Raw genomic sequence first — 57,671 nt, 5'->3', positions numbered from 1 at the left:
ACGTTTCACCCCGAACACCTCAGATGGGTCGTTAGCTCAGTTGGTAGAGCAGTTGACTTTTAATCAATTGGTCGCAGGTTCGAATCCTGCACGACCCACCATCTTTTATCGTGATCTCCTCAGCTTGCTTCAGCGTAGTTAATATGTTTACCGCTTGCGCTCCAATGTTACGAGCAAAGTAATCATGTGCGTGGTAACTAAAAACCAAACGAACAACCAAACAATACCTAACCAAATTTATAGCAGTATCGTGAACAAAACCGGTGCATCGGTTATACTATACACATCGTACTTATGTGAAGAACGTGAAGAACGTGAAGAATGCGATGAACGTGAAAGCACATCGGCTCAGTTAATGTTTAGCCTGATGTGGTACTGCACTTAAAATGGAAGAGATATGTCCCAAGCACAAGTATTAGCGCCGTTGGAATTTGATTGGCCGGCAAAGCCAAAACCACTCAGTGCTGCTGATAAACAGGCGCATCGCGAGCGCATTAAAGCCTTATTAAAAGCCAAAAATGCGGTATTGGTAGCTCACTATTATACCGATCCTGAAATTCAGGCCTTAGCCGAAGAAACCGGTGGTTGTGTGGCTGATTCCTTAGAAATGGCGCGTTTTGGCTCTGAGCACCCCGCTGATACCTTAATAGTAGCGGGCGTTCGCTTTATGGGCGAAACGGCCAAGATTTTAACGCCAGAAAAAACCGTGCTCATGCCAACTCTAGAGGCCACTTGTTCGCTAGATTTAGGGTGCCCCATCGAAGAGTTTTCAGCATTTTGCGATGAATACCCTGATCACACCGTAGTGGTTTACGCTAACACCTCGGCCGCGGTAAAAGCGCGTGCCGATTGGGTGGTTACATCCTCCATTGCGGTTGATTTGATCGAGCATCTCGATAGCGCGGGCGAGCAAATATTATGGGCGCCAGATCGCCATTTAGGCGGGTACTTAGCCAAGAAAACCGGCGCCGATATGGTGCTATGGCAAGGCGCTTGTATCGTTCACGATGAGTTTAAGGCCAATTCGCTGCGTCAGTTGAAGCAACAATACCCAGATGCTGCGATTTTGGTGCACCCCGAATCACCAGATGCCATTGTTGAGCTAGCCGATGCGGTGGGCTCTACTTCCCAGCTGATTAAGGCAAGCCAAGAGCTGCCGAACAAACGCTTTATTGTGGCTACTGATAAAGGTATTTTTTACAAAATGCAGCAGCTCTCTCCAGAAAAGGTGTTTATTGAAGCGCCCACGGGCGGCGAAGGCGCCACGTGCCGCAGCTGTGCTCATTGCCCCTGGATGGCTATGAACGGCCTAGCAGCGATTGAGCAAGCATTAGAAAAGGGTGGTGCAATGCATGAAATTCATGTTGATAAAGCATTAGGTGAACGCGCTATGCAGCCTTTGAATCGAATGCTAGATTTTGCTCGCTCATTGCGAACATAACAGCAAGTGTGAGCAAATCTATGCAAGCTAGTGCTCGAGCGACCACGTATGAACTAACATGAGCCCACACTTACGAGCAAACAAGCGCGAGTAAACAGGCATAAACAAAGAGCTGAGAATATCTCGGCTCTTTTTGTAAGAGGTAGAAAATGATAGACCACAAGCACCATGAACATCGGCGCGATGAACATGAACATGAGCACGATAGCCAGTGCGGCCATGAACACGGCGAAATCAGCGAACACGATGAGGAGCCGCAAGCGCTACTTATAGGCTATGGGGATATTGCCCAGCGCCTTGCACCCATGTTGCAAGAAATTGGCTTTGCGGTTACCGGCGTGCGCCGGCGGGCAACGGCAGCACCCGTTATAGAGGGAGTTACTGTGCAAAGTGGTGATGTGCAAGAAGCCGCTACGTGGAAAGAGCTGATGCGCTCATCATGGGATTTGATTGTGGTAACGCTCACTCCTTCCGAGTATAGCACTGTCGGTTATCATCAAGGCTATGTGTTGCCTATGCAGCATTTAGTAGCAGAGCTTCCAAGTTCCAGTGATACCCTGGTTCTTTACGTATCGAGCACCAGTGTTTATGGCCAGCGCGGCGGCGAATGGGTTGATGAAACCACACCTGCCGAGCCGAGCTCGAGCACCGGTGAGCAGCTATTGCTAGCAGAAGCCACATTAATGAATGGCCTTGCAGAAAAACAGGCCAAGTTAGCTATCGTGCGGGCCGCCGGCATTTATGGGCCAGGGCGTGAGCGCATGTATCGCGCTATTCAAGAAGGCAGTTACACCATTACGCCAGTATGGCATAACCGCATTCATGCCGATGATTTAGCGGGAGCGCTTGAGCATTTAGCGCTGGAACACTTTATGGGCGCTGAGCTTGATGAGGTGTATATTGCTTGCGAGAATCAGCCGTTGTTTGGCGAAGATTATGTACGCCACATCGCGAACCAGCTAGAGCTAGATGCCGAGCAGGTAATTGCTAACTTACCGAAAAGCAATGAAGTAGGAGCGCGCGGCAACAAGCGCCTGAGCAACAAACGCTTGCGCGCAACGGGTTGGCAACCACTCAGCGATTAAGCGTCCTTGTTCACTTTATAAATAAAATACACGGCATAAAAAATACAAATACCCAGCACAATGGCAAGGCCAGTAAATGAGAAGAAAATAACGGGATCTTGGAAAAATGCTTGTAGTAAGTTCATGGCAATGGCCCTCCGCTTTTTGCTATGAACCTAGTGTAGAATTTTCTGCCAACGCATTTGCTGATACAGATCAATAATTAGCTCGATGCTTTTCCTTTTTATAATGGTTAAACTAATTCAAAATAGCGCCAAGATAACAAAAGATTAGGGAAGCTCATGGCGAATGAATCGGTAAAAAAGTGGCGAGTAGCGCCAAGCCATATTGTGCTCGGCCCGGTAATCGCTGCAATTGTTCTCGCAGCGGTAACACTCTCAGGTATGCCTGCACCCGCAGCATGGACACTAGCCGTGGTGGTGTGGGTAGCGTGGTGGTGGATTACCGAAGCGCTACCCTTACCGGTAACTTCATTATTGCCATTTATTTTGTTGCCCTTGGGCGGCATTATTAGCTTTCAAGAATCAAGCCGAGCGTTGGGCGATCCAGTTATTATTCTCTTCATGGGTGCCTTCATGCTTGCCAAAGCGGTGGAAGCAAGCGGGGTGCATCGGCGCATGGCGCTCAATTTAGTGTCGCTTGTAGGCGCTTCCGATGGCCGCCGCTTAGTACTCTCGTTTATGTTGGCAGCTGCACTGCTTTCCATGTGGATATCCAACACCGCAGCGGTACTTGCCCTGTTACCCGTAGCCCTAGCCCTCGCTGAAGCAAGTGAAGATCACCGCTTTCAACGGGCATTGTTGCTGGGGTTAGCGTATTCAGCATCATTAGGCGGCGTCGCTACGTTAATTGGAACACCACCTAACCTCATTTTCGCCTCAATATACGAGCAAATATCTGGTGAATCATTCGGTTTCGCCCGCTGGATGAGCATTGGTATCCCTATGGTTGCGTTGGGCCTGCCGGTAATCGGCCTTTGGCTCACCCGCGGCCTTACGTTGAATGTGCCTCTAGAATTACCAAAGCTTGGGCGTATTAGTGTGTATGAAAAACGGGTTCTCATCGTGTTTGGTACCGTAATTTTTCTCTGGGTGTTTCGCACCGAACCTTTCGGCGGTTGGACAGCGCTAGTAGGCACACCGTTAGTGGGTGATTCCACCGTGGCTCTCGCCGGCGTAGTTGCCATGTTTATGGTGAGTAATGGCCGTGAAGGGCGTTTACTTACTTGGGAGCAGGCGGTGGATATTCCTTGGGGTATCTTACTACTATTCGCGGGTGGTATTTGCCTAGCGGCCGGCATTATGCAAAGTGGCTTGGGCGATATCATTGGTAGCGCACTGGGGAATTTCGGTGGCATGCCCATTTGGTTGTTCGTATTGCTGTTAACCTTAAGCGTTTCATTTTTAACCGAAGTAACATCGAACACAGCTACAGCTACGCTACTAATGCCCATTTTAGCAGCAACGGCTATTGCCATCGATTTACCCATCGAAGTGCTTATGATACCAGCCGCTATTGCCTGTAGTTGTGCATTCTGTTTGCCGGTGGCTACCCCGCCAAACTCTATTGTATTTGCTTCACAAAAAGTAACTATCAAAGAAATGAGTCGAGAAGGTTTTGTGCTGAATATTGCACTAGCGTTGATAACCACCTTGGTGGTGATGGTGTTTGTTTGGTAGCAACTTAAAGCAAAAGCTAATCAGCCGTAAGCCTTTGCCCTTCAAACGCTTTTAAGAGTGTAAAACCATGAGTTTTGCTAGCCTAATATGGCGAGGAAAAATAATAACCTGGGCGTTTAACGTAAATAAATATCGCTTGTTTTCGCGGCCTGTTTGCAATAGGATTACCGCAAAAGTTAAACGGCATAACATCGCATTAACAAAACCTTTCTAATAATAATCGGGCCACGGAATATGTCTAAGCTGAAACTGATCGCGGTTGGCGGCGCTTTAATCGTTAGTTTCCCAGCAATAGCGGAAGATGAATTAAAAACCTACCGTTCTTTTGTTGGGTACACCGGCTTGTTCCACACGCCTAATGCGGAAGTGTTACCCCGTGGCTACTTCGATTTCGGTTACAATAATCAGCTCGATTTTCGTGGTCAGCAGTACATTGATGGCCACAACTTCGTTTTAACAGCAGGGATTTACGAGGGTTTAGAAATCAGCGGCATGGTAGCTTCGAACACCATGAACGACAATTTGTTTTCTCGGAATATTCCGCGGCCACAAAAGCGTGATTTATCCTTTAATTTCAAGTACCAACTACCATTGATTCCGCAGAATTGGTTTTCAGTGGCGGTAGGTGCAAAAGATATCGGTGGCGCTGCAAATAACTACGAAACCTATTATGCTGCGGCCTCAAAAAGTTGGGGCGATTTCCGCTTTTCTGCCGGTATAGGCAGCAACGATCGGCCCCATGGTCAAATGAACGGTGCCTTTGCTGGTGTTGAATGGCTGCCGTGGGATTGGTTTGCGCTGCAAGTTGAGCACGATGCCGAAGCGGTGAATGCCGGTGCTCGATTAACCATTCCGGAGCGCTGGCTGTTTGATTTAGCCAGCGTTACCTTAACCAGCCGTTTCTCTAGCAGCACGGATATTGCTGAAGATGAAATCTTCTGGGGTATTAACATCAATGTCCCATTTTCACGCCAAGCGCGGGGCTTAAACCCGTATTCTGAAACCACAGCGGCTGCGGCAGAAACGCCACTGCCGGTAGAAGAGATGGTGGCAGAAAGAGTGGTGTCTGGCACTGCTTCCTCTGGCACCGCCTCCTCGGATCAGAATTCCGCTGCAAACAACGCCAGTGCTATTGCTGCACTGAGCGATACCTCAAGAGCATCGAGCGGTAACGCGCAAACGAGTGATAGTGAAGCCACTCCCAGCATTGCGAGAACACAGCAACGCGGCAGTACAACAAGCTATGCACCAGAAGTACCAGGCGCTAGTGATGAAAGCACCGCACGGGAAGAGCTGAATATTCATAAAAACATAGATTATCGCAATGCGCTTTTTGCGCAAACACAGAGTTTGCGTTCGGCTTTGCTAAACGATGGATTTGAAGGTGTGAGCGTAGGTTTCAATCAAACACCACATATTGTGGTTGAATTTGAGAACCATGTTTTTAATCGCAACGATATTGATGCACTAGGCATGGTGATGGGGCGCATCAGTGAGCATGTTTATGAAATGGGCGCAAAATTCAGTGTTCAACTGGTTACCAATGGGCTACCTATGCTCGCGATCACTGGCGATGTAGGAAATTATCGTAGTTTCATTAATGGCGAAGCTGAACCTAATTTAAGTGTTCAGCGTGGGCGCATGGCGCCAGTGAGTGGCATTGCATGGCCGGGCATGGCGGGTGCCAATTCACCCTATTTTAAACCGCGCCTTACTGTCGGGCCGAATCTTTCTAGCCGTGTAGCCACTGAATTAGGTGTCCTTGATTATTCCTTGGCATTAGATGCAAATGTGCAAGTGCCTATGTGGCGTGGTGGTGGTTTGAGTGTAAGCGGGCAGGCCCACTTAACGAATACGGATGATTACGATCGTGGGAGTTCCTTTGCACGCTTTGTGCAGCGTGATGGCCTTACCCACGCCACGTTATATCAAGCACTGGAGCTGCCTTATGGCATCTACTACATGGGACACGTTGGTTTCTTCCGCGAATTTAATGATTTCGTTGGTGTAAAACATGAATTTATGTGGCAAAGCCGCAACGGCCGCCACCATCTCGGTGCCGAATACGCATACTTCGAGTATACCGATTTTGATCTTTGGACCGAGTACTCAACGGCTTCATACCGCTACAATTGGGTTGAGAAAGATATCAGTTTCCACGCTACTGCCGGCCGCTTCTTCTATGGTGATGAAGGTGCAAAAGCGGAAACACGATTCTGGTTTGGTGATAGCTATGTTGTGCTATTCGTACAATCAACCGATGTTGATGTAGCCGGCATAGGCTTTAGCATTCCGCTATCACCACGAAAAGATTTCCGGTCAACTCGTTATGGCCAAGTTAAGGGCAACAGTGCTTGGCGCCATGCGATCGGAACGCGCATTGGTGAAGATACCAACGACATAACTATCGGCCGGGCATTGCAACACAGTACGCCACAAGATTTGGAAACCACATTCTTTAACCAAGGCCGGTTATCGCCACTTTACGTGCAAAATAATCTGTATCGTTTGCGTGAAGTTTATTTAACTTATCGTGGTGGTGTTAACTAATTGAAATAATTCAAAAGTAATATGCTAAATGACAATGCGTAAAATGTAGCGTAAAGGTTAGAAAATATATGGGTACAGAGTGGACTTCTACCATTTATGTAACTATATTAAAGAGAGTAAAAAAGAATAAAGCTTTGCTGGTATCTTCAAGTGCTCAAATTGTAGTAATCAATGGGTAACGGAATACTAGATGCGAATGTTTTTAGTTGGCGATGGTGAATTTGCGGTGGTGAATTAGCAGCGTTAGTTTTTCGGCGCGTAAGGGCCAGCGTTTACAAAGGCGAAGGGCTTAGGGCGAAGAGCCGAGAATCAAGGCTTAGAGCGAAGAGCAATGCGAAGGGCGTATAGCGAGGTGCTTACAGCGAAGAGCAAAATGCCAATAACATTGGTCAGTGCGAAAAACTCACGCAAGCCCTAACGCAAGCCAGAATGCAAAAAAGAACACAATTTGCCAAATAAAAAGAACACAATTTGCGAAATAAATAAATGAACAATGATGTTCAAAGAATCATAATCACTCAATCGGTAAATAGTAAGGTCAACTCATGATTACAACAAAATTAAAACATGCCGCGTTACTCGCAGCACTTTCACTCGCTTTAACCGGGTGCTTTAGTGGTAGCCCAAATCCAAGAACTGACGGCGGCGGTGATGGTGGCGGCCCAACCCAGCCAACTGATCCAGTTGTTGTAGCGCCAGAGCAACCAGAAGCGTTAGCCGTTGTTGTGAACGGTAACATCGTTGATGCAGGCACATTGAATGTGTTGGAATCAGCCACTATTGCGTTCCGTGAAGATGGTGCCGCTTCCGACAGCGTAGCGACTGTAAACGGTGAACCAGTAACTCAAATCACCGTTGAAGAAGGCAGCTTCAGCTTTACCTTACGTGATGGCGCAAGCCCTGACGTAGTGCGCCTGTTGGTAACAGCTGATGGTTACTTCCCGAAAGCATTTAATATTGACTTTACCAGTGGTGAAGCGGAAATCGAATCATTGCTAACACTTGTTGCCCAAGCAGGCGACGATGTGGCCGTTGATTCAGCGGAAGATGATGTAGCAGATGCCACAACGGCAGCGGCGATTACAGCAACAGCTGATTCCGCCAATGCAGGTGGTGAAGCTACGGTTCCTGCGGGCACGCAACTACGTGATTCAGCAGGTAACGCAGTGACAGGTACTTCGGTAACCTTGAATGTGGGCGCTATCAACCCACAATCCAATACTTCCGGCTCTGCCATTCCAGATGGTTTGAGTTCAGGTGTGGATGGTCAGGTTGCGGTGCCAGTTGGCGTAGTGGATGTCACCATGCGTGATAACCTAGGCACCAACATCAAGAGCTTCAGCAACCCAATTAACGTAAGCCTACGCTTACCGACAACTACCCTAGGGCCAAATGGTGTTGACCCAATCGAAACGGGCGATGAGTTTCAATTATCATCATTTGATGAAGAAACAGGTGAGTGGGCTATCGAAGATACTAATGCCGTAGTTGGTGCGCTTAATGGCGCAGGCACAGCTTACACTGCTTCGTTTGAAACCGATCACTTAACGCTTTTCGCAGCGGCAACCAATCCAGCGGTTTGTACTAGTACGTTCACCCTCAATCTTAGTGGCGATGTACCTGGGCTTTATGGTTTAAGTCTGCAGTCTACAAGTAGAGGGTTTACTTATTACTTCAATGGTACAACAGTTACGTTAGATCAATCGTTCATGTCGAGATGGGGCATTGCCGCTAATGCGGAGGCCGAGGTGAGTATAATAGGGCCAGCTGGTAACGCATGGGGTTCTTCTGATGGTTTGGTTTCAATTTGTGGTAATACTTTGAATTTGACACTAGAAAACCCTGTAGCCAGCACTGTTGAAGAAGCGGTTACGGTAACCGCCGTATGTTCTAACGATGATGAAGTGCGCACGAACATTGCGAACGCTGAAGTTAAGTATCGTGAAACGGGCTCAGGCTCTATCCGTGCAACAGCACGCGGTGTTTCTGGTGAAGCAGGCTCGTATCAACTCGTTGATTTGAACGCCGATGCTGATTCGTACACAGTGAGTGTTAATCCTCGCTTAGAAGGCGTAGCACCATTCACACAAACCATCACGCCAGATGGTGAAGATGAAACTATCGAGTTCAACATTACTTGTCCTACAGTGACAGGCACAGGTACTGGCGGCGGTTAATACCTCGCACAACTTGAGTTGATATTAGTGAAAGCCTCCAAATTGGAGGCTTTTTTATGGGTGATGGAATTTTATAAATATATAAAGGAAGTGGGTGCTTATAAGCAATAAACCATAACTCGGAAATTGTAAATATGTAAATTTTTGGGTTAAAAAGTAACATTGAATTCAATGTTGCGGTAGACTAATCCACAAATCATAAAATTTAACATCTAGATTATCCCATAGCGTTAGGGTTTAATAAACCGAGCGCGCTTATTTAGCTACTCATAAAGGTTAACCCATGATTACAACAAAATTAAAACATGCCGCGTTACTCGCAGCACTTTCACTCGCTTTAACCGGGTGCTTTAGTGGTAGCCCAAATCCAAGAACTGACGGCGGCGGTGATGGTGGCGGCCCAACTGAGCCAACTGATCCAGTTGTTGTAGCGCCAGAGCAACCAGAAGCTTTAGCCGTTGTTGTGAATGGTAACATCGTTGATGCAGGCACATTGAATGTGTTGGAATCAGCCACTGTTAGCTTCCGTGAAAATGGTGCCGCTTCCGACAGCGTAGCGACTGTAAACGGTGAACCAGTAACTCAAATCACCGTTGAAGAAGGCAGCTTCAGCTTTACCTTACGTGATGGCGCAAGCCCTGACGTAGTGCGCTTGTTGGTAACAGCTGATGGTTACTTCCCGAAAGCATTTAATATTGACTTTACCAGTGGTGAAGCCGAAATCGAATCATTGCTAACACTTGTTGCTCAAGCAGGCGATGATGTGGCCGTTGATTCAGCTGAAGACGACGTGACAGATGCCACAACAGGTGCTGCCATTACAGCAACAGCCGATTCTGCGAATGCAGGTGCTGAAGCTACCGTTCCTGCGGGCACGCAACTACGTGATTCAGCAGGTAACGCAGTGACAGGTACTTCGGTAACCTTGAATGTGGGCGCTATTAACCCACAATCCAATAGTTCCGGCTCTGCTATTCCAGATGGTTTGAGTTCAGGTGTGGATGGTCAGGTTGCGGTACCAGTGGGCGTCGTAGATGTCACCATGCGTGATAACGAAGGCACCAACATTAAGAGCTTTAGTAATCCGATCAACGTAAGCATGCGCTTACCGGCATCTACCCTAGGGCCAAATGGTGTTGACCCAATTGAAACCGGCGACGAGTTCCAGTTATCATCATTTGATGAAGAAACTGGCGAATGGGCTATTGAAGATACCAATGCAGTAGTTGGTGCGCTTAACGGTGCAGGTACAGCCTACACCGCTTCATTTGAAACCGACCACTTGACGTTATTTTCAGCAACAGCATCAAGTGCAGTATGTACTAGTGCATTCCTTGCAAACAACTCGGGTGATACTGGTGGAATAGGAGGTTATGTTCTTTTTAAATCTTCAACTGGAAATACTGCACAGCGCTTGCCACGCCCGTTTACAAGCTTTACTATACCGAGTATTCAACTGCAGAGAGCTGGTGTTTCAGCAACGGGACAAGCAGAGGTAAGCGTTATAGACCCGTTAGGTGGTATTTGGTATGAAAGTGACGGCTTGGTGCAGATTTGTGGTGGTACGTTGAATGCGCGGCTAGTTAACCCACTAGCGACTACTTTTGATGAAGCGGTTACGGTAACCGCCGTATGTTCAAACGATGATGACGTGCGTACTAACGTTGCAAACGCTGAAGTTAAGTATCGCGAAACGGGCTCAGGCTCTATCCGTGCAACAGCGCGTGGTGTCTCTGGTGAAGTAGGCTCGTACCAATTAGTTGGTTTGAATGCCGATACTGATTCGTACACAGTGAGTGTTAATCCTCGCTTAGAAGGCGTAGCACCATTTACACAAACCATCACGCCAGATGGTGAAGATGAAACGATCGAGTTCAACATTACTTGTCCTACAGTGACAGGCACAGGTACTGGCGGCGGTTAATACCTCGCATAACTTGAGTTAAACAATAAAAAAGCCTCCGAACGGAGGTTTTTTATTGGGCCATCCATGGCCCTTCGCCCTGCGGGCGCACTCGCGATGCTCGCGCGTCCAAAACGGCCATCCTGCCGTTTTGTCGAACGAAGGGTTCTCACCAAATCCTCTCTCTCCGCCAGATACAAAAAAATCGCCACAAGGGCGATTCTTTCGTATCTGGCGGAGAGAGAGGGATTCGAACCCTCGATACGGGGTTACCGTATACACACTTTCCAGGCGTGCGCCTTCAGCCGCTCGGCCACCTCTCCGTAAGGCGCGTATGTTATGGAATTCGGGCTTAGGAATCAAGAGAAACTATAAATTTTCACAACACGCTCTGTTGCAAGCACACAATTTAAGCGCTTGTTTACATTTACTTACACTTTATTGATATACAAAAAGTACAGTTACCAATACAAAGAAATACCCATATACCCTTCGGTGTAATCTTCCCGCGCAACACCCAAGCGAATATCCCAATCGTCACCGTGGCTTACTCGGGCATCACAGCGAAAACCCCACTGATTCGAAGCATTACCCTGTTGAAATTGCGTTTCGCATCTTACTTTACTTTGGTCACCAGCAAAGGCATATGTAAAGCCAAGCTTTGGCATGAGCGCAAACTCGTTGCCCCGTTCATCACGTTCATTAATTTGCGCGTCAACCATAGCGTAAAGGCGAGCGCTACCTACATGCCAAGCTTTCCCTAAACCACCCCGAACGAAGAACCGAAGATCTTGGCCTGCATCGGCAAGATAATTTCTCTCCCAACCACCTCTTAGCATCCAAGCTCGGCCACCATCCCCCGATAAGCCGGTTGGGTTTATATTCATGCTCTCAATATTTACCGCCCAAAGCTTCGCCACCTCAATGTCCCTATGCTCATGCCATCTTAGGCTCAACTCGCCCATTGATAGCGCTGAATTTGGAGCCTTGCCTGCATCAGGCGTGAGCATATCGTAGTAGGCTATGCGATAGGTGAAATCGAATCCCGCGCCGAATTCACTATTATGAATCATATGCGGCCGAAGCATCGAGCCGCCCATGCCTTCATGGGGCGGCGTAGCTGCAGAGGGTGAAAACGCAACAGCCCCAGCCGGTAGCCGCATGCGAGCAAGCAATACTTGATTCTTTAACTGCTTTAAGCTCTCATCAGCACGATTCTGGCTGATTAAAAATTCATAATAATCAATGAGCACGGTAACCACGCGCGCTTTGCTCGCATCGGTTAAATTCAGGTATGTAGATTGCTCAAGGCCAAGCGAATCTACCCATTCTTCAGCGGCGCTGCGCTCAAGTTCTGTGAGCTGCAAAAATTTATGCCGGAATCGGCTTTGCCGTGATTCAATGTGGCGAATCCCTTTTACTGCGGGCTCGCCGGTAATCGTACTATCCACCAACCGATCTACAACGGCGATCGGGAAAACGAATGGCTCATTACGCGACATAATCGGTTCATCAAGCACTAACTCTAAAGTTCGCCCCAAATGATAGGCACAATTACGGTGGGTAAAATAATAGGTATAGGCCGTGTTGAGTAACTCCCAATTATGCGCGGCTAACAAATAGGCCTGCTCAGCGGTAACGTTTAATTCATATTCCCATAAATCACGCAATTCGGCTTCTGAGTAGTTGAGGTTATAACGATAAAAGTGTGAGGCGCTGTAGGTGGCTTGGTAGCCACCAAATAAACCTTTCAGAATGTAAACCACTGGGTTTTCATCATCGGCTACCGAGGCACCAAAATTTAAGCTGTTATTTAGTAAATCAGCACCGAAATTATCAGCGTGAGTGTTGTTTTTCAATAATAGATGGCCGTAAAAAGAGGCTGGGTTTCCTAAAAATCCATCGGCAAAAATAAGGCTGGAGGATTCTAATCTTGTTACTTCGGCCCAATCCTTAAAATCACTACAAGATGCAGCCGCAACATTTTCTAATAAGCCTTGATTTTGTAGCCAAAAAAATCGAGCAGGGTAGCGGCATTGGGGGTGATCAGCGGTATCAGGATGATCACTTGCAAACAACGCAAGCGTTGCGATTAGCTCTGCATGAGCATTTGTACGGCCATTATCGGCAACAAAGAAACTTTGATTCTCGATTTCGCTGGTGTTTCCATTTTTTGGAATGTGTAGAAGGTTTTGCCAATCGGGGTGCTCAGCTAGCACTTGCAGGCGCGCTGCTGAAGGTGAGGCGCTTGCTTCTGCAGTAATGGGAATTAAAGCTGAAGATAAAATAAGAATCGGTAAAACTGAAAGCAAAAAGGCGGTAAACCTCATGGAAATTCCCGAACTGCAATTAAAAAAAGTATCTAGGCTGAATAAAAAAAGCGGCACTTTGTAATGTGCCGCATATGTTTAGCGTAGTTTTGTTATCCATGTTGCAAGCCTATTAGTTGCAAGCCTATTAGCTGCAACCCTATTAGTTGCAACTAATAAAGCTGCACCAATAAGGCTTCACCAATAAAGCCGAATTAACAAAACTGCATTAGCCAGTGGATATTGAAAACGCTTAGCTTAATGTGCAAGCCGCTTCTGTAACATAGAACAAAGCTTCAGCTTTTTGCTCTTGAGTTAAGGTTACAAATTCTTCGTTGCCCATAACATCAGCAAAGTTACTACGAATGGTTGTTACCGCTGGTTGCGCTGCAGTTTCACATTGCATTAAGCTTAACATCGCTTGTAGGTGGGCACCTTCACCTTGGGCAATTTCTTCTTCCAAATTCGCGTATGAATCAGTAACAAATTGCGCTGCAACAATACGGTTACCATTACAGCTATTTGGTGAAACAGAGGCTGACGTTACCGCTGTTGTTCCCAAATCCCAGATGATGTTTGAAATCGCAGCCACAGTTTCGTGATCTGGAAAAATTAAAGCACCAATACCACAATCTAACCATGGGTTTAAGCCACCGAAAGGGTCGCTTTGAGCTTCAGCTGGTGCTGAAATTGCCGATACGGTAAGAGCTAACAAACCTGCAGATAATATTTTTTTCATTTTTATTCCCTTTTATATTGTCCACTATCACTGCTTTTACGTGCAGTTTCATGCCTTGCAAAATAGGCAAAGCGCGGCTCAATTTACCATTCTTTTTGCTTTAGTAAATAGCCCGGCGAAAGTAAATTTTCACAAATCATTTACCAGAATGGGAATGAATTTGAAATTCACCCCCATAGCGGTGTTGATAGGGCTAATTTTCGCTACTCTTTTTCGCCACGTTTTTTGCAACTCTTTTTTCGCAACTATTTTTTGCAATTCAAAGCAGCTCCGCATGGGCGGCATGGGTTGCCGGCGCCCAAACGCTTTGCTGAACGTAGCCGATATGAGGCAATTGCATCATCCACATACAAAGGCGAGATTGGCCAATACCGCCGCCAACGGTTTGCGGCAGTTTTTCGGCAAGCAGCTGTTGGTGCCAAGGCTGTTCAGCAGCCTGAGAGCTACCGGAAGCCTGTAATTGCCTCAACAATGAGGCCCGATCAACACGGATGCCCATAGAGCTCAGTTCTAATGATTTACCAAGTACTGGGTTCCATACCAAAATATCGCCATTCAGCTGCCAATCATCATAATCCGGTGCGCGCACATCGTGAGCTTTACCATCACTTAAAGCGCCGCCAATGCCTTGTAAGAATACGGCGCCAAACTCTTCGGTAATGGCATGTTCGCGCTCCTTCGCGGTAAGCTCTGGATAACGCCCAAGCAAATCTTCTGTGGTTACGAAGTGAATTTCTGCTGGCAATTTTAATATTGGCTCACGGGTTTTGAAGGTTTCGGTGTAGCTCAATAATGTTTCCTTTAAGGCACCATAAATTTTTCGCACCGTTGCGTGTAACTTAGCCTCTGTGCGGGCGCTGCGCGCAATCACTTGTTCCCAATCCCATTGGTCCACTAAAACCGAGTGAATTTCCGATAGTGCCTCTTCATCAGGGCGTAAGGCTTTCATCTGCGCCACAATACCCTCGCCATCGGCAAATTCGTAGCGGCCGAGTACACCGCGTTTCCACTTGGCTAAAGAATGCACAACCTCATATTGATGTTGTAACGAGCTCACGGATACTTGCACGGCCTTTTCATAACCGGAGAGTGTATCTTGGGTGCCATGGGTGGGATCTGTTAACAAAGGCGCTTGCACTTCAGTTAGTTTAAGAGCAGCACAGAGTTGCTCGGTAAAGGTATGTTTAATATAACGAATTTCTTGCTGGCGGCTAATAAAACTGGCTTTCATGATCTTTCTCCAATACATGTTTGATGTATTAGTTTTATCGTTAAAGCACACCTTTATTCAACACTCATTTGTTAATTTGCTATTGTGCTGTAAATTATTTAAATAAATAGGCTATATTGTTAGAAAATATCTACCTCACGTTAGTAATTAGGATGATTAAGTAGATGATCGATAAATTAGATAAAAGCATTTTGAACGCGTTAGCCGAAAACGCCCGGCAATCTTATGCGGAAATTGCCAAAGATAATCATGTTTCGCCAGCAACCATTCACGTGCGCGTGGAGAAAATGCGTAAGGCAGGCATCATTACCGGGGCCAAACTAGCTATAGATGCGAAAAAGTTAGGTTACGATATCACCTGTTTCATTGGTATTACGCTCCGCCAAGCGGGCGATTATCCCTCTGCGTTAAAAAAGCTCGAGGCACTGCCCGAAGTGATTGAGGCCTATTACACAACCGGCCAATACAGCGTGTTCATCAAGGTAATGGTGCGTAATATCGAGGATTTACAGAAGATGTTGATTGAGCGCTTACAAGTTATTGATGAGATTCAATCTACGGAAACCTTGATATCCCTGCAAAGCCCAATTCAACGCAGCATTCTCGCGTAGCATTAGCCCCGCTTCCGGGGCGTTTGGCATGGTGGTTGCGATAAGCCCGCACTTGCATGTTTTATACACTGATTTGGGAATTGTGAAGTGTTTTTAAAAGCTGTAGGCTTAACTAGTGAAATAATAGAACAATAACAAAATAAAAGGATACCCCATGCGCTGGATAGCTCACTTCATTCTTTCTGCTTTTTTAATCACTACTGTAACATTAGCTGCAACCCTAACTGCAACACTACTCAGTGCTCCCGCCATCGCCCAAACAGATGATGAACGCACAATGCGCCATGCGATCATGGCTTACACTGAAAAGGATTTCAGCTCAGCGTTTGCGCAGATGCAAGCATATCTCCCGCTAGCGAGCGCCGATGCCGCCTATTATTTGGGGTTGATGAGCATTGAAGCACAAGGCGCGGATTATGATCCGGTAAGTTCCCTTGCGTATTTGCAGGCGGCAAGCGAATGGAATCATCCAGATGCTGAGCATATGGCGCAGCAGATTGAGCCTCATCTTAATGCTGAAGAGCTTGCGCAAGCAGAGGCACAATTTGCAGCGTTGCAAAATCAAGTGGAAGTGCTTTTAGATTACGAAAGATTCGCAGAAAAAGAGCTACCGCGGCCAGAACGCACTCGTGCTAGAGCACCGCGGTATCCCCGTGATTATGCTGCTCGTAGGATGGAAACTTGGTTAACGGTGATGCAAGTTGTTTCACCAGAAGGAAAAGTGATAACAGCCTTACCTGTTGAAAATGTACCAAGAGAGTTTATCCGCGAATATAACCGTGTTGAAGGTGCCTGGCGTTATGAAGAAGTAGAGAAGCCGTACCCGCTTTCAGTAAGGCTATTGTTCGAAATAGAAACCGCGAAGGATGACGAATACGAAACCATTAACGATATTTATGAGCAAACCCTCAGCCTCGCCATGGCCGGCGTGCCAGAACAGCAGATGTATTTAACATTATTAGCGAGCACACGTGGCGCTCGGCTTGAGCATGAAGGATTACTGCAGGCATCGGATAACTCACGGGATTGGCTTGAGCGTGCGGCTCGGGGTGGTTACCGAACTGCGCAGCGCTACTTAGCTATTCACTCAAGCTCTAGGGTTTGGGGTGAATACTTGGTTTCTCAAGGTGATTTAACGGCGATGGCATTTTATGGCACCAAACTTTACACCTTTGCCGCTGATCCCGAGCTTGCCGCTTACGGAGAAGAGCTTGTTCGCGAAGCGGCGGCAGCCGGTAACGAGAATGCAAAAGCGATCTTAGCTCATTTTTAAGGATGAGCTTTGAACGGTTCGCGGGGGCTGTGCGCCTAGCAAGCGGAACGAGCCATTTGCCGTGCTAGGAGCAGGGAGCTGGGAGCTAGGGGCTGGGCGCTACCCCAGCAGCCCCGCGTAAAAACAACCTAAGCGGTTAGCATATCTAAAATACTCTCTGCGGCGGTGCGGCCTTGGGCGATGGCCGTAACCACTAAATCAGCACCTAATACCATATCGCCGCCAGCAAATATTTTCGGGTTTTCGGTTTGCAACGGATGCAGCGCATGCTCATCTTGGGTGTTTACTAAACGCCAATCATTGAAGGTTACCCCATGCTCAGCCAACCACTCTGGCGGGTTTGCTTGATAACCAAAAGCGAGCACCACCGCATCGGCGGGCATTACAAACTCTGAATCAGCTACCGGCTCAGGCCTTCTGCGTCCGGCGGCATCGGCTGGGCCTAGCGCTGTGCGCACAAAGCGTACACCAGTTACTTGGCCCTGTTCGTTGGCAATAATTTCCAATGGCTGCAAGTTATATTGAAAATCAACGCCTTCTTCCCGGGCATTTTGCACTTCTTTGCGTGAACCCGGCATATTCTCAGCATCGCGGCGATAGGCGCAAACTACGGATGTTGCTTGTTGGCGAACCGCAGTGCGCACGCAATCCATGGCGGTATCACCACCACCAAGCACCACAACCCGCTGCTTCTCTAGTGAAATATGAGGGTAATCGGGCATGGGGTATTTCATTAATGCCGAAGTATTGCCAATTAAATAGCGTAAGGCAGGGTGCACCCCTTTTGCTTCAAGGCCGGGTAGGCCGCCATCCACCGCTTTGTAGGTACCGAGTGCTAAAAATACCGCATCGTAATCACTTACTAAATTAGCGAAAGGGATATCGCGGCCCACTTCGCAATTCAGTTCAAACTCGATACCCATGCCGGTAAAAATCTCTCGGCGTTGAGCCATTACCGATTTTTCCAGTTTAAACGCAGGAATACCAAAGGTGAGCAAGCCACCAATTTCTGGATAGCGATCAAACACGGTAACCTGTGCGCCATTGCGCGCGAGTACATCGGCGCAAGCCAAGCCAGCCGGGCCAGCGCCAACAACGGCTACTTTCTTATGTAGTGGTTCAACCTGGGATAAATCCGGACGCCAGCCCATGGCAAAGGCGGTGTCGTTGATGTGTTTTTCGATGGCGCCGATGGTGACCGCGCCGAAATCATCATTAAGTGTGCAAGCGCCTTCGCAGAGCCGATCTTGCGGGCACACGCGGCCGCACACTTCCGGTAAGCTGTTGGTTTGGTGCGAGAGTTCGGCCGCTTCAATAATTTTCCCGGCGGCCGCGAGTTCGAGCCATTGGGGGATGTAATTGTGCACCGGGCACTTCCACTCGCAATAGGGATTACCACAATCTAGGCAGCGATCGGCTTGGCCTTCGAGCTGCACGTCTGCCATGGGTTGGTGAATTTCCACAAACTCTATTTGGCGTTCGCGGAGCGCGCGCTTGGCGGGTTCTGCGCGGCCAACATCAACAAATTGATAGATATTTTTCGCCATTACATCACCTCCACGCGAATTGAGCCGGTAGAGCGGGCGCGGTGGCCAAGTAAATCACGGATATCGCGTGCTTTCGGCTTCACTAGGCGAAAACGTGGCAGCCAAGCTTCGAAATCAGCAAGAATCTGCCGCGAGCGCTCGCTACCGGTGTGTTCCACATGATCATGAATGTAGCCGCGCAGGTGTTCTTTTAGAATGGGTTCTTCGATAGCGAGTGCTTCTACTAATTCAGGGTTAATGCGCTGGGCGAAATCTTCGTTGGCATCGAGCACGTAGGCCATACCACCTGTCATGCCGGCGCCGAAGTTAATGCCGGTGCTGCCGAGTACTACCACCACACCGCCGGTCATGTATTCGCAGCCATGATCGCCAATGCCTTCCACTACGGCAATGGCCCCGCTGTTGCGCACGGCAAAGCGCTCGCCAGCTACACCTGCAGCGAATAGCCGGCCGCCAGTGGCGCCGTAGAGGCAAGTGTTGCCCATAATAGCGGATTCATGGGAGGCATATTCTACGTTAGCGGCGGGTTTCAGTGTAATGCGGCCGCCAGCCATACCTTTACCCACATAATCATTGGCATCGCCGGTTAAAAATAAATGTAGGCCGGGAGCGTTCCAAACGCCGAAACTTTGCCCGGCGGTGCCGTTGAAGTGTAGGCGAATAGGTGAACCGGCTAAGCCTTGGAGGCCATGAGTTTTGGCGATTAGGCCGGAGAGTGCTGCACCCACCGAGCGATCATCGTTGCGGATAGCAAATTGAAATTCAGCACGCTGACGCTCGGCGATGGCGGGGGCACACTCGGCCAATAGGTGTTGGTTCAGAATGCCTTTATCGTGCGGCGGGTTATTTTCCGTGCAAAATAACGGTTTATCCGATTCGATGCCGGCGGATGCGAGTAATGGCGATAGATCCACTTTGCTTTGTTTTTGGTTGAGGCCGGTGGCTACTTTTTCCAGAAGATCGGTACGGCCGATAAGCTGAGTGATATCTTCAACGCCGAGTTCTTGTAGGTAAGTATTTACTTCTTCTGCGAGCAAGTGGAAATAGTTCTCTACCTTTTCGGGCAGGCCGCTAAAATATTGTTGGCGTAGTTTGGTATCTTGGGTGGCCACGCCGGTGGCACAGTTATTGAGGTGGCAGATGCGTAAGTATTTGCAGCCCAAGGCGATCATGGGGGCGGTGCCAAAACCGAAGCTTTCAGCGCCAAGAATGGCCGCTTTAATCACATCTAAGCCAGTTTTCAAGCCACCATCGGCTTGTAGCCTTACTTTGTGGCGCAAGCCATTGCTTACCAGTGCTTCGTGAACTTCGGCGAGGCCGAGCTCCCAGGGCGAACCGGCGTATTTCACTGAAGTGAGGGGGCTGGCGCCGGTGCCGCCATCGTAGCCGGAAATGGTAATTAAATCAGCGTAGGCTTTGGCAACGCCGGTGGCGATGGTGCCGATGCCGGGTTCGGATACCAGTTTCACGGAAACAAGCGCTTTGGGGTTCACTTGTTTTAAATCGAAAATCAGCTGTGCGAGATCTTCAATAGAGTAAATATCATGGTGCGGCGGCGGTGATATCAAAGTTACGCCGGGCACGGAATAGCGCAGCCGGGCGATTTCCGCGGTTACCTTTTCGCCCGGAAGCTGACCGCCTTCGCCGGGCTTGGCACCTTGCGCCACTTTGATTTGCAGTACATCCGCATTCACCAGATAATGCGGGGTAACGCCGAAACGCCCAGAGGCTACTTGCTTGATGCGCGAGTTCTTCAGCGTACCGAAGCGCGCTGGATCTTCACCACCTTCACCGGAATTCGAGTGCCCACCCAAGCGATTCATCGCAATCGCCAAGGCTTCATGCGCCTCCGGGCTCAACGCCCCAATCGACATCGCCGCCGTATCAAACCGCTCAAAAAGATCGGAACACAGAAGATGGGGTCGTTGTCCGTGAGCTCTGGCACCTTTTTTTAGGTGGAGGAGGTCGCGGAGGGTGGCGATGGGGCGCTGGTTTACTGCGGCGGCGAAGCGCGCATAGGCGGCAGCATCCCGATTTTCCACTGCGGCCTGCAGGCTGGTTACCACATCCGGGTTATAAGCATGGTATTCGCCATTATGCACATACTTCAAAAGGCCACCATGCTCTACTTTCTTGCGCGGCAACCAAGCTCGATGATGCAAACGCAACAAATCTTGCGTGAAATCATCATAACAAGCCCCGCTAATTCGGCGGTGGCAAACCGGAAAACATTCACGCTGCAACGCTTCCGAAATCCCCACCAACTCAAACAAACTCGCACCGCGGTAGCTGGAAACCGAAGCAATGCCCATCTTCGACATAATCTTCAGTAACCCTTTATTAATACCCTTACGATAATTCACTACCGCATCACGCACCGGCAAATCCAGCCGGCCCTGATCCACCAATTGCTCAATGGTTTCATAGGCCATAAACGGGTAAACCGCCGTAGCCCCCAAGCCAACCAAAACGGCAATATGATGAGAATCTCGCGCCGAGGCGGTTTCTACAATAATATTCGCATCGCAACGAGCTTGGCTATTCACCAGCCGCGCCTGCACCGCGCCCGTCGCCATCGCCGCAGGAATTGGCAAACGCCCTTTAGCAATATTGCGATCCGAAAGAATCACAATAACAATATTATCGTTCGCCACTGCCGCCTGAACATCATCCGCCAGCGCGCGCACAGCATCCTGCAAACTCTGCTGCTCAGGATCAAAGTGCAAATCAAAGGTGCGCCAGGCGTAATATTCATCATCCAGCGCCTTCAACTGCTCCAAATCCGTATACATCAGCACCGGGCTCTCAAATAACACCCGATTCGCATAGCCGGACGTTTCATTGAACATATTCTGCTCGCGGCCAATACAGGTGGCCAGCGACATCACATGTCGCTCCCGAATTGGGTCAATCGCCGGGTTCGTTACTTGCGCAAACTGCTGGCGAAAATAATCATAAAGCAGCCGTGGTTGCGAAGAGAGCACCGCCACCGGGGTATCATCCCCCATAGAACCGGTAGCCTCCTGGCCATCATGAGCCAGCACCTTAATTACTTGCTCAATTTCCTCCACGCTATAAAAAAACTGCTTGTGATACACCGCCATGCGCGCATCATCAAACAGCCGATCACCAATCGCCTCGCCTTTGCATTCCTCAAACGGCGTCAGCCGCAAAATATGCTTATCTAGCCATTCACGATAGGGATGGCGGCCCTTCAAATCATTATCAATCTCTTTGCTGCGCCAAATCCTGCCATTGTAAGTATCCACCGCAAGCATTTCACCAGGCCCCAAACGGCCTTTTTCCAACGCATCAGTATCACTATAATCCCAAGTGCCCACTTCCGAGGCCACAGTTATGGTGCGATCTTTGGTAATCACGTAGCGAGCAGGGCGCAATCCGTTTCTATCTAAACTACAGGCCACATGGCGGCCGTTGCTCATCACCACCCCAGCGGGGCCATCCCAAGGCTCCATGTGCATGGAGTTGAACTCGTAAAACGCCCGTAACTCCGGATCCATCGTTGGGTCGCCTTGCCAAGCGGGCGGAATCAGCAAGCGCATTGCCCGGAAAAGATCCATGCCACCGGCAAGCAGCATTTCCAGCTTATTATCTAAAGAAGAAGAATCTGAACCGCGTTCCCCCACAAAGGGCGCCGCATCGCTTAAATCCGGCAATAACGGAGAATGCATTTTGTAACTGCGAGCGAGCGCCCACTGACGGTTACCAGCAATGGTATTGATCTCACCATTATGCGCCAGAAATCGAAACGGTTGCGCCAACGGCCAGCGCGGCTGTGTGTTGGTAGAAAAACGTTGATGAAACACACAAATCGCCGATTGCATGCGCTCATCCGCTAAATCCAGATAAAACCGCGGTAAATCCGCCGGCATCATCAAGCCCTTATACACCGTCACCAAACAAGATAAAGAGGGGACATAGAAATCGGTGTCAGACACCAATTTCTTTTCCGCTCGCCGGCGCGCCATATATAGCCGCCGTTCGAGGTCTTTTTTGCGCCAACCGGGCTGGGCCGAAACAAAAATTTGTTCAATTCGCGGCAAGCTCGAAGCCGCAATTTCACCTAGCACCGAAGTGTCTACCGGCACCTCGCGCCACCCGTGCACCGTTAAGGTTTCTTTGCTCAGTTCTTCTTCAAGAATGGTTTTCGCGGCGCTACACAGCTGTGCATCATTACTTAAAAACACTTGCCCAACTGCATATTTTTTACCCAGCTGCCAGCCATTTTCGCTCGCCACCGCACGAAAAAACGAATCCGGAAGTTGCATTTGAATGCCGCAGCCATCGCCAGTTTTACCATCGGCACCAATGGCACCGCGGTGCATCATGCGATCAAGCGCAGTAATCGCTCGCTGCACCAAAGTATGGCTAGTTTCACCATCAAGCTGCGCAATCAGGCCAAAGCCGCAGTTATCACGGACATCATTGGCTTGTGTATCAGCCCCGTACAAAGAATTCTGCAACATATACAACTCCTGAAGAAACGTATAACAACTTATTAACCTATCAGGAATTGGCCAATAACGGAATAAGCGCCATGAATGGTGGGCATAGCTTACTTATGCCTTTAGAGATAGAGGCTTCACAATAACGGCGCTGAGCGCAAGAAAGAGCGCCGAAATCAATAAACACGCTACAAATCCTGCCATTTGAAACACCAAGCCCGAGAGCACAGTACCAATCAAGCGGCCCATGGCATTCGCCATATAATAAAAACCAACATCGAGCGAAACACCATCGGCGCTGGCAATGCGGATAATAAGATAGCTATGCAAAGAAGAATTAATAGCGAAGAGTAGGGCAAACAATAGCAGGCCAATCACAATGCTCAACTGTGGGCTTACACCCCAAGCGCCGCCAAACTGCAATAACACCGCTATAGTAATCGGCACCAAGGTGAGCAGAGCCGCCCAGAGAAAGGCAGAAGCATCAGCCTTCGCAATTTTCGGTGCAATGGCTTGAATAAAACCATAAAAAATCACCCAAATCGCTAAAAACGCCCCCACTTGCCAATGATCCCAAGCAAACACCTGGCTCAAGGTAACCGGCAACGCAATCACAAACCAAACATCACGCGCCCCAAACAAGAACATCCGTGCCGCCGAAAGAATATTAATTGCTCGGCTTTTAGAGAGAATTTCTTTAAATTTTGGCTTAGCTTTCGCCACGCCCAATTCGCCCTGCAATAGAAATAGGCTAGCTATCCACACCACGGCAAGCAACCCGATCATGGTATACAGCGCGCCCACAAAACCAAGCAAGGTAAGCAACAAACCGCCAAGAAAGAAACCCACACCTTTCAATGCATTCTTCGAGCCAGTAAGAATTGCCACCCACTTATAAAGCGTACCGTGGGCATCGCCGGGCACCAGCATTTTAATGGCGCTTTTCGCGCTCATTTTGTTCAAATCTTTGGCGATACCCGAAATCGCTTGCGCGAACATCACCCAAACAATACTTAAAAACTGGGTAGGCACGGTAAGCGCCGCCAGCGCAATAATTTGCAGCACCAAGCCTATCTGCATGGTTCGGTTTAAGCCGATTCGCGCACCTAAATAGCCACCAACAAGGTTGGTAACCACCCCAAAAAACTCATAAAACACAAACAACATAGCAATTTCGAGCGGACTATAACCAAGCTGATGGAAAAACAGCACCACGAGCATTCGCAGCGCTCCATCGGTAAGGGTAAACGCCCAATAATTGCCCGTAATCACTAAATATTGTTTTATGTTCATGTTTTAACTCTACATTACTGAATTCTCAGCTGGGAGGCCGTGAACTTGAGGCGCTGCGGGAAGGGTAGGCTTTCTCAGGGACGCCGTGAACACATCCGTGTGGGCTTGGATGCCGCATCCATGCGGCATACACCCTTACGAAAGCCTAACCCTCCCCCGCAACGCCCCGGCACAAGCATGGATTTCACATAAGAGGCTGAATGAATAGTGTTTCGGAGTAGGGAATATGCGTTCGCAGGGTGTCTGCCGCATGGATGCGGCAGCCAAGCCTACATGGACGTATCTACGGCGTCCCTGAGAACGCATTTCCCTACCCCGAACTAGCTATTCACTCACCAAGCCTTTGAAATCCATGCTTGCGCCGGGGCGCCGTTCACATTTATTTAGCAATACGCTTCACCAAATCGATAGTGCGGTTTGAATAGCCCCACTCGTTATCGTACCAAGCGTAAATTTTCACGTGAGTACCGTTGATAACCAAGGTTGAGAGTGCATCCACAATTGAAGAGCGCGGGTCGGTTTTGTAATCGATGGAAACCAACGGCCGCTCCTCGTAACCAAGAATGCCGTCAAGTTCGCCCTCTGCGGCCGCTTTTAACGCCGCATTTACTTCTTCTGCAGTGGTGCCTTTTTCTACTTCGAACACCATATCGGTTAGTGAAGGGCAATCGATAGGCACCCGCACCGCGTGGCCATTAATTTTGCCTTCCAACTCGGGGAAGATAACCGTGATGGCCTTGGCGGAGCCCGTGGTTGTTGGAATCAAGGAGCCTAGCGAACGCGCGCGGCGCATATCTTTGTGGGGCGCATCAAGAATACTTTGGGTGTTGGTAAGCGCATGAATGGTGGTCATCGATGCGTGCTTAATGCCAAAGTTTTCTTTGATAACTTTCACCACGGGGCCCAAGCAGTTCGTGGTGCACGAGGCCGCGCTTACAATGGAATGCTCACGCGGATCAAACTCTTCATCGTTTACACCCACCACAATATTCGGCACGCCCTTGCTTTTCACTGGCGCGGTAACCACAACATGATCCACGCCTTGATCGAGTAAGGGTTGTAGCGCTTCGGCGGTTTTAAAAATGCCCGCCGCTTCAATCACCACATCGCAAGCCGACCAATCTACTTTACCTAGCTCTTTCTCTCGGCTAAATTTCAGCTTTTTGCCATCAACAATAATGCTATCGCCTTTTACGCTCACATCGTGAGGCCAGCGCCCGTGGGTGGAATCGAATTCAAGCAAATGTGCCATGGTGGCAGCATCAGCGCCCGGGTCGTTAATCATTACAAACTCAAGCTCTTCACTGGTAAAGCCAGCGCGCAATGCCAAGCGGCCAATGCGTCCGAAACCATTAATACCTACTCGTAATTTTTTACTGCTCATATTGGCTTCCTTTTATCGGTTTCTTTATTCTTAAAATATGTCGTTACTAAATACTTCATAACTCATCTATTGCTACAAACTCGGTGCTACAAACCTATTGCTATAAAATGTACTCTAAATTTATTCCTGCGGCTAATTCCCTGCCCGTTTGTTAAGCAGGGGCCCAATTCGGTTCGATAATGCCACCAATGAGAGCATCACCGGCACTTCTACGAGCACGCCCACCACAGTAGCCAAAGCTGCGCCCGATGTAATGCCAAACACACCAATGGCAACCGCCACGGCCAATTCGAAGAAATTTGAAGTGCCAATCAAGCAAGCGGGCGCGGCAATTCGATGGGGCAGGCGCATAAACCAAGCGCCGCCGAGGGCAACAACATAAATAAAATAAGTTTGCACGATAAGCGGAATGGCAATCAACAACATGACAAAGGGGCTTTGAATAATCGATTGCGCCTGCAAACCAAATAAAATTAAAACCGTGAGGCATAAACCCAAAATCGATATTGGTTTGATGCGCTCTTGGAATTTAGCCAGGCGTTGTTCTGCTGTTGTTTGCCCGCGAGCTTCAGGTGTTTGCGCGTGCACGTGCTTGGTTTCTGGCGCGGCAGCTGAGTTTTCGGGTTTTATTGGGCTCGCCTTTCCGAGAAAAGCGCGGCGCACCAAAACACCCGCAATAAGCGGCAACACAACATAAAGAACCACGGAAAGGGTAAGTGTTTCCCAAGGTACCGATAAATCAGTGAGGCCCAAGAGCATACCGGCAATAGGTGCGAAGGCAAAAATCAGAATAACATCGTTCACCGATACTTGCAGCAGGGTATAGCTCGGATCGCCTTTCGTAAGCTGGCTCCAAACAAACACCATCGCCGTACAAGGGGCCACACCAAGAAGAATCACACCAGCCAAATATTGCGAGGCATCAGCGGCAGGAATCAGGTTCGCGAAAATCACGAAAAAGAATAAATAACCCAAGCCAAACATAGTGAAAGGCTTAATTAACCAATTCACTACCAAAGTAAGAATCAGGCCTTTGGGCTCTCGGGTAGCGGCCTTAATTGAACTTAGCTCAATCTGCGTCATCATCGGGAAAATCATCGCCCAAATCAGCACCGCCACTACAAAATTTACTTGGGCAAATTCCGCAGCGGCAATGGCGTCAAATAGAGCTGGCGCCAGGATTCCTAGGGCCACGCCGCCGGTGATACAAAGAGCAACCCAAACAGAAAGATAGCGCTCAAAAATACCCATGATTCCCAATTCCTTTTTTGTGAACGTTTCTCAAGAAAGCTTCTCACAAGAAATTTTCCTGAGAGAGCGTCAATTAGCAGCAACGTTCCGGGCGCGAAGCCATTCCCGATAACCGCTCATTCGCCCGCATCAATGCCGGGCCAAATTGCGTTTGCTCGCTGTGCAGTAAGGCATCAACCCAAGCTGGAACCGAACCGGCAATACGATAAAACAGCCATTGCCCACGGCGCTCCGATTCAACCAAACCTGCGCCACGCAAAATATTAATGTGCCGCGAAATCTTCGGCTGTGAAAGATCCAACGCCGCCGTAAGCTCACACACACAAAGCTCTTCAGCACTAAACAACATCAACATAATCTGCATTCGGGTTTCGTCACCAAACGCCTTACAAATCGAAATAGCACTCTGCATCGCTAACGCCCTCTAAATCTACTTAATGCGAGTATATATGGATATGCAGATATATCAATATATACATATTTAATTTAGCTATTTTATTAAACTGGCGCAAATCTCACTCCCCACCTACACTGAGCATAACGTTATAGCAATAACCTTATAGCAATAACAAAGGGGGCCTTATGAACTGGCTAACCAAGATGTTGTTAGGAATAGCTGTAGCCACACTGGTGGGCTGTACACCAGCCAATGAAAACCAACCCGATTCAACCTCGGACAATGACCAACCACCACCACAAGCGGAAACTTATACCGCTGATAACATGATGCGAGAAGAAGTTCCCATGTGCCAAATGGAACTCGGCTTTGAAAGCTGGGAGCCTTATCAATATGTTAGTGTTAGCGGCGAAGTAGGCGGTGTTGATATTGAAATCGCCAAGCGTGCTGCGGGCCACGTTAACTGTATTCTCAATGTGCGCCAAGGCTCCTGGCGTGAGCTGCTGGAATGGCTACAAGAGGGTGATATCGATTTCATTATGGGCGCATCGAAAACGCCCGCTCGCGAGGAATATGCATGGTTTTCGATTCCCTACCGCAACGAGCAATTTAGCCTCTTTATCCGAAGCGAAGAAGCGCCACGTTACCCGATGAACGATATAGAAGCCTTCCTAGCTGAAGGGCACAAAGTAGGGGTTGTGAACGAATATTTCTACGGCGATACCATGCAAGAACTCATGTATGAGAGCGAATATGGCGATCAATTCATGGGTGCGCGCCTGAACGAACTCAACATGGCGCGTCTACTTGATGGCGAAATCGATGGTTTTATGGAAGACAACCTAGTGGCCGCCTCGATTATCCGCCGCCGCAGTTGGAACGATGCCATTCAAAGGCACAGTATTGGCCTGCCGGCCTCTGAGGTATACGCAATGTTCTCAAAGAGCGCCGTTACCGAAGAGGAAGTTATGGCCTTCAATGGCGCCCTTCGCGAGCTCACCAACAACGGCTTTATCGCCGAACTCATCCGCCGCTACGGTGGGTGAGGCCGGCCGCTTGGGGCTCGTGCGCTTGGGGCTTTATCTGGGTGGGGAGTGGCATTCTCAGGGACGCCGTAGATACGTCCATGTAGGCTTGGATGCCGCATCCATGCGGCATACACCCTGAGAATGCCAACTCCCCACCCAGAAGCGCCCCGCGCACCAGCCCCCATGGAAGGGTTTACGGCGTCCCTGAGAATGCCTACTCCCCACCCAGATAAAGCCGCCCACGCAAGCCCTCCCCACCGGAAGCGCCATGCCACGCTCTTAGTCAATGCATTACGGCAAGGGTACTGATATAATTAGTGCACTTTATATTTGCACTCTTTGCTTCGCTGGAAGGGAACTATGAGCGAATTCTTTGCCGCACTCTTTGCTGTGGCCGCCGCCGAGCTTGGCGATAAAACTCAATTTCTTGCACTATTACTCGCTGCCCGGTACCCGAAGCAGCGTATGGCGTTAATCGCGGGTATGATGCTCGGCATGATTCTCATGCACGGGGTTGCCAGTGTGCTGGGGTATTACCTCGGTGATTTCCTCGCCGTTGATTGGCTTTCCTATGTTGTGGGTGCGCTCTTTATTTTAATGGGGCTGGCGATTTTACGGCCTGAGCGGGAAGAAAAAGTAGATTCCAACAGCAAGTTTTTACACCTCGGCGCATTTTTTGCCGCGCTTTTGCTGCTTAGCGTATCTGAGATTGCGGATAAATCACAAATCGTAACCATGATGCTAGCGGCGCACTACCAAAGCATTTTTCCGGTGGCTGCGGGCGCTGTTGTGGGTATGAATTTGATTCTAATTCCAGTGATATTTTTTGGCGCTTGGATTACCAATCGGGTGCCAATGAAAATGGTACGGATATTTGGCTGTGTTGTATTTGTGAGTTTGGGCTTGCTGGCGATTTTTAATACCTAACTTTAGTACTTAACTTTAATACCTAAAGAGGAGGCGTAACCATGTTGTTCATGACCCTCGGTGGTATTGGCCTGCTGTTGCTCGGTATGGCAATGATGACAGAAGGGCTAAAGGCTGCGGCGGGTAATGCGCTGAGCAGTTTACTGGAGCGTTCTACGAAAACGCGCCTGCGGGCGGCGTTTATGGGCTTTGGTGTCACTGCGGTTGTGCAATCATCCAGTGCGGTGATTGTTACTACTTTGGGTTTTACCAACGCGGGTATGCTGAAGCTCCGGCAGGCCGCCTGGGTGGTGTTTGGTAGTAATCTAGGCACTACCATGACAGCTTGGATTGTGGCGCTGATTGGCCTTAAGCTGAACGTACAAGTAATTGCGCTGCCGCTTATCGGCCTAGGCATGCTGTTAAAGTTGTTCTTCAGCAACGGCCGAACGCCGCATGTAGGCTTTGCCCTTGCCGGCTTTGGTGTGTTGTTTTTGGGCTTGGGTATCTTGCGTGATGCCTTTATTGATGTGGCGGATTATCTGCCACTTGAGCAACTCGGCACTACCGGTGCCATCGGCATTGTGTTGGGTGTTTTGGTGGGGGCCTTGCTCACCGCTTTAATTCAATCTTCTTCGGCTGCATTAGCAATCATTCTTACGGCTTCGGTAACGGGCGTACTTACACCGCTACTCGGTGCTGCCTTGGTGATTGGCGCAAATGTTGGCACCACAGCAACGAGTTTGTTAGCTTCGATTGGGGCTACTACAAATGCCCGGCGTTTGGCGCTGATTCATGTTCTGGAAAAATTATTTACTGCGGTAATTGCACTTATTCTGCTGGCGCCCATGTGGTGGGTAGCGGATTGGCTCTCTGATGGTGAAGTAGGGCAGAATATAAGTGTGGGTTTGGCGCTTTTCCATACCCTATTTAACGTGCTTGGTTTGGTGTTAATGTGGTTTTTGGCGGATAAATTAATTCGTAGAGTAGAGCGTTTTATTAAGCAGCCGGCCCTTAGCTCTGAAAAACCGCGCTATCTCGATGATACGGTGCTATCCATGCCAGCCATGGGCGTTGCAGCCATGCACTCCGAGCTTAAACGCGTATTCAAACAGCTTCTCAGTCGCGGCCGCAAACTGGTGGAAGAGCCTTCAGCTTACAAAGAGCCCTCAGCGGAACAAGAGCCCTCAGCTAGGCAAGAGCCCTCAGCGGAACAAGAGCCCTCAGCGGAACAAGAGCCCTCAGCGAGCAAAGAGCCCTCAGCCCCAGAACCGGATTTTCACACCACGGCGCTGCTAGAATCTATTCAAGAGTTTGGCAATAAACTCAGCGCCGAAAGCTCCATGGCAGAATACGCCGATAGCTTTTTGAATATAACTTGGGCGCGAGAGGAGAGTGTGCAGTTAAAAGCGCTTTTGCATGAGTTAGCGGCCATTGATTTAGCGCAGGTACAGGCGGCCATATCCGGGCCTTTGGGCGAACAATTTCGCCGGGTAATGCGTACTAGTGCGCTGAAAGAAATGTCATTAGCGGCACGAGAGCAAATACTGCACGATATTTCTCAGGCTCGGCGCGCTAAACGTTCTGAATTGTTAGCGAGTATTAAGGCCAATGAGGCCCATGTTGCAGGGGCTATTGTTAAGATTACGAAACAACTCAATATTATTAGCTTGCTTGAAGAATGCACAAAGCGAATAATGCGCATCGCAAACGTAATCTACCCTGAAAACGAAGAAAGCAAGGCAAACGAAGAAAGCAAAGCAAACGAAGAAAACGAATAAATCGAACGGAGAGTTCTCACATGTTGTTAGCAAGTTTGGCGGTTATTTTTGGCTTGGTATTGTTAATTTGGTCCGCCGATAGGTTCATTGAAGGCGCTGCGGTAACCGCAAAACACTTCGGTATGTCGCCGTTGCTCATTGGTATGCTGATCATTGGCTTTGGTACTTCAGCACCGGAAATGGTGGTATCGGCCTTTGCAGCAGCCCAAGGTAACCCCGGCTTAGCGCTTGGAAATGCGTTCGGTTCAAATACCGCAAACATTGGTATGGTGCTGGGTTTCACAGCACTCATTGCGCCCATAACGGTGCAATCGAGCGTGTTGCGCAAAGAAATGCCGATACTAATTGCTATCACCTTGCTAGCCGGTTGGATTATTTTTGATAACTTCATAAGCGGCTGGGATGCCATTATTTTGCTCGCGGTATTTTTCGCGGTAATGGGATGGTCGATTAAGCAAGGCTTGAATGGCAATGATACCCTTGGCCTCGAAACCGATGCCGATATCAGCAGCCACCAAATGCCGATAGCGCGGGCCATGATGTGGTTGTTTGTCGGGCTTTTCCTACTTATCGCTAGCTCCCGCGTGCTCGTGTGGGGCGCGGTAGAAATCGCAGTGGCTTTTGGGGTGAGCGATTTGGTGATTGGCTTAACTATCGTAGCCATTGGCACATCCCTGCCGGAATTGGCCAGCGCCATTGCTGCGATTCGCAAAAACGAACACGATTTAGCACTTGGTAACATAATTGGTTCGAACTTATTTAACACCCTGGCCGTAGTAGGTATAGCCGGCGCCATACATCCTTTTGCTATCGATGCAGAAGTGTTCAGCCGCGATTATTTGGTAATGGGGTTATTTACTCTGGCCATTGTAGCCTTCGCGCTTCGGAGTAAAAAAGCGAAGCGGCCGGGGCGCATTAATCGCATCGAGGGTGGAGTGTTCGTGGCTGCCTATTTCGGATACTTGCTGTGGGTTGTGCTTTAAGAGAGGTATTGATGTCGAATTCGCAATCAGAAAAACTACAGATAGAGAAAATACAGTTAGATGAAGCTACGGAACTAACCGCTACACGCTTAATGTGGGCCGGGTTAATTCCGTTTATCGGCACTGCAATTATTGGGGCGATTGGTTTTTGGCAAGCACCACTGGCTCAAGCGTTCTTAATTTATAGCGCCGTAATACTCTCATTTTTGGGTGGTATTCATTGGGGCCTAATCATGGCCAAGGGTATGGAAAACCCGCAAGGATCGCTCGTGATCTGCATGATTCCCTCGATCATCGGCTGGCTTTCCGTAGCCTTCCTACCCGTTTTGTGGGCGCTTGGTGTGCTCGCTATCGTGTATATGCTGTGGCTGAAATACGATGTGAAGCGAGTGGGGCAAGCTTGGTATGAAAAGGTGCGGCAACCCGTAACCTTTGTGGTGGCAGGGTGCCATTTCTTGTGGTTTATCACTATTGCCACCGAGCTGCGTGTTGGCTAAATAGGAGCACCTAAATGGCCATACGAGTTTTAGGCGCGGCCGGCGGCCTTACCGATATTCACGGCAGCACCTGTATTCAAATCGGCGATTATGCGCTCATCGATGCGGGCACTGGGTTAAGCTCGCTCTCAATCGAGGCAATGCGCAAAATCCGTTACATAGTGCTCACCCATTCGCACATGGACCATATTGCCGCGTTGCCGTTATTTCTTAGCAATATGTTTGAACAGGTTGAGCATCGAGTACAGGTGTTTGCGCAAGCGCACACGATCGAAACGTTAAAAGTGAATATCTTTAACGATAATATATGGCCTGATTTTACCAAAGTACCCTCTGCAGAAGCCCCGGTAGTGGAATTCATCGAAATTACACCCGGAAGCACCTTTACGTTACCGAGCCCGAATCAAGATAATGCGCAGATTCACGTGTTCGCGGTTGATCACACCGTGCCCACTGTGGGGGTAAGTGTGCGCATGGGCAACGAACACTTTGTGTTTAGTGCCGATACCACCGCCGGCCCTGTGCTCGATGAGGCGCTAGCCTCGATGTCTGCGTTGGCCCCCATTGATACCCTCATGCTGGAATGTTCCTTCACCAATGCCAAGCACGAGCTTGCGCTGCACACAAAACACATGACACCCGCCATGATCAGCAGCACCCTTGAACGCATGGCCGAAAGATTGGGTTCATTGCCGGCGCAAATATGGATTTCGCACTTAAAACCCAGCAGCGGCAGTGAGTTGGTGAATGAAGTTATTGCCTTAGCGGAAGAATTCTCTGCGGCTACGCGCGTGAGCGTGCTACAGCAAGAAAACAGCATAGAAAAACGCCACGAAAAAACGGCATGATTTTAAGAGAAAGCCTAAAAATAAGCTTAAGAGAAAGCCTAAAAATAAGCTTAAGAGAAAGCCTAAAAATAAGATGCAGTTTGCTGGAGCGCAAGTTTTATCTAGATGCGCTTTGAAGAGAACAGATTGCACGCTTGTTTTAGCGCATGTTTAGCGTGCTTTTAGTGCATGTTTGGCGCACTTTTAGCGCATGTTTAGCGCATATTCAGTGTGGTTTTAGCGCAGTTTTAGCGCTTTTAGTTGGCACTTCAGCCAACCATCCATCGCATAAATCTCAACTTCGTTACCGTGCAAACCGCGAATGGTAGCGTGAGTAGCTGTTGATATGTGCTTGAGTTCCTTCCGCGCGATTTCAACAACATGCAAAGGTTTTCGGCTTGCTGGCACACCAAGTTTGTTGATTACTTGGTCACCCATGCATATCTCTATTCGGTAGCGATCAAAACTGCTATCGGTGGTGGGTGCTGCGCTTTCGTCAGAGGTGATCATTTTTGCAATTCCATTTTATAAATGATGATGTAAATTTTACGTAAGCAAGAGCCAGCATTGTAAGCGAAGGCTGAAACACCATGTATATGACATCTGTCATATCTTGCTATTAAAAACGCTAAAAACAGCTAAAAAAGGCGCCAAAATGCTCGAGAAAGATACAAATCGTGTGCAAAAACTCAACAAATTTTGCTTTCGAGTAAGCATATATTAAAAGAACTAAGTTACAAATATTTTTTCATCTGCAAACCCTGTATCAGTTGATTTACAGGGTTTTTTAATGTGCGAACGCGGAAATATAAAAATATTCAATAATGAGATTGATTCTCATTTGATAATAAGTATACTTGCCAACACCTAATTAAGAATCATTCTTATTACTATTAAGTTTAAATGTTGGAGAGTAAACTACATGTCATTCGAAAAACGCGCTTCTTCTTTTTCTAACGCGCCCGCAAGTTTATCCGCCATGCCTTTAACGGCAAGCCCTCAGGGAACGCGCTCAAAAGCCAAACTTTCACTTCTCACCCTGGCTGTGGCTACTGCTCTTTCTGCAAACTTGTTCGCCGGTAATGCATTTGCGCAAGAAAGCGCCAATGAGCAAGCTAGCGCCCAGCAACCTAATCAGGGCAATAATCGCACCGGCATCGAACGCATAAGCATTCTTGGTTCAGCGGCTGCGGTAAGCGAAGCGCCAGGTTCTGCATATTACATGAGCGAAGAAGAGTTAAAGGAATTTGAATACACCGATATCATGCGCGCACTAGGTAATGTGCCTGGCGTGTATGTGCTAGAAGAAGATGGCTATGGCTTGCGCCCCAACATTGGTATGCGCGGCACAGGCGTTAACCGCTCGGATAAAATTACGGTGATGGAAGATGGCATTTTGGCCGCACCAGCACCTTATGCCTCACCTGCGGCGTATTACTTCCCAACCTTTGCGCGCATTGAAGCCATGGAAGTATTAAAAGGTTCTTCTTCAATTCAATACGGCCCACGCACTACGGGCGGTGTTCTGAATTTAGTGTCGCGCAGCATTCCAACTGAAGATTTCGCCGGCTTCGTTGATGTGGCCGCTGGCGAAGATGGTTACGGTAAGTTCCACACCTACATGGGCGGCAGTGGTGAACGTGCCGGTGGTGTGTTTGAAGCCTTGCGTTATCAAGCCGATGGTTTTAAAGATATGGTGAATGGTGATACTGGCTTCTACCGCAACGATATTATGAGCAAAGTGCGGGTAAGCCTCGATGAAGCGGGCCGCCATCAGCTCGAATTTAAATTCAAATATTCTGATGAAGTAAGCGATGAAACCTACATGGGCCTAACTGATAGCGATTATCAATCAAGCCCCTATGCGCGCTATGCTGCTTCTCAGCAAGATGAAATGACAACCGAGCACACGTTAATGCAAGCCACGCACCAGTGGGCGATGCCTACGGGTGGCGTATTAACTTCAACGATTTATCGCAACGAGTTTGCGCGCAATTGGTACAAAGCGGATCAAATCGGTGGCCTTTCATTATCCGGCGGTGGTTTAGAGTTGGCTTCCGAATTTGAAGCCAATGCGGCGGCGGGCGAAACCTTGAGTGTGCGGGTAAAAAACAACAACCGCGAATACCTCAGCCAAGGCCTGCAAACGCAATATGATTTTGCCGTAAATGGTAATGAATATGTGTTGGGTGCGCGTTATCACGAAGATGAAGAAGATCGTTTCCAGTGGGTTGATTTATATGATCTTGATGCGGCATTAAATATGGCCTTGGCGAATGCCGGCGTACCAGGCACCGATGCCAACCGTGTGGCCAGTGCCGAGGCGTTCGCGGCCTTTGCCAAAGCGCGCATGTATTTCGATGATTTTACCGTTGATTTCGGCGCCCGTTTTGAAGATATCACGGTGAAACGAGAAAACTTCGGTAACGATTTACAACGCTTGGATACACCTGAGCTGCGGGAAAATAGCACCTCGGCGTTCTTGCCAGCGGCCGGTGTAACTTACCGTTTGAATGATGCTTGGGTAGCTTTAGCGGGTGTGCAAAAAGGTTTTGCGCCGGCGGCACCAGGTAACAATGAGCAAGAAAACGAAGAGAGCTGGAACTATGAAGCCGGTGTGCGTTATGCCGGAAGTGTAGCCGGTGGCGATGCACGCTTTGAGTTAATTGGTTTCTACAGTGATTACAGCAACATGCATGGCAACTGTACCGCAGCGCAAGGCTGTGATTTAGATAATATCGGTGCGCAGGTAAACGCGGGTGAAGTAGAAGTGGGCGGTGTCGAATTGTTGGGTGCTTACACTTATGCATTGAATGGCTCAGTTGATTTGGCCTTCGATGCAGCTTACACCTTCACCAAAGCGGAATTCCAAAATAGCTTCAATTCCAATATCGGCATTTGGGGCAACGTAACGGCCGGTGATGAAGTGCCTTATCAGCCGGAGCAGCAATTACGCACCGGTGTTGCTTTAAAAGGTAGCTTGTGGAGCCTCGCGTTGAACGCGCGTTACTTGGGTGAAATGCGCACGGAAGCAGGCGCGGGAACCATTGCGGCGGACGAGAAAATTGCCGTACGTACGATTTTCGATATGTCAGCGCGCTACCAAATTGCGGATAACCAATCGGTTTACCTAACGGTTGATAACTTAACCGATAAAACCTATGCCACTACGCGCATGCACGGCGGAGTAATGGTGGGTAAACCACGGCAAATTAACATTGGCTACCAAGCGAGCTTTTAATTAAGGCCGCTGGCGCAAAAAACGCAAAAAAACACTGGTTCCCAGCCCTAAGTTTCGGGGCTGAGAACCAGAGATAACGAGAAACTAAATGATAACGATTGCCATTCAGTAATTGTTATTGCGAAATGGGTCATTTACAATGCCCCCCACAAATGTAAGGAGAAGCACATGCGCAAGCTAACGAAGTTGGTGTCAGTGACGGTTTTCTCTGGCACCTTTTTGATGGGCTGCAGCCCAGCCAGCGAAAACACGGATGCAACGGGCGCGAATAACGCTAATAGCGCCAATACCAACAGCAATCACGTGAACCTGTATTCCTCGCGCAACGAAGGGCTCATCAAGCCGTTACTCGATGAATTCACCGCCGAAACTGGCATTCAAGTGAACTTGCTCACTGGCTCTGGCAGCGGTTTGCTTTCGCGCCTAGAAAGTGAGGGTGCGAACACGCCAGCTGATTTGTTCCTTACCGTTGATGCCGGGTCTTTACACCGCGCAAAAGAGGCGAATCTATTTCAGCCGGTAACCAGCGAAACGCTTACCGCGGCAATTCCAAGCCATTTGCGTGATTCTGAAAACCATTGGCATGGCTTGAGCATGCGCGCACGCCCAGTATTTTATTCGTTGGAGCGGGTAAATCCGGAAGAAATTACCGATTATTTGGGCCTTGCCGATGAAAAATGGCGCGGCCGAATTTGTGTGCGTTCATCCGATAATATTTACAACCAATCAATGGTTGCGGCCATGATCGAACATCACGGCGAAGCAGCCACCGAAGAATGGGCGCGCGGCCTTGTAGCTAATTTTGCGCGCAACCCTGTGGGCGGCGATCGGGATCAAATTCACGCCGTAGCTTCAGGGCAGTGTGATATCGCGATAGCAAACACTTACTATTTTGGCGGCATGAGTTTAAGCGATGATGCCACCAACCAAGATACCGTAAGTAAAGTAGCCATTGCCTGGCCGGCCCAAGAAACTACCGGTGTGCATGTAAATGTATCCGGCGTTGGTTTGTTGCAAGCGGCAAGCAATGAAGAAAATGCGTTGCGTTTAATGGAATTTTTAGCGCAAGTGAGTTCGCAAACTTGGTATGCCGAAGTGAATTCCGAATACCCAGTGAACCCAGCGGCGCCTTGGAGCGAAACCTTGGAATCTTGGGGCGAGTTCGCCGCTGATGATATTTCCATGAGCATTCTTGGTGAGAACAATGCGGCTGCTGTGCGCTTAATGGATAGAGCAGGTTGGCGCTAAGGGCGTTGAGTGGATCGTTCTTGGCGAAATGCGCAGAACTCCTGCACAGAACGCCAAACGCCAAACGCCAAACGCAAAATACAAAGCGCAACCGAAAATAATCAGGATGTAAATGGTTAAAACAATTAGCAATGCAAGCAAGCAGATGCTCCATCGAGTATGGCGTCAGTGGCATGATATTTCCTTGCCGCTGGTAGCCATCATTATCTGCTTGCCGCTAATTGTTGTGGTGGCGAGCTTTTTTATTGGCCTCGGTGGCGAAGAACAACGCGCTACCTTGAGCCACCTGTTCCAAAATGTGATCGGCGAATACGTTTGGCACAGCGTGATTTTGCTAGTGGGCGTGGGCCTGCTCGTTATGCTGATGGGCGTTACCGCCGCGTGGCTCACCACCGCCTGTGAATTCCCCGGTGTCAGCTGGTTGCGTTGGGCGCTGTTGCTGCCCTTAGCGATGCCGGCGTACATCACTGCCTATACCTACAGCGGCATGCTCAGCTTCGAAGGGCCAGTGCAAACTGCCTTGCGCTCAATAACCGGTTGGGGCTTGGGCGATTATACCTTCCCAGAAATCCGTTCCCTTACCGGCGCAGTGCTGGTAATGGGCTTTGTGTTATTCCCCTACGTTTATTTAGTGACCCGCGCGGCGTTTATCGAGCAATCGCGCGCGGCCATCGAAGCCGGGCGCACCTTAGGCCTTGGCCCTTGGCAGAGTTTTTATCGCATCGCCTTACCCATGGCGCGGCCTGCCATTGCCACCGGCGTTACCTTGGCGCTCATGGAAACCTTAGCCGATTACGGCACCGTCCATTTTTATGGCGTAACCACCTTTACCACGGGGATTTTCCGAACTTGGTATGGCATGGGCGATCAGGTGGGTGCCTTGCAGCTGGCTAGCATATTGTTGAGCGCCGTAGTGGTTCTTATGCTGGTAGAGCGTATTTCGCGCAAGCAATCAAAATATCACCATGCTGGGCGCAACAATCAAGCCACGCGGCCTATGCAACTGCAGGGCATGCGCGCGTTTTTGGCGTTTATAGCCTGTTTTGTGCCGGTACTGCTTGGGTTCTTGTTGCCGGCGCTGCAACTGCTGAGTTGGTCGGCCGATAGGCTGCATGTATGGGCCGATGCGTCGTTCTGGCGTTTGGTAAGTAACAGTTTAGTGTTGGCGGCGTTAGCAGCTTTTATAACTGTAGCGGTGGCTCTATGGCTTTGCTATGGCAAACGCGTTGCCAGCAAGCGCCGGCAGAATAAGCGCACCCGCATTACCCAAACCTCAGTGAATTTCGCTTCACTGGGCTATGCCATTCCGGGTGTGGTGATTGCGGTTGGGGTGATGGTGCCGCTAAGTTGGCTGGATAACCGGATTATTGGGTTCAGTGAAAATGTGTTTGGGGTGAACCCGGGTTTAATTCTCTCGGGCACTATTGTGGCGCTGTTATTTGCCTACACGGTGCGGTTTCTTTCCATTTCGATTCAAACGGTGGAAAGTGGGCTTACGCAAATTAGCCATGCTATGGATGAATCAGGCCGAATTCTCGGGTTGAAATCACGGGAAGTACTTACTCGCATTCATTTTCCGCTGTTGCGCACAAGTTTGATTACCGCCGGTATTTTAGTGTTTGTGGATGTACTCAAGGAGCTGCCGGCAACGCTAGTGCTGCGGCCGTTTAATTTTAATACCTTGGCGGTACGCGCCTACGAAATGGCCGGCGATGAACGTTTGGCCGATGCCGGGCCGGCGGCCATTATGATTGTGCTCGCGGGCTTAATTCCGGTAATTTTACTAAGCCGGGCTATGAATCGGCGGCAGCATTTGCATAACGAAGAAGCGCGAGTGATTGAGGCTAAGCAGGGCGATTTGCGCTTCGGTGAGCCGAACCCGGGTAAAATTTATAAGCCTTTGTAGGTTTTTGGGCTGAGTTGACGCTATGAGTTGCAGGCCCGATTTGAAGATCTAAGGTGAAGGAAAAGTATGAGCCAGTTGAAGCTAAGTAATGTAGAAGTTGGATTTGGTCGGCAAACCATTGTCGATGGCGTGAGCTTTTACCTTGGCGAGGGCGAAATCGGCTGTTTGTTAGGCCCTAGCGGCTGTGGCAAAACTACATTATTGCGCGCGATTGCGGGTTTTGAGCCGGTAACTTCAGGGCGTATTGAACTTAACGAACAATTAGTAAGCTCGCCGGGGCAACATATACCGCCAGAAAAGCGCGGTATTGGTATGGTTTTCCAAGATTTTGCGTTGTTTCCGCACCTTACTGTGTTCGAAAATGTGGCGTTTGGCATTCGCAACCAAAGCACGGAAGAGCAGCGGCAGCGAGTGAACTTATTGCTCAGCCATGTGGGCTTGGCCGGCTATGGGCCGCGCTACCCGCACCAGTTGTCCGGTGGCCAGCAGCAGCGTATAGCTTTAGCCCGTGCCTTGGCGCCGAAACCGCGGTTGTTGTTGATGGATGAACCGTTTTCTTCGTTAGATGCGGAGCTGCGGGAAACGCTTGCTGCGCAAGTGCGGAACTTGTTGAAAGAAGAGGGCATAACTGCGCTCTTGGTTACCCATGATCAGCAAGAAGCTTTTGCCATGGCCGATCGCGCTGGGGTGATGTACCACGGCCGTTTGCTGCAGTGGGATACGCCCTATGGTTTGTATCATCGTCCGGCGCATCATTTGGTGGCGGATTTCATTGGCGTGGGTGTGTTGCTGCACGGTTTTGTAACCGATGATTTGCAGGTTGATACGGCGCTTGGGCTGCTGCGAGGCGATGAAGTAGTGGGTGGTACCGAAGGCGAATCGGTAGATGTGTTGATTCGGCCAGATGATATTGTGATTGATGATACAGCCGAACGCCGGGCGAAAATTGTGGCTCGCGGATTCCGCGGCGCCCACTTTTTGTATACCGCTGAACTTGCCGATGGCAGCCACTTACTCTGCATGGCGCCCTCGCACCATCAATATGATATCGGCGAAGATGTTGGGTTACGGCTGAACCTTGATCACTTAGTACTGTTTCCTTCCGGGTTTTGCGACACTTAATCGACGCCCAAGCGCACGAGAAGATGGGGTCGTTGTCGGTGTAGTCTGTCCCCTTTTTGCAAAAGGGGACAGACTACACCGACAACGACCCCGTTCTCTCTTTTAGAGATCGCAGGCGCAATCGATTCTGGTTTCTGAAAAAGAGCGGCGCAAGGTGTGAGCGAAGGTGCGCTGTACCTCGGCATCCCCGTGCACTAAGCGCACATGCTTTACATACTCTGCGCTGGCGATAAAATCCATCAGCTCTTGCTGATCGGCGTGAGCCGAATAGCCTCCCAAGGTATGAATTTCCGCTTTAATCCAGATGCGTTCGCCATCCAGATCCACATAGCCACCGCGCGGGCCATACTGCTGAATAGCCCGGCCCGGTGTGCCTGCAGCCTGGAAACCAACAAACAAAACATCGGTGCGAGGGTCGGGTAACAGTGCTCGCAAATAGTTCACCATGCGGCCACCGGTGCACATGCCGCTGGCAGCGATAACAATGCACGGCTCGCCAGTACTCTTCAGATAATTCACCAAGCGTTCGTGTTCCGCGTGGGTATCCACAATGTGCATACGCGCAAAATTTAACGGGTGGCGATCATCGGCAACGCGGCCAAGGGCTTCCTCATCCCACAAATCTCGCATTTTCCGGTATTGCTGAGTAAATTCCGCGGCCATCGGAGAATCCACAATCACTACAATATCTTGCCAAATGCTGTTTTCTTTCGCGCACTCAGCTTCCTTGCACTGATGAATAATATCTTCCAGCTCGTACAGTAATTCCTGAGTGCGGCCAATGCTGAATGCCGGAATCAGCACCGCCCCACGATCGGCCACGCAGCGTTCAATAACTTTTTGTAAGCGCGCTTGGCGTTCAGCACGATTTTCGTGATTGCGATTGCCATAAGTTGATTCCAACACCAGCATGTCGGCACGCTCCAGCGGCGTTGGATCAGGCAGTAAAGGTGAGTTTTTGCAGCCCAAGTCCCCCGAGAATACGATTCGCTCACTGGGGGAGAGATCGGGGTCGTTGTCGGTGTACTCTGTCCCCTTTTGCAAAAAGGGGACAGAGTACACCGACAACGACCCCATTTTCTTGTGCCCGAGCTCGAACTCAACATAAGAAGAGCCGAGTATGTGCCCGGCTTGGCGGAAACGAAGCTGCAGCCCCGGCGCAAGTTCAGCCAGCTCAACCCAAGTATCATAATCCACCGGGCGCAATAAGCCGCCGAGCAGTTTAAGAACAGCATTAATCAATTGAGCATTGCGGGTAAGCCCCACCTTTAGCGCATCCTCAATCACCATCGGCAACAAATGTGCGGTGGCGCGGGTGCAATAAATGGGTTTTCGAAAGCCAGCCATCAGCAACCAGGGCAGGCGCCCCACGTGGTCAATATGGCAATGTGTTATCACCAGAGCATGAACATGCTCAATAGGAAAATCGATCTCTTGGTTGTTTTCGCCGGCGCCTTCGCCAGCCGCTTTAGAAAAAGAACCCCCAGAGCCGGAAGTTTCCGCGCCCTGAAACAACCCAATATCCACTAATACCGAAACACCCTCTGCAACCACTAACTCGTGGCATGATCCAGTAACACCGCGCGCCGCGCCATGGTGAATTACGTCCATGTTGCTATCCTCTTATTGTTATTTTAGCGGTTATAAGGCCGCCACTCTCCATTGTTAATCTGTAGAAAAAACTGCCCTTCTACATTAAGCATAATTACCCGGTCGTTCTCCAACACAGGTAGCGTTTCGGTAATCCCACGGCCAATATCTTCCGGCCGATAATCACCGCCATTAAACGGCTGTTGCCGCATAATCTCGTAAATCACTTCACTAATCGCGCTCGGCCCAGTGGGTTGCCCCACCTGTACCAAATCACCCGCTTCAATACCTTCACCAAATAACTTAAACAGCACCGGCACATGGGTAAGCGCCGGAGTGGGAATTTCACGCATCCCCGGTAATTGGAACCGATCGCCCTGCAAGCCCGCGCCATGCTCAGGCACCATAACCACCAGCACATTGCGGCCACTCGCTTCAATTTCCGCAAATAGCTGCAGCGTATCATCGAGCAAAGTATTCACTCGTGCCCGATAACTGGCAATACTATTGCCGCGAAAGCCCGGCAAGCGGTTGCCATCGTGCAAACTTGTGGTGTTGTAAAAAGTAAATTTCCGGCTATCACCGAGGCTCCCCAACCAATCACCCAAAACCGCACTATCCGCCCGAATCGGCGATTGATCAAAGCCTGTCATGGCAATCGGGAACTGCTCCGGCGGCACAAAAGGCGCATCGCCCATGCCCCCAAGCTCCCGAATCTGGCTCAAATAATTATCAAAAGCGCCCGTATGATTCATGCGAATTTCTGATTCGAAACCCAAAGCACTCAATTGCTCGTTAATCGTACACGAAGCTTCCGGCTCAAATAGCTGGCTGTGGGGTACATGGCCACAACTCGCCTGCAGCAAACGCAAAGTAGCTGGGCCGGAATACGAACTGCCAGTATAAAAATTCGAAAGCAGAATATCCGCACTTTCCCACAACGGATGATCTAGCAATTCAAACTGCTCTAAATCTTGCCAAGAAAGCGAGCAAATATTCAAGAGTAAAATATCAAAATTCGGCTCAACATTACTGGGCGGGCTAAACTGCACCTGTTGCTGCTGCGCATAGAAACGGGCAAGCACCGAATCCGGGTCGTTAGCGCCACCACTGGTGCGCTGGGTTATGTTCACCGGTGCCGCGCCGCCTGCCAAACCGCCAGATTCTGTGGGCACGGTATCCGCCGAAAAATTCGGCAACACCGGATACACCAACAACAAAGCCAAGGAAACCGCTGTCATGCGCAAAATTTTGCGCACATACATAAACAAAATTAACGCCACCAAAAACACGGCAATGGCTTCAACCGAAATAAACCGGCCTACAAGCTCCAGCAAATACCAACCACTAAAGCTACTCACCAACTCCCATTGGTCGAGTAAGCGCGAAAAAGGCGGCAACTCCGCCTCTTGGTAAAGCAAAATAACTGCCGCCGCAATGCCAATTAACTGGCGCACGGGGCGTAACCAACGGGGGTGAACCGGAATCACCAAAAATGCCAGTAACACCACATTCCACAATAGGTTAAGCTCCAGGTAACCAAATAACCCGGCGCCAATTTTTAACAGGAAGTAAAAACTCCATGCACCCAAACCGGGCCACGAAAACAAAGGGTGGTTTAGAAGATGCTGCCGCTGTTGTTGGTAAAGCTGTTCACTCATGGGTGCGGATTCTCATGCTGTTCAGCTTTCGGCTGCAAATTTTGCATTAGCGCTGGTTTGCTTGCGCGTTTGCGCCGCCGCAACACGCGCACATGGCGATTCAATGGCAAAAAAGTAAACATTTTACGGTGCATTAAGCCGCGCACGTAAGCAGTGATAAGCCCGCACAACACGCCGAAGGCAAAACTGGCTAACACAATCCAAATTAGTAAACTTTCTGGCATTTCATACCCTTCAACAGCGTGTTAACTATCACGTTTGAATCAAGCACCCCGAACACTTTATCAGAGCTTCACATCTGTGCTTCAAATCGAAGCACTATAAAAAATCAGCTTTACGCACACCCGGTGCGGTTTTTTCTACTACCTTGCGCGTAACGCTCGATTCCCCGCGGCTACTGTATTGAATATCCAACACCGGGCTCGGAGCTGCATGCTCATCTTCCACCAAACCATCGCGCGCATCAATAATTTGCCCGTGCTTCACAATTCGCACTTCATTTTTAAACAAATTATCGCTCGGGATACCAAAATTCATATACAGCACATTGCTCACATCACTCTCGCGGCAGCCATACAGATACAAATACACTTGGCCCTGTAGCACGGAAATAATGTCCCCCGGCCGACGGCTGGAAAAGCGCCGAACTAACGTATGGGCTGTTAACCCAGTGCCCGGCTCCGCGCGAATTAGCACCGAATCAAGCGCTTGCCGCTCGGCTTTTTTCTCGAGCGTTAAAACCTTATCCAAAAACATACCGGGCGCCAAATAACCGCGCACATCATCCATTATTTGGCTAGTTTTAATATCCGCAAAATTATCCGGCAGGGTATGAGTAAACTTGAAACCCACGGTTGTTTCCGCAACGCCAATCACACGCCGGGTGCCTAGCTCACTGGGTAGCACCAAGTTCGCGCCACTACTAATGAGAATACGTTCATCCTGCAAGCGCAACGATTCATCACGCTCCCGCACAATAATGCGCAAATAAGGGCCGAAATATTTACGCAGCTGAAACACACGTTCAGCCACTTGCAGCAATTTATCCCGCGAGCTAATACCCAAAATCACGAGCGCATCACTCCCTTGGGGAAGTTCATCGCGCAAATCGGTTTCATACACAATTTTTTGCCATTCGCTCGGCAAAAACTCGCCTTCATCTACGCCCGCATCACAAATAAAACGCGGCGCTTTCTCACCTAAACGGCGGGTATCGCTGGCAAAATTATCATGGTTAACAAACTCAAAAGTTATGCCACCGTTCGGTAAGCGTTGCTCTTCCAGCTCCCAGTTCCAACGGTTAATGGTGTAACCACGAAACCAATATTGCAGCAGCCAGCGCCAATTCGGCTGGCCCTGATAAATCATGTGTAAACTACCAAAAGCCCGCGCCGAGGTATTTAAAAACTCCCGTAAATCCGGGTTATCGATTTCAGCCTGCAAGGTAAAAATTAATAATTTACCATTGGCACTGGCCCAATTTTTTAAGCGCAACAGAAAGGTTCGGTTACACAACGCCTGCTCAACCGCCGATAACTCGCGGTAGTTCACATTAAACACTATCACTTTGCTACCGGCAGCGGCCTGGGCAATGGAGCGCAACAAACTACTCGGGCGCAGCCAGCGAGAATGTTTCCACTCGGCCAAGTGCAAATTCTTGTTACTCAGCAAATCGCTGGTATAGCGCTGCATACGCTCAACAGTATCGGCCGTGCCGAGCACCAGAGTTGATTGCTGCATACTGATATGTTCAATGAAAAAATCAGCCCAAATGCTACTTTGCACCACAAAGCAATGGGTTTCACCGGCCACTAGGGGCGGCAACCGCTGCTCAATGTTTGGAATAATATTTTGCAAAGAAATCAAGTGATGGCTCCTGGTTGCGGTTGTTCTTGTTCTGCTAGCTCTTGCTATAGAACCGATAATAGTTGCTAGCATGGAAGAATGCGCTCACAAGGCTGTTCCAAGCACGAGCTATTGCATCTGCCATAGTTTTATTTCGTGTGCTTCTGTTACAATTTTCGGCTAATTGAAGCGCTTAAAATATTGATTCAACGAACTTTACCTTTGCAGAGTACCTTACTTCACCTATAGTTTAAAAGTAAGCGAAACAAATAAAATCAACAAATGCTTACCAAAAAACCAGTGTTTGCAAAAGTGAGTGGTGAAACCACATTAAAAACGTTATCTTGCCTACACTATAGCAACTGAAGCCATGGCAACAAGTGCAGCCTATGAACTCAACCTTATTTAACACCGCTAAAAAACAAGCAAACCCCAATGAATCGCATCTGAACATTAGTGCCAGTGCCAGCGATATCAGCCGCCTGCGTAATCATGTGAACGATCTCACCATTCCTTATGTGGAAATTCGGTTTAACACTCGGCTGCGCGAGGTAGAAAAACGCTGGCCCATGTTTACCCTGAAGTTGGCTGAAATCTGCCAAGGCGAGGGCTACGCGGGGGCTGAAAATAAGAGCGAGCATCAGAGCGAGCATTCTCAGGGTGAAAAGTACATGAGCGAAGAACTTAAGAGCGAAGGCAGCAAATGAGAATCGTTGGCGTGCAAGGCCTCACTGGCGGCGCAGGTGCAACCACAATTTGCGCCGGCTTGGCTGTGGCCATGAACAATTTCGGCACCCGCACCATTGCCCTCGATTTGCAGCTAGAAAATTGCTTGGCCGCCCATTTCGGCATGCACCTCGAACACACCGAAGGCTTGCTGCCGCTTTGTGCAACAGCCTTGAGCGGGGAAACAGCTCTGAGCGAAACAACAGCCGCAAACTCAAGCGATCTCAACATCCGCATCGAAGATTGTGTATTTGAAAGTGATCAAGGCTATCCCTTTGTTCCTTTCGGCCGAGTGGCGCCAGAGGTTGAACCCGCCGCGTTACAGATATTAGAACAAAATTTAGAACAACTATTCGCGCCACTATTAGCGCTCGAAGATAGAATTCTGCTGGTTGATGTGCCACGCACGCCCGGCCCATTGCAGCAGTGGGTTTACGCCAACGCCGATCTCATCATTAACGTGTTGCAGCCGGAACCAAGGCTTACCAGTGCAATACTGCGCTTTTCCCAACACAGCTTGCCGCGCCAATATCAGAGCAGGGTGATTATTAATCAAATGGCGCCGAACCTAACTATTGCTCGCGATAGCAGCGATTATCTGCACGGTGTGCTCAGCAGCGAAATGTTGCTACCCGTGGCCGTGCACCGCGATCAACACGCGGTAGAAGCCTTTGCCGCGTTGCAACCGGTGCATCATTATCAAAAAAGTGCGCAAGTAAGCCGTGATTTCGATGCCTTGGCGCTCTGGCTCGCCGGCTTCTTATCCGATGCGCCTACTAATGCCCGCGCCACAAACCCCAACGAGAGCAACCGCCCATGATTCGGCGTTTGTGGCAGCAATCGCGTCGTGTTATGTCGCGCAGGCAAGCGGCGATGCATTTGCTCGGCCTGTATTTTGAAGTGGTGGTGTTCAACACCAGCACCTTCAATAGCGCCATTTTCACCCCGGGGAATAGAGCCGAAGCCAGCGCGCCGCTCGAAACCGCCGAAGAACTTGGCGCGCAAGCAAGCCAAGGCGCCGATTCTGCCCCAAGCTCAAGCATGCGCTATTGGTTCCCGCAAATTAATTTCAGCAAGTTACGCCTGCTCGACCCTATCCGTTTTCTCGTTCAATTGTTTTGGCTGATATTTTTCCGCCAAGAGCGCGAATACGAAGCGAATAAAGTAGAAGCTGAACCTATTTTCCACGTTGAGCGCCGCAAGCATGCGCGCCGGCCTTCGAACACGAGCAATGCAAACGGCAGCGATACAAACAACAACGCTAGCGCTGGTAATGTGCCGTTCGCAGCGAACACGGGGCCAGAAAACTCAGCACAAACCGTACATAAAAGCGCACAAGCCCAAACAAAAAACCGCAACTTCTTCCAAAAAGTGCTCCGGGCGCGCAAAAACGTGATTAGAAATAGCATCAACTTGGTAAAACACCAGTGGGTGCAAAATATCAAACCCTATTACACCCGCAAGGGCACCGATGCCATCCAAGCTTTTGGCGATGTCGGCGGGTATAAATGGATGAACAGCGGCACCGCCCGTATTTTACTTACCGTTTTTGCGGGCATAATGGTGAGCTTTACTGTGAGCCTGCCGGTTGATGCCACCTCGCAAGCCATTATGCTTTTAGTGTTTTGGGCCACCGCACTTTGGGTGCGTGATGTGCAAAAGCGCGGAGCGCTACTGCTCATGGTGGTGCTCTCTATTTTGGTGAGTTCGCGCTATTTATACTGGCGCTTAACGCAAACCATTAACTGGGATGTGCCCACCGATACCGCACTCAGCTTGCTGTTGCTCAGTGCCGAGCTATACGCCTGGACAATTCTGGTACTTGGCTACGTGCAAACCATTTGGCCGTTGCAGCGGCACGTGGCGAAATTGCCCAGCGATATGAGCCAGTGGCCAAGTGTGGATGTGTATATTCCTTCTTATAATGAGCCGCTCAATGTTGTCCGCCCCACAGTGCTGGCGGCGCTGGCCATGGATTGGCCGGAAGATAAGCTCAACGTTTATCTGCTCGATGATGGCAAACGCAAAGATTTCGCCGAATTTGCCGAAAAGGTGGGGGTGGGCTATATCGTGCGCAAAGATAATTCCCATGCCAAGGCCGGTAACCTGAACCATGCCTTGAAGCTCACCAAAGGCGATTTTATTACCATTTTCGATTGTGATCATATTCCCACGCGCTCGTTTTTACAGCTTGCCATGGGTTGGTTCAACGAAGATCCGAAATTGGCGCTGGTGCAAACGCCGCATCACTTTTTCTCGCCGGACCCTTTCGAGAAAAACCTCACCATGTTCCGCAATAAGCCAAACGAAAACGAGCTATTTTACGGGCTCATTCAAGATGGCAACGATATGTGGAATGCCTCGTTTTTCTGTGGGTCTTGTGCGGTGTTAAAACGCGGGCCGCTGGAAGAAGTAGGGGGGATTGCCGTTGAGACCGTTACCGAAGATGCCCACACTGCCCTAAAAATGCACCGGTTGGGCTACACCTCCGCGTATTTGAATATTCCGCAAGCGGCGGGGCTGGCTACCGAAAGCCTCTCGGCGCACATTGGCCAGCGCATTCGTTGGGCCCGAGGTATGGCGCAAATATTTCGGCTCGATAACCCGCTCATCGGCAAGGGCCTCAACCTAGGCCAGCGCATTTGTTATGCCAATGCCATGCTGTATTTCTTGAACGGCCTGCCGCGGCTGATTTTCATGATGGCGCCTTTGGCGTTTCTGCTCCTGCATAGTTACATTGTGTTCGCGCCGGCTATCATGATTGCCTTGTATGCCTTGCCGCACATTGTGCATTCGTATCTTACGAACTCGCGCACCCAAGGCCGTTACCGGCACTCGTTTTGGGCGGAAATGTATGAAACCGTGCTGGCTTGGTACATCATGCGGCCCACCATGGTGGCGCTGATTTCGCCGAAACATGGCAAATTTAACGTTACCGCCAAGGGTGGCCTTACCCCCACCACCTTTTTCGATTGGGAAGTATCGCGGCCCTATTTAATTTTGGTAATGTTATGTATTGTTGGTTTTCTGTTTGGTTTTTGGCGTTTAGCCACCGGGCCTACCGATGAATACCTCACGGTTGCCCTGAACTTGGTGTGGGTGAGCTACAATTTAATCATTCTTGGCGGCGCTGTGGCCGTGGCTGAGGAAGCAAAGCAAGTGCGGGCCGCGCATCGTATTCAAGTGAACCGGCCAATTACCGTTATTACCCGTTCTGAACATGCTTATGCGGTGGAACTGGTGGATTATTCCGATCGCGGGCTCGGCCTGAAGCTCCCGGAAAACTGCTGGTTAGAAGAAAATGATGAAGTGGATATTTTGCTGCAAGATGGCCTCAGTAGCCATTCGTTTAAAGCGCAAATTGTCTCCCGGCGCGGCAATTTAGCCGGCGCCATTATGCAAGTGGATGCTATCGAAGATCAGCAAGCGCTTATTCGGGCCACTTTCTCCCGTGCCGATGCATGGGTGGGCTGGCGCGATACCAGTTATCAAGAGCGGCCCATATCCAGCTTACGCGAAGTGTTAGCGGTGGGCGCTCGGGGCTACAAACGCATGGCGTTACAATTTGCGCCGAAACTCGGCCCCATATTCGCCGTATTAACAAAACTTGGGCGCTTTTTGCGCTCATTGTTACCCTATTTTCCTGGTGAAAAGGTAAATTAACATGCAGCAACCGTTGGTATTTCTTTCTAGTTTTGTTTTTGCTTGCGCTGCGGGCCTTGCATTTGTTAGCCCCGTGCAGGCGCAAACGCAAACACAAGAGCAGGCCCAGCAGCAAGCCCAGCAGCAAGGCGAAAACCAAGCGCTTAGCCGCAGCCAACGGCAGTTGCAACAGCGCCTGCTAGAGTTGCCGCCCGTGTATGAAAGCAACGTGGTTGATTTACCCACCCATGAATTTAGCTACACCTTTCGCGAGCTCGGCTCTGGCCGGCCGCTGCGCATTGATGGCATGGCCACTACGTTGTCGTTAGGGTTCGGTAGCCGTGCGGACCAAATTTCTGAGGGCGGCACGCTTTACTTAAACTACCAATATTCACCCACTTTAGTGCGGGATATTTCCCAATTTCGCGTGCGTTTCAACGGCGAACTAGTGCGCGCGGTGCGGGTTAACGTGGCCGAAGCCGAGCAGCGCCACCAACTGCGGGTAAGTTTGCCTGCGGAATATTTCAGCGATTACAACGAAATCACCTTCGAGCTATTGGCCGAAGCGCACGGCGATCAATGCTCCGTGGTGTCGCCCAGTGCGTGGTTGGAATTCTCTGGCGATAGCCGCATCGAATTTAACCGCCGCCAGTTGGTGCTCGCGAACGAGCTTTCCTGGTTCCCCGAACCGTTTTTTGATGTCCGCGATTTTACCCGGGCCGAATTTCATTACGTGATTCCAGAGCGCATGGATACCAATATCGTGCAAGCGGCAGGCATTTTCACCAGCTATTTTGGTGCCCAAGCCGATTGGCGCAGTGTATCTACTGAGCTTTATCGGTACCGCAACGATGCCGCATTCGAACACGAGGTACACCGCTGGCCAGATCATCACGCCATTGTGTTTCTCACCAACGATGAGCGGCCCTGGTTATTCCGCGATTATCCCGAGGTAAGCGAGCCCACCGTGCGCATGATCACGAACCCGGTGAATCAGGTGTATAAAATGCTATTGGTGCAAGCGCCCGATACCGCGGGCTTAATTACCGCAGCGCAAGGTTTGGTAACGCATCCGGCCGGTTTAACCGGCCCACAAGTAAGCTTTAACGCCGAAGAAGTGCAATATCGCCTGCAACCACGCGATGCCTATTCAGCGCCGCGCTGGATCAGCACTAAGGAGCCGGTTACTTTCTCTGAACTGGTGGAATTTGATAACGATTTACAACGCACGGGCTACCGCAACTCGCCGGTGAGCGTGAATTTGCGCTTACCGCCCGATTTATTCGTGTGGCAACGCAAAGGCATTCCGGTTGATTTGAAATTTCGTTATACCCCGCCCATTGAGCTCGATGAAAGCCGCTTGCGCGTGTATATCAACGATGATTTTATTCGCGGTTATACCCTCAATCAATCAGGTTTCGGCGGCGCCAGTGAGCGTATTCGCGTGCCATTGCTCGATAGCAATCCGTTCACTCAGCCGGCGTTAAATGTGCCCGCTTTTAAATTAGGGGCTATCAATCGGCTTGATTTCGAGTTTAGTTTCAGTGCCCGCAGTGAAGAATGCCGGGTGCGGCCGATTGGTAACACCATGGGCGCTATCGATGGTGATTCCAGCATTGATATTCGCGGTTATGAGCATTACACGGAAATGCCCAACCTGCAGTTATTCGCCAAAACCGGATATCCGTTCTCCCGTTACGATGATTTAGCCAACAGCATTTTAGTGGTGAGCGATAGCCCCACTGATGAAGAATTTATTGCGGCGATGCAAGCTTTGGCGTTAATCGGCAGTGCTACCGGCTATCCGGGCACCTTGCTAGAAGTAATGCAGGTTGCTGATGTGCCAGAAAATACACGCGCCGACATTCTCATTAGCGGTGGCCCAGCTTTGCGTGCTTGGCTACAGCGCTTTGGCCGCGCCACCTTAGATAAACAGCTCGGGCACCACGGTTTAGCGGGCGAGCAACAACTGTTTTTTGGTGACGACGAAGCGGCTACCGTGAGTGGGCCAAGTGCTGCGGTGGTGAGTTTCCAATCGCCGCTACATAGCTCGGCTACCGTGGTTGCGCTCACGGCCAACCAAGATGATTTCTTAAACAAAGTAACTGAGTTGCTGCGCTCTTCCGAACGCACCATGGATGTGAGTGGCTTTATGAGCCTGCTTACACCGGGGAACGATCGGCATTTGCCCGGCTACGAGCTGTATTACGTGGGCGAGCTTAGTTTCTTCAAGCGCATGTATTTTCATTTAGCGCGCTATCCGGTGCTGGTATCAGTGCTCACGCTAGTAGCCCTAGTTACCCTAGTGATGGTGCTGTACTGGTTCTTCAGCGGCCTAGCACGCCGCCGCTTAGAGCGCCGCGGAGATGTTTAAAATGAGGGCCGCAGCGGTGTTAAAAATGGGGTCGTTGTCGGTGTGCTCTGTCCCTTATCTGCAAGCGGAGCTGAAAAAAAGTGCCGCGGCGGTGTTAAAAGGGGCCGCAGCGGTATGTAAAACGGTGTCGTTGTCGATGTGCTCTGTCCCTCTTTTAAGAAAGGGGCTGAAAATGGGCTCAGTGTCCGTGTTGCTGGCGCTTGCGTTAAGCGCCTGTTCGCCGGCAAGTGATTCAGGTAATGGTGACTCTGGGAATGCCGATTCTGAGCGCGCGGCTTCTTTGCAGGCCAGCAGTGAACAGGCAGAAGCGCGTTCCCAAGTGTTTAGCCAGTTCGCTGTGAATGAGAACACGCCATCGGCACTGCGGTTTAATTGGCATTATCAGCGTTTTCTTGAGCATCTCGTGAACGAAAGTGGCCGGGTGATTGATAGTGGCGATGGCTACTCGATTTCCACCAGCGAAGGGCAAGCCTATGGCATGTGGTTTGCGTTGTTGGCGCAAGATCAAGGCCATTTTGAGCTCATGCTCACCTGGGCCGATAATAACTTAGCCGAAGGTGCCTTGGGCGATCGGCTGCCGGCTTGGTTATGGGGCGAAGATGAAGATGGCCGCTGGCATATTCTCGATGATAACCCCGCCAGCGATGCCGATATTTGGATGATCTACGCGCTGTACGCGGCAGCCGAACGCTGGCAAACCCCGCGCTATGCCGCTATGGCTGAGCGTTTATCCCGCCGCTTGCTAGATACTACAACTATTGTGTTGGGTGTGGACAATACGAATGATTTAGCGGCTGACGCGACACTTAATGACGCAAGCGTTGAGGATAACTCGGAGCACGCACAGGGTTTGGTGCTGCTACCGGCGCCTTATGGTTTCACCCACGAAAATTACATCATGGTGAACCCAAGCTATTTTAACTTGGTGCAGATACGCGGGTTGGCGTCCTACAGCGGTGATGCACGTTGGCTCGAAATCTACCGCACCAGCGTGCAAATTATGCAGCAACTTGGCAATGAAATGCAAGCGGCGCAGCTGGAAGGCATGATCCCCGATTGGTTAACGCTGGATTATAACGGCCGCTTGCTCTCGGTGTGGGAAACCGGTCGGGAGCATCAAGATGATGTGCGCTACGGCGAATACGATGCCATTCGGGCTTACACCTGGCTGGCGCAAGAGGCTTATGCTGCGGAAAGCCCAGCAGAAAGCGTAGCAGGCAGTGTTGCCGGAAGAGCTGCCGGGAATGATGCAGCGAACGTAGCAGAAAACGCTGCGGCACTCCTTAATGCATTTCGTGGTATGTATGATGTAGTGGCCGAGCAAGGGTATCCGGCGGAACGTCTTTCGCGCCCATTGCGGGCAGCGCCGCAGCCTGCCACAGCGCCGCGGCCCGAAACAGCGCCGCAGCCTGATGAAAGCCGGGGCAACCGAACCAGTAGCAACATCATTGATGGCGCGAGCGGCCGAGGAAATATCGGCTTTTCCGGTGTGTTATTGCCTTATTTTGCCATGCTGGATGCTGCCGCGGGGGTTAATGCAAGTAACGCCGCCGGCGCTAATGCAAGTAACGCTGCAGGGGCTCAAATAAAAAACGCCGCGGGGGTTAACTTAAGAGACGCCGCAGGCGCTCGCAACGCCGTGGCGGCCGACCAAATGGCCCGAATTGTGTCGGCGAACCCGAATGATTATCGTGATAATTATTACACCCAGATGCTCTTAATGTTCGGCCTCAGCGCCTTGCAATGTAATGAATTCCACCCCGATGGCCGCTTAGTGGTAAGCCAAGAGGTTTTGAATGGTTGTAATTGATAGCGCAAGAGTGTTAGTGAAACAGCGCATGCTTGCTAGTTCTCGAGAAAAGCAAACTTGGGCCACAACTCGAGCAACTCCTGAAGCAAACACTAAAGCAAACGCTGAAACACACGTGAGAAAATTGAATCGATTAAACGTGGCGGTAAGTTGTGCGTTGCTGCTTGGCTCCAGCACTTTTATAAGCTCAACCGCGTTAGCAAACCAACCCAGCGGGATTATAAGCCTTGTTGCCACAAATACTACAACAAGCCAGGCACACTTTTTGTCGCAAAACCAGCCGCAAAACCAGCGCCAAACCACAAGCACTAATAGCTCCGAAGATAGCTTCGATCGCGAATCGGCGGCGTTGTTAGAAGAGCGCATCAATTATTGGTATGAGCGCGGCCGGCCGGACCGCATCGAAAGTGTTTTGCAGCAATTGTTACGCGTGCACCCGAATAATCCGCGAATTATTGAAGTGCAGGCCCTATTGGCCGTGCAACAGCGCGATATGGCGCGGGCGCAAAGTTTGTATCGGCAGTTGCAAGAACAAGCGCCGGAGCACCCGGCTACCGAGCGTTTGCGCGAGCTTGTTGGGTTGCCGAACGATCAGAGCAATGCCATTGCCGATGCCCGCATGCTCACGTTGGCGGGGCGTCATCCAGAGGCCTTTACCCGGTTGCAGCAGGTGTTTCCGGAAGGCCCACAGAATCTAGAATTATCCCTCGAGTATTGGGAAAGTGCCGTGCGTTCCGGCTTGGCTTTGCGGGCGGAAGCGGGGCTGATGGCGGAAAATTTAGCGAGCGCCGAGCTTAGCACCAGTGCAGATTTCGAACCCGCAGCTAATTTAACCTTCCCCGATCTTAGCCCCGAAGAGGTGCTCAGAGAAGCTGAACGCCTTATTAACCGCGGTGTTGCCAGGCTCGAAGCGTTAAAAACAGAAAACCCTTACTCGATTCGTACCGAGCTTACCCTAATGCGAGTAAAACTCTCGCTCGATACGCTCACCCGTGATGATTATCAGCGCCTAGCTACTTTGAGCCGCGATACCGTGTACGGCCAAGAGGCGGGCAGTTTATTGGTGCGCGCGGCTACTGGCCTAGATGAAAGCGAAGCGAATTATCAGCTTATGCAAATAGCGCGGGAAGCAATGCCGGAGCAGGCTGAATTGGCCGAGGCCGATGAGCGCATGCGGGCGGCGCTCGATGCACAAATTGCCTTAGCTAATGATCCCTTTAATCAGCGCAAACAGCGCGGGCTGCGGGAGCTTGAAAACGAAAATCCGCAGGGTGCGGAAGCTTGGCTACGTGAGGCCTTGCGCGGCATGCCCGGTGATGCCGAAATTATGGGTGGTTTAGGCTACGCCACGTTACGGCAGGGGCGGCAAGATGAGGCACTTGCGTGGTTTCGGCGGGCAGCAGCGGCCGAGCCGGAAACCGTGGAATGGCAAGATCTCACCGTAACTACCACCTTCTGGCGCGATGTGAATGTGTTTGATGAGCTATTGGCCGCAAACGAGCTCCGGCGCGCGAATATTATGCTCGGGCGCATGCAGGGGCACCCGGTAGCGAGCGAGCAGCCGGCGTTGATTGCCCTGCGGGAAGCGCGCTTGGCGGAAGCCGAGGGTGATATGGATTTGGCGAACGCGCGCTATCGGCAGGTATTGAATTTACAACCGGATAATTCTTCAGCGGCTTGGGCCTTGCTCGCCGGCTACCGCGATAATAGCAACGAAGCGGGTATGCGGGCGTTTTATGCGCGCTTAACGCCCGAGCTGCAAAGCGAGTTGGAGAGCGAATATAACCGCTTTTTGGCCAATCAATATCAATCCCGCGCCGATGCGCTCATTGCTGAGGGGGATAGCGAAGGCGCCCACGCCACTTTATTGGCGGCCTATGAGCTTACGCCGGATAACCCTTGGCTAGTTTATTCGCTGGCGCAATCCCTTGAGGAACGCGGTGAGCTAGCGGCGGCCGATGCCGCTTTCGAGCGCTTGCAAGAAGCAAATCCTTCAGAAGATACGCGCTTTGCCTATGCGTTATATTTGGCCGGGCAAGATCGTGATGAGGAAGCGCGGGAAAGCTTAGCCGCTATCGAAGCCGAGGAGTTTTCCGAAGGCATGCAGGCTTTGGCACTAAGGCTAGATGAGCGCTCAATTCAAACCGGCGGTGCGGTGGCCACCCAAGCCTCGAGCCCTGATTTACGGGAAACCGTGCTCTATGTAGGCTTTGATCGCGCGGCGAAAAGTGGCACGCCAGGCATTACCGAGCTTACCTCAGAAACCTTGATGCTCGATTTGCGGGTGCCTTTTGAGGAGCGCGAGGGGTATTGGTTTGTCCGCTTCGATCCTATTCGCATCAATGCCGGCGCGGCGGATTTGGACGATAACTTCTGGCGCAATCGCTTCGGCACCGGCTTAATCTGTGAAGTTGATTGTCCTAGTGGCGTGCAACCGGAAGCGGAAGAGCAGGGCATCGCCTTTGGTGTGGGTGCCGAATACGGCGATTGGTGGTTTGATGTGGGCACCAGCCCCGTGGGCTTCAATCGCTCGGAATGGGTGGGTGGCATTGGCATCCGCCGCTCGCTCGGGGAGTTTGGGGTGCGCTTAAACGCGAATCGGCGTATTCAAACCGCCACCATGATTAGCTTTTCTGGTATGCGCGATCCATTTGCCGATGAAACAAATGGCACGGTAAATTGGGGCGCAGTTACCCGCAATGGCGTGGGGCTGGGGTTAAGTTGGGATCAGGGCGGTTCTTTCGGTTGGTGGAGTAGCCTGGGTTTTGATTACTACAGCGGCCATAACGTGAAATCGAATAGCCGTTGGTATGGCTACACGGGCGGTTATTGGCGGGCGGTAGATTACGAACCCTTTGCCCTCACCGTGGGGCTTACTTATTTATCTTGGGGCTTTGATGAAGATTTGAGCCAGCCTACTTTTGGCCATGGTAACTATTACAGCCCAGAGTTTTATCATTCGCTGAGTGTGCCTATTACCATGTTCGGCCGCTATAAGCGTTTTTCGTATTTACTGCGCGGCTCGGTGGGCTATTCCGATACCGAATTGAGCGAGCAGCTGTTTTATCCGGGGCACCCTGGCTTGCAAGATCAAGCTTTTGCAGCCATTGATAATACCGGTATCAACCCGGTGTGGGATGCGGGCACG

Annotated in this window: 39 protein-coding genes and 2 tRNA genes (1 of these 41 cut by a window edge); 25 read left to right on the top strand and 16 right to left on the bottom strand. The window is 50.1% G+C overall.

From position 1 onward, the window contains the following. The first annotated feature begins 25 nt into the window (after nucleotides 1–25). The 3 genes from CWE08_RS09565 (at nucleotide 26) to CWE08_RS09555 (ending at nucleotide 2,526) form a co-directional block, all read left to right on the top strand. A tRNA-Lys gene (locus CWE08_RS09565) sits at nucleotides 26–101 on the top strand. Nucleotides 102–397: 296 nt separating this feature from the next. After that, complete coding sequence (nadA, locus tag CWE08_RS09560; RefSeq protein WP_126767810.1) at nucleotides 398–1,441, top strand: quinolinate synthase NadA; 1,044 nt, start codon at nucleotides 398–400, stop codon at nucleotides 1,439–1,441. A 149-nt stretch (nucleotides 1,442–1,590) separates the two neighbouring features. After that, a complete protein-coding gene (locus tag CWE08_RS09555; protein WP_126767808.1) occupies nucleotides 1,591–2,526 on the top strand; it encodes an NAD-dependent epimerase/dehydratase family protein in 936 nt (311 codons plus the stop codon). Here the strand turns inward: CWE08_RS09555 and CWE08_RS09550 are convergent. Beyond that, nucleotides 2,523–2,651, bottom strand: a complete 129-nt coding sequence (locus tag CWE08_RS09550; protein ID WP_126767807.1) for a DUF3149 domain-containing protein — start codon at nucleotides 2,649–2,651, stop codon at nucleotides 2,523–2,525. The genes CWE08_RS09555 and CWE08_RS09550 overlap by 4 nt on opposite strands. Before the next feature lie 156 nt (nucleotides 2,652–2,807). Here CWE08_RS09550 and CWE08_RS09545 point away from each other — a divergent pair, with 156 nt between their 5' ends. The 4 genes from CWE08_RS09545 (at nucleotide 2,808) to CWE08_RS09525 (ending at nucleotide 10,856) form a co-directional block, all read left to right on the top strand. Next, nucleotides 2,808–4,205 (top strand): SLC13 family permease, encoded by a 1,398-nt coding sequence (locus tag CWE08_RS09545; protein ID WP_126767805.1) that lies wholly within the window; start codon nucleotides 2,808–2,810, stop codon nucleotides 4,203–4,205. A gap of 234 nt (nucleotides 4,206–4,439) precedes the next feature. Then, complete coding sequence (locus tag CWE08_RS09535; RefSeq protein ID WP_241973877.1) at nucleotides 4,440–6,755, top strand: YjbH domain-containing protein; 2,316 nt, start codon at nucleotides 4,440–4,442, stop codon at nucleotides 6,753–6,755. A gap of 545 nt (nucleotides 6,756–7,300) precedes the next feature. Further along, nucleotides 7,301–8,932, top strand: a complete 1,632-nt coding sequence (locus CWE08_RS09530) for a hypothetical protein (protein WP_126767803.1) — start codon at nucleotides 7,301–7,303, stop codon at nucleotides 8,930–8,932. A 283-nt stretch (nucleotides 8,933–9,215) separates the two neighbouring features. Then, nucleotides 9,216–10,856, top strand: a complete 1,641-nt coding sequence (locus CWE08_RS09525) for a hypothetical protein (RefSeq protein WP_126767802.1) — start codon at nucleotides 9,216–9,218, stop codon at nucleotides 10,854–10,856. 211 nt (nucleotides 10,857–11,067) lie between these two features. On the opposite strand, the gene CWE08_RS09520 is transcribed toward CWE08_RS09525, so the two are convergent. From CWE08_RS09520 to asnA, 4 genes are all read right to left on the bottom strand, one after another. Further along, a tRNA-Ser gene (locus CWE08_RS09520) sits at nucleotides 11,068–11,158 on the bottom strand. A 138-nt stretch (nucleotides 11,159–11,296) separates the two neighbouring features. Further along, entirely contained in the window at nucleotides 11,297–13,165 is a 1,869-nt protein-coding gene (locus CWE08_RS09515) for an Lnb N-terminal periplasmic domain-containing protein (protein ID WP_126767800.1), read from the bottom strand. 232 nt (nucleotides 13,166–13,397) lie between these two features. Beyond that, nucleotides 13,398–13,883, bottom strand: coding sequence for a DUF3015 family protein (locus tag CWE08_RS09510; RefSeq protein ID WP_126767799.1), 486 nt, complete (start codon nucleotides 13,881–13,883; stop codon nucleotides 13,398–13,400). 259 nt (nucleotides 13,884–14,142) lie between these two features. Beyond that, the gene (gene asnA, locus CWE08_RS09505; RefSeq protein WP_126767797.1) at nucleotides 14,143–15,114 is read right to left on the bottom strand and encodes an aspartate--ammonia ligase; all 972 of its coding nucleotides are present in this window, start codon (nucleotides 15,112–15,114) and stop codon (nucleotides 14,143–14,145) included. Between the two features lie 164 nt (nucleotides 15,115–15,278). Here asnA and asnC point away from each other — a divergent pair, with 164 nt between their 5' ends. Together asnC and CWE08_RS09495 are read left to right on the top strand one after the other, a co-directional pair. Next, nucleotides 15,279–15,725, top strand: a complete 447-nt coding sequence (gene asnC, locus CWE08_RS09500) for a transcriptional regulator AsnC (protein WP_126767796.1) — start codon at nucleotides 15,279–15,281, stop codon at nucleotides 15,723–15,725. Between the two features lie 154 nt (nucleotides 15,726–15,879). Then, a complete protein-coding gene (locus CWE08_RS09495; protein ID WP_126767794.1) occupies nucleotides 15,880–16,998 on the top strand; it encodes a hypothetical protein in 1,119 nt (372 codons plus the stop codon). Nucleotides 16,999–17,126: 128 nt separating this feature from the next. Here CWE08_RS09495 and CWE08_RS09490 read toward each other — a convergent pair whose 3' ends face one another. From CWE08_RS09490 to CWE08_RS09465, 6 genes are all read right to left on the bottom strand, one after another. Beyond that, nucleotides 17,127–18,545, bottom strand: a complete 1,419-nt coding sequence (locus CWE08_RS09490) for an FAD-dependent oxidoreductase (protein WP_126767793.1) — start codon at nucleotides 18,543–18,545, stop codon at nucleotides 17,127–17,129. Beyond that, complete coding sequence (gene gltB / locus CWE08_RS09485) at nucleotides 18,545–23,032, bottom strand: glutamate synthase large subunit (protein WP_126767791.1); 4,488 nt, start codon at nucleotides 23,030–23,032, stop codon at nucleotides 18,545–18,547. The genes CWE08_RS09490 and gltB overlap by 1 nt, the downstream gene beginning before the upstream one ends. A 93-nt stretch (nucleotides 23,033–23,125) precedes the next feature. Next, a complete protein-coding gene (gene arsJ, locus CWE08_RS09480; RefSeq protein WP_126767790.1) occupies nucleotides 23,126–24,304 on the bottom strand; it encodes an organoarsenical effux MFS transporter ArsJ in 1,179 nt (392 codons plus the stop codon). A gap of 379 nt (nucleotides 24,305–24,683) precedes the next feature. Further along, nucleotides 24,684–25,688 (bottom strand): ArsJ-associated glyceraldehyde-3-phosphate dehydrogenase, encoded by a 1,005-nt coding sequence (locus CWE08_RS09475; RefSeq protein ID WP_126767788.1) that lies wholly within the window; start codon nucleotides 25,686–25,688, stop codon nucleotides 24,684–24,686. Between the two features lie 132 nt (nucleotides 25,689–25,820). Continuing rightward, a complete protein-coding gene (locus CWE08_RS09470) occupies nucleotides 25,821–26,939 on the bottom strand; it encodes an arsenic resistance protein (protein ID WP_126767787.1) in 1,119 nt (372 codons plus the stop codon). Between the two features lie 73 nt (nucleotides 26,940–27,012). Next, entirely contained in the window at nucleotides 27,013–27,351 is a 339-nt protein-coding gene (locus tag CWE08_RS09465; protein ID WP_126767785.1) for an ArsR/SmtB family transcription factor, read from the bottom strand. A 170-nt stretch (nucleotides 27,352–27,521) separates the two neighbouring features. On the opposite strand from CWE08_RS09465, the gene CWE08_RS09460 reads away from it, so the two are divergent. The 6 genes from CWE08_RS09460 (at nucleotide 27,522) to CWE08_RS09435 (ending at nucleotide 33,379) form a co-directional block, all read left to right on the top strand. Continuing rightward, complete coding sequence (locus tag CWE08_RS09460; protein WP_126767784.1) at nucleotides 27,522–28,382, top strand: substrate-binding periplasmic protein; 861 nt, start codon at nucleotides 27,522–27,524, stop codon at nucleotides 28,380–28,382. A 342-nt stretch (nucleotides 28,383–28,724) separates the two neighbouring features. Next, entirely contained in the window at nucleotides 28,725–29,291 is a 567-nt protein-coding gene (locus CWE08_RS09455) for a TMEM165/GDT1 family protein (RefSeq protein ID WP_126767782.1), read from the top strand. A 41-nt stretch (nucleotides 29,292–29,332) separates the two neighbouring features. Continuing rightward, nucleotides 29,333–31,051 (top strand): Na/Pi symporter, encoded by a 1,719-nt coding sequence (locus CWE08_RS09450; protein ID WP_126767781.1) that lies wholly within the window; start codon nucleotides 29,333–29,335, stop codon nucleotides 31,049–31,051. 20 nt (nucleotides 31,052–31,071) lie between these two features. Then, nucleotides 31,072–32,034, top strand: coding sequence for a calcium/sodium antiporter (locus tag CWE08_RS09445; protein WP_126767779.1), 963 nt, complete (start codon nucleotides 31,072–31,074; stop codon nucleotides 32,032–32,034). A gap of 11 nt (nucleotides 32,035–32,045) precedes the next feature. Further along, complete coding sequence (locus CWE08_RS09440; protein ID WP_126767778.1) at nucleotides 32,046–32,531, top strand: DUF3429 domain-containing protein; 486 nt, start codon at nucleotides 32,046–32,048, stop codon at nucleotides 32,529–32,531. Between the two features lie 14 nt (nucleotides 32,532–32,545). Then, nucleotides 32,546–33,379: a 3',5'-cyclic-nucleotide phosphodiesterase gene (locus tag CWE08_RS09435; protein ID WP_126767776.1), complete on the top strand. Its 834-nt coding sequence runs from the start codon at nucleotides 32,546–32,548 to the stop codon at nucleotides 33,377–33,379. Nucleotides 33,380–33,595: 216 nt separating this feature from the next. On the opposite strand, the gene CWE08_RS09430 is transcribed toward CWE08_RS09435, so the two are convergent. Continuing rightward, complete coding sequence (locus CWE08_RS09430) at nucleotides 33,596–33,868, bottom strand: hypothetical protein (protein WP_126767775.1); 273 nt, start codon at nucleotides 33,866–33,868, stop codon at nucleotides 33,596–33,598. Nucleotides 33,869–34,337: 469 nt separating this feature from the next. Here CWE08_RS09430 and CWE08_RS09425 point away from each other — a divergent pair, with 469 nt between their 5' ends. The 4 genes from CWE08_RS09425 to CWE08_RS09410 all read left to right on the top strand — a co-directional run bounded on the left by CWE08_RS09425 (nucleotide 34,338) and on the right by CWE08_RS09410 (nucleotide 40,875). Beyond that, a complete protein-coding gene (locus tag CWE08_RS09425; RefSeq protein WP_126767839.1) occupies nucleotides 34,338–36,599 on the top strand; it encodes a TonB-dependent receptor family protein in 2,262 nt (753 codons plus the stop codon). A 168-nt stretch (nucleotides 36,600–36,767) separates the two neighbouring features. Next, nucleotides 36,768–37,847 (top strand): Fe(3+) ABC transporter substrate-binding protein, encoded by a 1,080-nt coding sequence (locus CWE08_RS09420; protein ID WP_126767773.1) that lies wholly within the window; start codon nucleotides 36,768–36,770, stop codon nucleotides 37,845–37,847. A gap of 112 nt (nucleotides 37,848–37,959) precedes the next feature. Then, entirely contained in the window at nucleotides 37,960–39,753 is a 1,794-nt protein-coding gene (locus CWE08_RS09415) for an ABC transporter permease (protein WP_126767772.1), read from the top strand. Between the two features lie 66 nt (nucleotides 39,754–39,819). After that, on the top strand, nucleotides 39,820–40,875 hold the full coding sequence (locus CWE08_RS09410; protein WP_126767770.1) for an ABC transporter ATP-binding protein: 1,056 nt from the start codon (nucleotides 39,820–39,822) through the stop codon (nucleotides 40,873–40,875). Nucleotides 40,876–40,977: 102 nt separating this feature from the next. On the opposite strand, the gene CWE08_RS09405 is transcribed toward CWE08_RS09410, so the two are convergent. The 4 genes from CWE08_RS09405 to CWE08_RS09390 all read right to left on the bottom strand — a co-directional run bounded on the left by CWE08_RS09405 (nucleotide 40,978) and on the right by CWE08_RS09390 (nucleotide 45,992). Continuing rightward, nucleotides 40,978–42,486 (bottom strand): MBL fold metallo-hydrolase RNA specificity domain-containing protein, encoded by a 1,509-nt coding sequence (locus CWE08_RS09405; protein WP_126767769.1) that lies wholly within the window; start codon nucleotides 42,484–42,486, stop codon nucleotides 40,978–40,980. 23 nt (nucleotides 42,487–42,509) lie between these two features. Beyond that, nucleotides 42,510–44,126, bottom strand: a complete 1,617-nt coding sequence (bcsG, locus tag CWE08_RS09400) for a cellulose biosynthesis protein BcsG (RefSeq protein WP_126767767.1) — start codon at nucleotides 44,124–44,126, stop codon at nucleotides 42,510–42,512. Further along, nucleotides 44,123–44,350 carry a hypothetical protein gene (locus CWE08_RS09395; protein WP_126767766.1) on the bottom strand — a complete coding sequence of 76 codons (228 nt, stop codon included), beginning with the start codon at nucleotides 44,348–44,350 and terminating at the stop codon, nucleotides 44,123–44,125. Before CWE08_RS09395 ends, bcsG begins: the two co-directional genes overlap by 4 nt. A gap of 94 nt (nucleotides 44,351–44,444) precedes the next feature. Further along, on the bottom strand, nucleotides 44,445–45,992 hold the full coding sequence (locus CWE08_RS09390; protein WP_157981248.1) for a BcsE family c-di-GMP-binding protein: 1,548 nt from the start codon (nucleotides 45,990–45,992) through the stop codon (nucleotides 44,445–44,447). A 368-nt stretch (nucleotides 45,993–46,360) separates the two neighbouring features. On the opposite strand from CWE08_RS09390, the gene CWE08_RS09385 reads away from it, so the two are divergent. The 6 genes in view from CWE08_RS09385 to CWE08_RS09360 are tightly spaced (at most 1 nt apart) and all read left to right on the top strand, a layout consistent with a single transcriptional unit that may run on beyond the window. Beyond that, the gene (locus tag CWE08_RS09385) at nucleotides 46,361–46,678 is read left to right on the top strand and encodes a hypothetical protein (RefSeq protein ID WP_126767763.1); all 318 of its coding nucleotides are present in this window, start codon (nucleotides 46,361–46,363) and stop codon (nucleotides 46,676–46,678) included. Next, nucleotides 46,675–47,517: a cellulose synthase operon protein YhjQ/BcsQ gene (locus CWE08_RS09380; protein ID WP_126767761.1), complete on the top strand. Its 843-nt coding sequence runs from the start codon at nucleotides 46,675–46,677 to the stop codon at nucleotides 47,515–47,517. The genes CWE08_RS09385 and CWE08_RS09380 overlap by 4 nt, the downstream gene beginning before the upstream one ends. Continuing rightward, entirely contained in the window at nucleotides 47,514–50,360 is a 2,847-nt protein-coding gene (gene bcsA, locus CWE08_RS09375; RefSeq protein ID WP_198677146.1) for a UDP-forming cellulose synthase catalytic subunit, read from the top strand. The genes CWE08_RS09380 and bcsA overlap by 4 nt, the downstream gene beginning before the upstream one ends. 1 nt (nucleotide 50,361) lies before the next feature. Further along, nucleotides 50,362–52,713, top strand: coding sequence for a cellulose biosynthesis cyclic di-GMP-binding regulatory protein BcsB (locus CWE08_RS09370; protein ID WP_126767760.1), 2,352 nt, complete (start codon nucleotides 50,362–50,364; stop codon nucleotides 52,711–52,713). 1 nt (nucleotide 52,714) lies between these two features. Then, nucleotides 52,715–54,523: a glycosyl hydrolase family 8 gene (locus CWE08_RS09365; RefSeq protein WP_198677145.1), complete on the top strand. Its 1,809-nt coding sequence runs from the start codon at nucleotides 52,715–52,717 to the stop codon at nucleotides 54,521–54,523. After that, nucleotides 54,510–57,671 carry the 5' portion of a cellulose synthase subunit BcsC-related outer membrane protein gene (locus CWE08_RS09360; protein ID WP_126767757.1) on the top strand. 204 nt of this gene lie beyond the right edge of the window, so the window shows 3,162 of its 3,366 coding nt (coding positions 1–3,162); its start codon is at nucleotides 54,510–54,512; its stop codon lies beyond the right edge, outside the window. The genes CWE08_RS09365 and CWE08_RS09360 overlap by 14 nt, the downstream gene beginning before the upstream one ends.

This window comes from Aliidiomarina iranensis (genome assembly GCF_003987135.1).
In the GTDB taxonomy this organism is placed as follows: Bacteria; Pseudomonadota; Gammaproteobacteria; order Enterobacterales; family Alteromonadaceae; genus Aliidiomarina; species Aliidiomarina iranensis.
This window is presented reverse-complemented; position numbering and strand designations above follow the sequence as displayed.

Coding starts and splice junctions, on each gene's coding strand:
- CWE08_RS09385 (WP_126767763.1), top strand. CDS start 46,361: ATGAACTCAACCTTATTTAACACCGCTAAAAAACAAGCAAACCCCAAT.
- CWE08_RS09405 (WP_126767769.1), bottom strand. CDS start 42,486: ATGGACGTAATTCACCATGGCGCGGCGCGCGGTGTTACTGGATCATGC.
- CWE08_RS09440 (WP_126767778.1), top strand. CDS start 32,046: ATGTCGAATTCGCAATCAGAAAAACTACAGATAGAGAAAATACAGTTA.
- CWE08_RS09495 (WP_126767794.1), top strand. CDS start 15,880: ATGCGCTGGATAGCTCACTTCATTCTTTCTGCTTTTTTAATCACTACT.
- CWE08_RS09465 (WP_126767785.1), bottom strand. CDS start 27,351: ATGCAGAGTGCTATTTCGATTTGTAAGGCGTTTGGTGACGAAACCCGA.
- asnC (WP_126767796.1), top strand. CDS start 15,279: ATGATCGATAAATTAGATAAAAGCATTTTGAACGCGTTAGCCGAAAAC.
- CWE08_RS09490 (WP_126767793.1), bottom strand. CDS start 18,545: ATGGCGAAAAATATCTATCAATTTGTTGATGTTGGCCGCGCAGAACCC.
- CWE08_RS09415 (WP_126767772.1), top strand. CDS start 37,960: ATGGTTAAAACAATTAGCAATGCAAGCAAGCAGATGCTCCATCGAGTA.
- CWE08_RS09435 (WP_126767776.1), top strand. CDS start 32,546: ATGGCCATACGAGTTTTAGGCGCGGCCGGCGGCCTTACCGATATTCAC.
- CWE08_RS09425 (WP_126767839.1), top strand. CDS start 34,338: ATGCCTTTAACGGCAAGCCCTCAGGGAACGCGCTCAAAAGCCAAACTT.
- CWE08_RS09510 (WP_126767799.1), bottom strand. CDS start 13,883: ATGAAAAAAATATTATCTGCAGGTTTGTTAGCTCTTACCGTATCGGCA.
- CWE08_RS09535 (WP_241973877.1), top strand. CDS start 4,440: ATGTCTAAGCTGAAACTGATCGCGGTTGGCGGCGCTTTAATCGTTAGT.
- CWE08_RS09445 (WP_126767779.1), top strand. CDS start 31,072: ATGTTGTTAGCAAGTTTGGCGGTTATTTTTGGCTTGGTATTGTTAATT.
- CWE08_RS09430 (WP_126767775.1), bottom strand. CDS start 33,868: ATGATCACCTCTGACGAAAGCGCAGCACCCACCACCGATAGCAGTTTT.
- CWE08_RS09455 (WP_126767782.1), top strand. CDS start 28,725: ATGAGCGAATTCTTTGCCGCACTCTTTGCTGTGGCCGCCGCCGAGCTT.
- nadA (WP_126767810.1), top strand. CDS start 398: ATGTCCCAAGCACAAGTATTAGCGCCGTTGGAATTTGATTGGCCGGCA.
- CWE08_RS09395 (WP_126767766.1), bottom strand. CDS start 44,350: ATGCCAGAAAGTTTACTAATTTGGATTGTGTTAGCCAGTTTTGCCTTC.
- CWE08_RS09470 (WP_126767787.1), bottom strand. CDS start 26,939: ATGGGTATTTTTGAGCGCTATCTTTCTGTTTGGGTTGCTCTTTGTATC.
- gltB (WP_126767791.1), bottom strand. CDS start 23,032: ATGTTGCAGAATTCTTTGTACGGGGCTGATACACAAGCCAATGATGTC.
- CWE08_RS09420 (WP_126767773.1), top strand. CDS start 36,768: ATGCGCAAGCTAACGAAGTTGGTGTCAGTGACGGTTTTCTCTGGCACC.
- CWE08_RS09555 (WP_126767808.1), top strand. CDS start 1,591: ATGATAGACCACAAGCACCATGAACATCGGCGCGATGAACATGAACAT.
- CWE08_RS09525 (WP_126767802.1), top strand. CDS start 9,216: ATGATTACAACAAAATTAAAACATGCCGCGTTACTCGCAGCACTTTCA.
- CWE08_RS09475 (WP_126767788.1), bottom strand. CDS start 25,688: ATGAGCAGTAAAAAATTACGAGTAGGTATTAATGGTTTCGGACGCATT.
- CWE08_RS09550 (WP_126767807.1), bottom strand. CDS start 2,651: ATGAACTTACTACAAGCATTTTTCCAAGATCCCGTTATTTTCTTCTCA.
- CWE08_RS09460 (WP_126767784.1), top strand. CDS start 27,522: ATGAACTGGCTAACCAAGATGTTGTTAGGAATAGCTGTAGCCACACTG.
- CWE08_RS09365 (WP_198677145.1), top strand. CDS start 52,715: ATGAGGGCCGCAGCGGTGTTAAAAATGGGGTCGTTGTCGGTGTGCTCT.
- asnA (WP_126767797.1), bottom strand. CDS start 15,114: ATGAAAGCCAGTTTTATTAGCCGCCAGCAAGAAATTCGTTATATTAAA.
- CWE08_RS09545 (WP_126767805.1), top strand. CDS start 2,808: ATGGCGAATGAATCGGTAAAAAAGTGGCGAGTAGCGCCAAGCCATATT.
- bcsG (WP_126767767.1), bottom strand. CDS start 44,126: ATGAGTGAACAGCTTTACCAACAACAGCGGCAGCATCTTCTAAACCAC.
- CWE08_RS09530 (WP_126767803.1), top strand. CDS start 7,301: ATGATTACAACAAAATTAAAACATGCCGCGTTACTCGCAGCACTTTCA.
- CWE08_RS09450 (WP_126767781.1), top strand. CDS start 29,333: ATGTTGTTCATGACCCTCGGTGGTATTGGCCTGCTGTTGCTCGGTATG.
- arsJ (WP_126767790.1), bottom strand. CDS start 24,304: ATGAACATAAAACAATATTTAGTGATTACGGGCAATTATTGGGCGTTT.
- CWE08_RS09410 (WP_126767770.1), top strand. CDS start 39,820: ATGAGCCAGTTGAAGCTAAGTAATGTAGAAGTTGGATTTGGTCGGCAA.
- bcsA (WP_198677146.1), top strand. CDS start 47,514: ATGATTCGGCGTTTGTGGCAGCAATCGCGTCGTGTTATGTCGCGCAGG.
- CWE08_RS09515 (WP_126767800.1), bottom strand. CDS start 13,165: ATGAGGTTTACCGCCTTTTTGCTTTCAGTTTTACCGATTCTTATTTTA.
- CWE08_RS09370 (WP_126767760.1), top strand. CDS start 50,362: ATGCAGCAACCGTTGGTATTTCTTTCTAGTTTTGTTTTTGCTTGCGCT.
- CWE08_RS09380 (WP_126767761.1), top strand. CDS start 46,675: ATGAGAATCGTTGGCGTGCAAGGCCTCACTGGCGGCGCAGGTGCAACC.